This is a genomic window from Anabaena sp. 54 (assembly GCF_017355725.1).
GTDB classification, from domain to species: Bacteria; Cyanobacteriota; Cyanobacteriia; order Cyanobacteriales; family Nostocaceae; genus Dolichospermum; species Dolichospermum heterosporum.
In genome coordinates, this window is sequence record NZ_JAAVWA010000016.1 from 57,672 (window position 1) to 111,625 (window position 53,954).

Annotated in this window: 47 protein-coding genes, 1 tRNA gene and 5 pseudogenes (1 of these 53 only partly in view); 23 read left to right on the forward strand and 30 right to left on the reverse strand. The window is 39.9% G+C overall.

What is annotated here, in order from left to right:
- The 4 genes and pseudogenes from HEQ36_RS15455 to HEQ36_RS15470 all read right to left on the reverse strand — a co-directional run.
- Positions 1-1,910, reverse strand: the 5' portion of a protein-coding gene (locus HEQ36_RS15455; RefSeq protein WP_168635349.1) for a non-ribosomal peptide synthetase. Its footprint begins 3,274 nt before the window's first position; 1,910 of the gene's 5,184 nt are visible here — the first part of the coding sequence; it begins with the start codon at positions 1,908-1,910; the stop codon falls past the left edge of the window.
- The gene (locus HEQ36_RS15460; RefSeq protein ID WP_053537527.1) at positions 1,907-2,926 is read right to left on the reverse strand and encodes a transposase; all 1,020 of its coding nucleotides are present in this window, start codon (positions 2,924-2,926) and stop codon (positions 1,907-1,909) included. The genes HEQ36_RS15455 and HEQ36_RS15460 overlap by 4 nt, the downstream gene beginning before the upstream one ends.
- A gap of 88 nt (positions 2,927-3,014) precedes the next feature.
- Positions 3,015-3,260: pseudogene (locus tag HEQ36_RS15465) on the reverse strand (hypothetical protein); the annotation flags it as partial.
- A gap of 382 nt (positions 3,261-3,642) precedes the next feature.
- Entirely contained in the window at positions 3,643-4,653 is a 1,011-nt protein-coding gene (locus HEQ36_RS15470; RefSeq protein WP_205748420.1) for a KR domain-containing protein, read from the reverse strand.
- Between HEQ36_RS15470 and HEQ36_RS15475 the strand changes: the two are divergent.
- Positions 4,589-4,882, forward strand: a pseudogene (locus HEQ36_RS15475) (transposase); the annotation flags it as partial. The gene HEQ36_RS15470 and the pseudogene HEQ36_RS15475 overlap by 65 nt on opposite strands.
- A gap of 600 nt (positions 4,883-5,482) precedes the next feature.
- On the opposite strand, the gene HEQ36_RS15480 reads toward HEQ36_RS15475, so the two are convergent.
- Positions 5,483-6,736, reverse strand: coding sequence for a hypothetical protein (locus HEQ36_RS15480; RefSeq protein ID WP_053539919.1), 1,254 nt, complete (start codon positions 6,734-6,736; stop codon positions 5,483-5,485).
- Positions 6,737-6,863: 127 nt separating this feature from the next.
- On the opposite strand from HEQ36_RS15480, the gene HEQ36_RS15485 reads away from it, so the two are divergent.
- The 5 genes from HEQ36_RS15485 (at position 6,864) to HEQ36_RS15505 (ending at position 9,112) form a co-directional block, all read left to right on the forward strand.
- Positions 6,864-7,340, forward strand: a complete 477-nt coding sequence (locus HEQ36_RS15485) for a hypothetical protein (protein ID WP_053539918.1) — start codon at positions 6,864-6,866, stop codon at positions 7,338-7,340.
- A gap of 209 nt (positions 7,341-7,549) precedes the next feature.
- Entirely contained in the window at positions 7,550-7,705 is a 156-nt protein-coding gene (locus HEQ36_RS15490; protein WP_148762249.1) for a lmo0937 family membrane protein, read from the forward strand.
- Between the two features lie 89 nt (positions 7,706-7,794).
- Positions 7,795-8,205, forward strand: coding sequence for a YggT family protein (locus HEQ36_RS15495; RefSeq protein WP_053539917.1), 411 nt, complete (start codon positions 7,795-7,797; stop codon positions 8,203-8,205).
- Between the two features lie 154 nt (positions 8,206-8,359).
- Positions 8,360-8,629, forward strand: a complete 270-nt coding sequence (rpsO, locus tag HEQ36_RS15500; RefSeq protein ID WP_027404050.1) for a 30S ribosomal protein S15 — start codon at positions 8,360-8,362, stop codon at positions 8,627-8,629.
- A gap of 12 nt (positions 8,630-8,641) precedes the next feature.
- Positions 8,642-9,112 carry a PAM68 family protein gene (locus HEQ36_RS15505; protein ID WP_168635410.1) on the forward strand — a complete coding sequence of 157 codons (471 nt, stop codon included), beginning with the start codon at positions 8,642-8,644 and terminating at the stop codon, positions 9,110-9,112.
- A gap of 454 nt (positions 9,113-9,566) precedes the next feature.
- Here HEQ36_RS15505 and HEQ36_RS15510 read toward each other — a convergent pair whose 3' ends face one another.
- The 3 genes from HEQ36_RS15510 to ruvC form a co-directional block, all read right to left on the reverse strand.
- Positions 9,567-9,941: a hypothetical protein gene (locus tag HEQ36_RS15510; protein ID WP_168635411.1), complete on the reverse strand. Its 375-nt coding sequence runs from the start codon at positions 9,939-9,941 to the stop codon at positions 9,567-9,569.
- Complete coding sequence (locus HEQ36_RS15515) at positions 9,883-10,185, reverse strand: hypothetical protein (protein ID WP_233455400.1); 303 nt, start codon at positions 10,183-10,185, stop codon at positions 9,883-9,885. The genes HEQ36_RS15510 and HEQ36_RS15515 overlap by 59 nt, the downstream gene beginning before the upstream one ends.
- Positions 10,186-10,330: 145 nt before the next feature.
- Positions 10,331-10,822: a crossover junction endodeoxyribonuclease RuvC gene (gene ruvC / locus HEQ36_RS15520; protein ID WP_053539911.1), complete on the reverse strand. Its 492-nt coding sequence runs from the start codon at positions 10,820-10,822 to the stop codon at positions 10,331-10,333.
- A gap of 191 nt (positions 10,823-11,013) precedes the next feature.
- On the opposite strand from ruvC, the gene yvcK reads away from it, so the two are divergent.
- Genes yvcK through tsaE form a run of 3 tightly spaced genes read left to right on the forward strand, consistent with a single transcriptional unit; the run spans position 11,014 to position 13,706 of the window.
- The gene (gene yvcK, locus HEQ36_RS15525; protein ID WP_168635413.1) at positions 11,014-12,387 is read left to right on the forward strand and encodes a gluconeogenesis factor YvcK family protein; all 1,374 of its coding nucleotides are present in this window, start codon (positions 11,014-11,016) and stop codon (positions 12,385-12,387) included.
- A gap of 56 nt (positions 12,388-12,443) precedes the next feature.
- A complete protein-coding gene (locus tag HEQ36_RS15530) occupies positions 12,444-13,244 on the forward strand; it encodes a Uma2 family endonuclease (RefSeq protein ID WP_168635414.1) in 801 nt (266 codons plus the stop codon).
- 30 nt (positions 13,245-13,274) lie between these two features.
- Entirely contained in the window at positions 13,275-13,706 is a 432-nt protein-coding gene (gene tsaE, locus HEQ36_RS15535) for a tRNA (adenosine(37)-N6)-threonylcarbamoyltransferase complex ATPase subunit type 1 TsaE (protein WP_168635415.1), read from the forward strand.
- A 202-nt stretch (positions 13,707-13,908) separates the two neighbouring features.
- On the opposite strand, the gene HEQ36_RS15540 is transcribed toward tsaE, so the two are convergent.
- The 4 genes and pseudogenes from HEQ36_RS15540 to HEQ36_RS15550 all read right to left on the reverse strand — a co-directional run bounded on the left by HEQ36_RS15540 (position 13,909) and on the right by HEQ36_RS15550 (position 17,483).
- On the reverse strand, positions 13,909-14,187 hold the full coding sequence (locus HEQ36_RS15540) for a serine protease (RefSeq protein ID WP_233455401.1): 279 nt from the start codon (positions 14,185-14,187) through the stop codon (positions 13,909-13,911).
- A 141-nt stretch (positions 14,188-14,328) separates the two neighbouring features.
- A pseudogene (locus HEQ36_RS26030) lies at positions 14,329-14,565 on the reverse strand (tetratricopeptide repeat protein); the annotation flags it as partial.
- Positions 14,566-14,568: 3 nt separating this feature from the next.
- Complete coding sequence (locus tag HEQ36_RS15545) at positions 14,569-15,849, reverse strand: lipopolysaccharide assembly protein LapB (RefSeq protein WP_205748422.1); 1,281 nt, start codon at positions 15,847-15,849, stop codon at positions 14,569-14,571.
- Between the two features lie 311 nt (positions 15,850-16,160).
- A complete protein-coding gene (locus HEQ36_RS15550; protein ID WP_168635417.1) occupies positions 16,161-17,483 on the reverse strand; it encodes a dihydroorotase in 1,323 nt (440 codons plus the stop codon).
- A gap of 282 nt (positions 17,484-17,765) precedes the next feature.
- Between HEQ36_RS15550 and lepB the strand changes: the two genes are divergently transcribed.
- From lepB to HEQ36_RS15570, 4 genes are all read left to right on the forward strand, one after another.
- On the forward strand, positions 17,766-18,422 hold the full coding sequence (gene lepB / locus HEQ36_RS15555; protein WP_168635418.1) for a signal peptidase I: 657 nt from the start codon (positions 17,766-17,768) through the stop codon (positions 18,420-18,422).
- Positions 18,423-18,527: 105 nt separating this feature from the next.
- Positions 18,528-19,316: an MOSC N-terminal beta barrel domain-containing protein gene (locus HEQ36_RS15560; RefSeq protein ID WP_168635419.1), complete on the forward strand. Its 789-nt coding sequence runs from the start codon at positions 18,528-18,530 to the stop codon at positions 19,314-19,316.
- Between the two features lie 77 nt (positions 19,317-19,393).
- Positions 19,394-20,548, forward strand: a complete 1,155-nt coding sequence (gene ldpA / locus HEQ36_RS15565) for a circadian clock protein LdpA (protein ID WP_168635420.1) — start codon at positions 19,394-19,396, stop codon at positions 20,546-20,548.
- Positions 20,549-20,593: 45 nt separating this feature from the next.
- Positions 20,594-22,333, forward strand: a complete 1,740-nt coding sequence (locus tag HEQ36_RS15570) for a R3H domain-containing nucleic acid-binding protein (RefSeq protein ID WP_027401132.1) — start codon at positions 20,594-20,596, stop codon at positions 22,331-22,333.
- Between the two features lie 795 nt (positions 22,334-23,128).
- On the opposite strand, the gene HEQ36_RS15575 is transcribed toward HEQ36_RS15570, so the two are convergent.
- Entirely contained in the window at positions 23,129-23,587 is a 459-nt protein-coding gene (locus tag HEQ36_RS15575) for a CBS domain-containing protein (protein ID WP_290708017.1), read from the reverse strand.
- 598 nt (positions 23,588-24,185) lie between these two features.
- On the opposite strand from HEQ36_RS15575, the gene hetF reads away from it, so the two are divergent.
- Both hetF and HEQ36_RS15585 read left to right on the forward strand, forming a co-directional pair.
- Positions 24,186-26,660 (forward strand): cell division protein HetF, encoded by a 2,475-nt coding sequence (hetF, locus tag HEQ36_RS15580; RefSeq protein ID WP_168636800.1) that lies wholly within the window; start codon positions 24,186-24,188, stop codon positions 26,658-26,660.
- A 160-nt stretch (positions 26,661-26,820) separates the two neighbouring features.
- Positions 26,821-27,159, forward strand: a complete 339-nt coding sequence (locus tag HEQ36_RS15585) for a P-II family nitrogen regulator (protein ID WP_039201734.1) — start codon at positions 26,821-26,823, stop codon at positions 27,157-27,159.
- Positions 27,160-27,247: 88 nt separating this feature from the next.
- Here HEQ36_RS15585 and HEQ36_RS15590 read toward each other — a convergent pair whose 3' ends face one another.
- Positions 27,248-27,715: a hypothetical protein gene (locus tag HEQ36_RS15590; protein ID WP_168636689.1), complete on the reverse strand. Its 468-nt coding sequence runs from the start codon at positions 27,713-27,715 to the stop codon at positions 27,248-27,250.
- Positions 27,716-28,475: 760 nt separating this feature from the next.
- Between HEQ36_RS15590 and HEQ36_RS15595 the strand changes: the two are divergent.
- Both HEQ36_RS15595 and HEQ36_RS15600 read left to right on the forward strand, forming a co-directional pair.
- Positions 28,476-28,581, forward strand: a pseudogene (locus HEQ36_RS15595) (peptidoglycan DD-metalloendopeptidase family protein); the annotation flags it as partial.
- Between the two features lie 409 nt (positions 28,582-28,990).
- Positions 28,991-29,063, forward strand: a tRNA-Arg gene (locus HEQ36_RS15600).
- 378 nt (positions 29,064-29,441) lie between these two features.
- On the opposite strand, the gene HEQ36_RS15605 is transcribed toward HEQ36_RS15600, so the two are convergent.
- Positions 29,442-29,681, reverse strand: a complete 240-nt coding sequence (locus tag HEQ36_RS15605) for a hypothetical protein (protein ID WP_190384013.1) — start codon at positions 29,679-29,681, stop codon at positions 29,442-29,444.
- Positions 29,682-30,354: 673 nt separating this feature from the next.
- On the opposite strand from HEQ36_RS15605, the gene HEQ36_RS15610 reads away from it, so the two are divergent.
- On the forward strand, positions 30,355-33,456 hold the full coding sequence (locus HEQ36_RS15610) for an N-6 DNA methylase (RefSeq protein ID WP_168636690.1): 3,102 nt from the start codon (positions 30,355-30,357) through the stop codon (positions 33,454-33,456).
- 64 nt (positions 33,457-33,520) lie between these two features.
- Positions 33,521-34,219 carry a hypothetical protein gene (locus tag HEQ36_RS15615; RefSeq protein ID WP_205748590.1) on the forward strand — a complete coding sequence of 233 codons (699 nt, stop codon included), beginning with the start codon at positions 33,521-33,523 and terminating at the stop codon, positions 34,217-34,219.
- Between the two features lie 83 nt (positions 34,220-34,302).
- Here HEQ36_RS15615 and HEQ36_RS15620 read toward each other — a convergent pair whose 3' ends face one another.
- The 4 genes from HEQ36_RS15620 to HEQ36_RS15635 all read right to left on the reverse strand — a co-directional run bounded on the left by HEQ36_RS15620 (position 34,303) and on the right by HEQ36_RS15635 (position 37,294).
- A complete protein-coding gene (locus HEQ36_RS15620) occupies positions 34,303-34,476 on the reverse strand; it encodes a hypothetical protein (protein ID WP_205748591.1) in 174 nt (57 codons plus the stop codon).
- Positions 34,477-34,479: 3 nt separating this feature from the next.
- A complete protein-coding gene (locus HEQ36_RS15625; protein WP_233455549.1) occupies positions 34,480-35,028 on the reverse strand; it encodes a Mu transposase C-terminal domain-containing protein in 549 nt (182 codons plus the stop codon).
- A 435-nt stretch (positions 35,029-35,463) separates the two neighbouring features.
- Complete coding sequence (locus HEQ36_RS15630; RefSeq protein ID WP_168636692.1) at positions 35,464-36,093, reverse strand: hypothetical protein; 630 nt, start codon at positions 36,091-36,093, stop codon at positions 35,464-35,466.
- Positions 36,068-37,294, reverse strand: coding sequence for a sulfite exporter TauE/SafE family protein (locus HEQ36_RS15635; protein WP_039201738.1), 1,227 nt, complete (start codon positions 37,292-37,294; stop codon positions 36,068-36,070). Before HEQ36_RS15635 ends, HEQ36_RS15630 begins: the two co-directional genes overlap by 26 nt.
- 312 nt (positions 37,295-37,606) lie before the next feature.
- Between HEQ36_RS15635 and HEQ36_RS15640 the strand changes: the two genes are divergently transcribed.
- On the forward strand, positions 37,607-38,035 hold the full coding sequence (locus HEQ36_RS15640) for a M28 family peptidase (protein WP_168636693.1): 429 nt from the start codon (positions 37,607-37,609) through the stop codon (positions 38,033-38,035).
- Positions 38,036-38,253: 218 nt separating this feature from the next.
- Here the strand turns inward: HEQ36_RS15640 and HEQ36_RS15645 are convergent, their stop codons facing one another.
- From HEQ36_RS15645 to HEQ36_RS15695, 11 genes and pseudogenes are all read right to left on the reverse strand, one after another.
- A complete protein-coding gene (locus HEQ36_RS15645; protein ID WP_168636694.1) occupies positions 38,254-39,645 on the reverse strand; it encodes a malic enzyme-like NAD(P)-binding protein in 1,392 nt (463 codons plus the stop codon).
- Positions 39,646-40,027: 382 nt separating this feature from the next.
- Positions 40,028-42,214: an HAD-IIB family hydrolase gene (locus HEQ36_RS15650; RefSeq protein WP_168636802.1), complete on the reverse strand. Its 2,187-nt coding sequence runs from the start codon at positions 42,212-42,214 to the stop codon at positions 40,028-40,030.
- A gap of 399 nt (positions 42,215-42,613) precedes the next feature.
- Positions 42,614-43,039 (reverse strand): anti-sigma regulatory factor, encoded by a 426-nt coding sequence (locus tag HEQ36_RS15655; protein ID WP_053539128.1) that lies wholly within the window; start codon positions 43,037-43,039, stop codon positions 42,614-42,616.
- Positions 43,040-43,042: 3 nt separating this feature from the next.
- Positions 43,043-44,695: a SpoIIE family protein phosphatase gene (locus HEQ36_RS15660; protein WP_168636695.1), complete on the reverse strand. Its 1,653-nt coding sequence runs from the start codon at positions 44,693-44,695 to the stop codon at positions 43,043-43,045.
- Positions 44,696-44,842: 147 nt separating this feature from the next.
- Positions 44,843-45,252: pseudogene (locus HEQ36_RS15665) on the reverse strand (response regulator transcription factor).
- Between the two features lie 653 nt (positions 45,253-45,905).
- A complete protein-coding gene (locus tag HEQ36_RS15670) occupies positions 45,906-47,021 on the reverse strand; it encodes an LptF/LptG family permease (RefSeq protein ID WP_168636803.1) in 1,116 nt (371 codons plus the stop codon).
- 128 nt (positions 47,022-47,149) lie between these two features.
- Positions 47,150-47,878, reverse strand: a complete 729-nt coding sequence (gene lptB, locus HEQ36_RS15675; protein WP_027400685.1) for an LPS export ABC transporter ATP-binding protein — start codon at positions 47,876-47,878, stop codon at positions 47,150-47,152.
- Positions 47,879-47,904: 26 nt separating this feature from the next.
- On the reverse strand, positions 47,905-48,399 hold the full coding sequence (locus HEQ36_RS15680) for an LptA/OstA family protein (RefSeq protein WP_027400684.1): 495 nt from the start codon (positions 48,397-48,399) through the stop codon (positions 47,905-47,907).
- Between the two features lie 198 nt (positions 48,400-48,597).
- Positions 48,598-48,990, reverse strand: coding sequence for a DUF309 domain-containing protein (locus HEQ36_RS15685; protein WP_027400683.1), 393 nt, complete (start codon positions 48,988-48,990; stop codon positions 48,598-48,600).
- Positions 48,987-49,352, reverse strand: a complete 366-nt coding sequence (locus tag HEQ36_RS15690) for a ferredoxin thioredoxin reductase catalytic beta subunit (protein ID WP_027400682.1) — start codon at positions 49,350-49,352, stop codon at positions 48,987-48,989. Before HEQ36_RS15690 ends, HEQ36_RS15685 begins: the two co-directional genes overlap by 4 nt.
- 80 nt (positions 49,353-49,432) lie before the next feature.
- The gene (locus HEQ36_RS15695) at positions 49,433-50,590 is read right to left on the reverse strand and encodes a DUF58 domain-containing protein (RefSeq protein WP_168636696.1); all 1,158 of its coding nucleotides are present in this window, start codon (positions 50,588-50,590) and stop codon (positions 49,433-49,435) included.
- A gap of 245 nt (positions 50,591-50,835) precedes the next feature.
- Here HEQ36_RS15695 and mtnA point away from each other — a divergent pair, with 245 nt between their 5' ends.
- The 3 genes from mtnA to HEQ36_RS15710 all read left to right on the forward strand — a co-directional run.
- Positions 50,836-51,873, forward strand: coding sequence for an S-methyl-5-thioribose-1-phosphate isomerase (mtnA, locus tag HEQ36_RS15700; RefSeq protein WP_027400680.1), 1,038 nt, complete (start codon positions 50,836-50,838; stop codon positions 51,871-51,873).
- A 420-nt stretch (positions 51,874-52,293) separates the two neighbouring features.
- A complete protein-coding gene (locus tag HEQ36_RS15705; RefSeq protein ID WP_290708026.1) occupies positions 52,294-53,277 on the forward strand; it encodes a GTPase domain-containing protein in 984 nt (327 codons plus the stop codon).
- A gap of 349 nt (positions 53,278-53,626) precedes the next feature.
- Positions 53,627-53,954, forward strand: a 328-nt coding sequence (locus HEQ36_RS15710) for a hypothetical protein (protein WP_290708028.1), incomplete at its 3' end; no start/stop codon positions are given.

Consider the following 53,954-nt stretch of genomic DNA (forward strand, 5'->3'; position numbering starts at 1 on the left):
GATTCGCGCACATTAGAAATTATCTGCATTGCTAGCAGAGAGTGACCTCCTAAGTTAAAGAAATCATCTTGAATGCCGATGCGATTAATACCAAGTGCCTGTTGCCAAATTTCTACTAGTACTTCCTCAATTGCTGTGCGAGGAGCGACATAAGTTTCTTTGAAATCGTTACTGCTCCAATCAGGTGCAGGTAAAGCGCGACGATTTATCTTACCTGATGGTGACAGAGGCAGAGTTTCCAAAATTATGAAGGCAGCCGGAATCATATAGTCCGGTAATTTACCTTTAAGGAAGTTTCTCAAATCTAGAGCAGAAACCGTGGTGTTTGCTGTAGGAACTACGTAGGCGACTAAGCGCTTATCACCAGATAAATCTTGCCGAACAATGACCACACTCTGATGTATTCCTTCGTTTTCACACAGTACTGTTTCTATTTCACCTAATTCAATACGGAAACCACGAATTTTAACCTGGTTGTCTATGCGCCCCATCATTTCAATGTTGCCATCTGTGCGATAGCGCGCCAAATCACCAGTTCTATAGATGCATAAACTCGACTTCTGGTTGAAGAAATTAGTGATAAATCTAGCTGTTGTCAATTTTGGTTGGTTTAAGTAACCTCTGGCAATACCTGCTCCACCAATGTATATCTCCCCAGGGACACCAATTGGTACAGGCTGCTGATTCCGATCCAGTAGATAAATATTTGTGTTGGGAAATGGACGACCAATTGGAACCATTTCTTCCAGGGATAAATCATCAACAGAATCTTCAAAATAAGAACTGTCGATTGTAGTTTCAGTAAGCCCGTAGGAGTTAATCAAACGAGTTTGGGAACCGCAAAATTGCAGAAAGTGTTTGTATTCTCTGACATACCAACTGTCAGAACCAATAGCTAAAACTTTCATAAAGTCTAGCGATTGCTGAGTTTTTTCTAAGTACTTAATCAAATTCCTGAATACAGCAGGCACAAACTCAGCGCAGTCAACTTTTTCCTGAACAATCAGGTTATATAGCCCTTCAGGGTTTAATAACAGATCAGATGGACAAAGTAAGAGTTTTGCCCCAGAACATAATGCTCTAGTCCAATCTCCTGTAAATACATCAAATGAGAAGCTGGCCATCTGGAGATGGCAGGTTGTCGCAGAGCGCAGAGCATATGTTTGTTCCCAGCCTCGGTAAGCATTGACTAAACTTCCATGCTGAACCATTGTTCCTTTAGGATTGCCCGTAGAACCTGATGTATAAATGACATAAGCTAGATTCGCTGATGTCGTCCCTTCAATATGGAGATTTTCCGCGTTTTCTTGAGCGATCAATGGCCACTCTGTATCTAAATAGATAGCATTGACGTTATTGTGAGGTAGCTTATCTGACAGATACTTGTAGGTCAGCAGAACAGGAACCTGTGTATCATCTATCATATAAGCGAGCCTATCTTGGGGGTAGTTAACATCTAATGGAACATAAGCTCCACCTGCTTTGAGGACACCCAATGTTGCAACGACCAGATCGACAGATCTCTCTAAGCAAATACCTACTAGTACATCGGGGCCAATCTTTAACTTCTGTAAGTAATGGGCTAGTTGGTTTGATCTTTGATTTAACTCTTGGTAAGTTAAATATTGCTCTTGATAAGCGATCGCTTTATTATCTGGTGTTTTTTCTACCTGAGTCTCAAACAACTGATGAATACATTCTTGGGGATAGCTAATTTCTGTAAAATTCCACTTTGTAAAAATCTGTTGATATTCTGCATTGGTCAGCAGAGGCAATTCAGAAACCTTTTGTTCAGGATTGGCAACAATGCCTTCAAGAAGTTTTTGAAAGTGTCCGGCCCAGAAATGTTGAATAGCGTAATAAAACTTTACATATTGAAATAAACTTAGCCTATAAGTGCTATTTTTCATCTTATCCAAATAAGTTTTCTAAACCAATGAACATAACTTATTTCCTGACACATATAGGACTGAAGATAACGGAGCTTATCTAATAAAGTTTTGCCAAATTCTTGCGGTATTTCTATTAGTTGCAATATCAAATAAGCGATTAAACAGCACATTATCTGAATTCTAATTCCATTCTCATTCTTTGTCATAAGTCTGTCTAACTTGAGGTGCATTTTTAAGAATTTCCATAACAATTCAATTTGCCATCTTTGTATGTAAATTTCCATAATCTCTTGATTACTAACTTGCTCTTCTCCTTCATTTAATAAGTTTGTTGCTAAACGAAATTCACTCTTAGTTTCTATATCACAAAATGCTACTACTCTAATTTCCACTTCTCTTTCATCTTTGCCAACTTTACAATTACCATTTTCTAGCATTTCTAAAGTGACATTATTTTTAATTCTTAAGACAAAAGCTTTATTTTTTTGTTGTTTTAATTCAGATATTCTTTCGGAGGATGCAAATCCTCTATCCATTATCCCTACTCCTTTTGACGGAATTGCTTCTACTGTTTCTTGTCCATATTTATGGTCATGTCCTTGCCCAAAATGAATCACCATTCCACCAACTTCTGATGTCAAACTATCTAACCCACAAAATAGTTTTACTTGATGATATCCTTGACTCCATAATAATTTACTTGTTAATGTAATAATTGTTGAATCTATAGGAAATAATGCTTGGGTTTCTTCCTTTCCTTTTTTCTTTCTCAGTTGATTGTTTAATTCAGTTATTATCTCCAAAAATACTTGAGTATCTCTCTTTTTACTTGCCTTGGAAAAATTTGATATTTTTAAATCTATCCCTTGATTATTTAGTCTTTGAAATAAATCTCTCATACTCACTATACTTTTATCCATGACATACTGTAACCACACTGATACAAATGAAAATGTGTCCAGAACTGGATAATCTTTTTTGGGCAATGGTTTCAATATTGTTTTGACCACTTCTGGGAAATTCTTTAAGCGCATAATTTGATAATTCTTTATCTAGATTTTTTTAGATTGTATCAAATTATGGTACTTTTTTTTAATCTTTTCCTAACATTCAACACTTCTGATATAAACCTAACTCTTTACAGATAAAAAGGGTGGCAATTTCCACAGTTGATTCACCAATTTTGAGGTCTTTATCTGTGCGGTCTTCTGGACGAGGATCAATTAAAGCAACCCGAATATTAGGGATTTTCAACAATAAATGACGAGCTTGACAAACTCCAGCGAAACCAGCACCCATAATCACTACATCATATTCCTGTTCTTGAATGTCTGTTTTTTGATCATTTTTCTGAGAAACAGCAACCATGAATCTAGGCTCCCTTTAATTTTGTAATTGCTTTTATTTGAACAAATGGCAATAGACCTGTCCGAAAATTAAATGTGATTTGAAACCATTGTAGAGACTGCCAAATTTTAAAAATATCCCACAAGATTGGATAGCGAAGCACTGCTGCAAACAGGTCATCTTTTTTGTGGAGTTTTCTTCCCAGACAGGTCAGGGTTATTTCATTCTAGATTTAAGCAAAGAATTTAGGTATTCTCAGCCATTGTGAGATAAAATCTCTGAAGCCTAAAATAACGCATTCTTGTAAAGACATAAAATGTCAAAATTTAGAATGAAACAGCCCTGCCGGAAAGGTCTATTGGAGGAAATTACTCTAACAACAGATTTTGTATGTATTGTACCATTACTGCTGCTGAATTTCGGCAAATAATCTCTCGGCTTCTTCTGGCGATAGCTGTTCTAAATCCGATAGAAGTTTACCTATATCCTCTTGACTTGCTAGTTTTTGATATTCCTGTATTTGGGGCATAAGAATTGTGACAATCTCCCTAATATTAGAACCCTTGAGCAAATCAACTACGGCGATACTTGCTCCCACACTGATTTCAATGCGCTGCTTCAACTCAATCGCCATCATGGAATCCAATCCCAGAGCATTCAATGATTGTTCTAAGTTGAGACGAGATAAATCGATTCGCAGAACTTGAGATATTAATTCTTGGATGTGAGTTTCCAACAATGATGTTTGCTGTGATGCTTCAACCGCAAAAATTTGTTGAATAAAATGGCCTTCGCTAATGACGGTAGTATCACCTTGAGTAGTGCTTTTTTCTTGAGCTTCTGCCAATAAATCAGAAATGATTCTTACCGTTGTCCCCGTCGGGTACATATTAGCAACCAAAGCCCAGTTTGCCGGCACAACCGTAACTTGGGGTAAGTCATAATTGAGTAGCCGTGATAGGATTTCTATCCCATCCTTGGGTCTAATAATGCCAATGCCTCGTTGGGCATAGTAGTCAGTTAAATCTAGACGACTTGCCATTCCCACTTCGCCCCAAGGACCCCAATTAATACTTAGGGCTGGCAATCCTTTGCTTCTACGATAGTGGACTAGGGAATCCATGAAGGAGTTACCAGCAGCATAATTTCCTTGACCCATTGTTCCCACTACGGAAGCCACAGAAGAGAAGAGGACGAAGAAGTCTAAGGAAACATTTTCAAATAAGCGGTGTAGCACCCAAGCACCCAAAGCTTTAGGTCTAAGCACGCTATTGAAGTTCTTTAATTCCATATTCAACAAAAGTTCATCTCTGACTAGTCCTGCCGAGTGAATCACACCTCTAATGGGTCGCCAACTCTTAAAGATTGAACCTGCTCTGTGGTTGTTTGTCCAAGTTGAAGATGTTGAACCCACAAATAATGCGGCTGAACGTGCTATCCGTCCGGCGGTTATTTGGAGACGGACTAGTTTTGGTTCTCAATCCCAAGCTGGTAGTATCTTTGTGTCCAGAATGTTAACTGTTGTTACTACTCTTCGTTCTCAACATCGGAATGTTTTGGAGTTCATGACTTCAGCTATCAGTGCCAAGCGTGAGGGTCAACCTTCTCCATCTTTACTCCCACAAATTTCTGCCCCTAAATAAGTCATAAATACGACTATGTTTTGCGTAGTTATTCATTTGTACTCCAGATGGATTAACTTGTGATTTTCATAGCTGTAACTACTTCACACATTCTATTTCACGGTATTTAAGTCACCAAGTACCCCTGTGAACGCTTACACAGGGAAGATAGAGATATTTATTATACCCAACACGGCTTATACTAAACACGGTTGGGACCTGGACTTTTACGAAATTACGAAAAACCTAGATTTGTAGGGGTAAAGCAAGAGCTTCATTGGTGTCAACTTAAGCTCAAATCCCTACCACATCTCGTTCCTAGTCTCTGACTAGGAATGCAGTTGATGAGGCTCTGCCTCTAATATTATTGAAGGCAGAGCCTTCTAGAATTCATTCCCAGTCTCTGACTGGGAATGAGATGACTTGAGTTCTTTGCGGGATAGAGGTTTTACGTTAAGTTGACACCAATGAAGCTCTTGCTTTACCCCTACAAATCTAGGTTTTTCGTAATTTCGTAAAAGTCCATCTCTCAACCGTTTTGAGCATAACAACCAATGACTAATGACCAATGACTAATGACCAATGACCAATGACCAATGACTAATGACCAATGACTAATTACTAATCACCTATTTGCTTATTCTGAAATTCCTGTTCGAGTAAATCTGTATCTGTGGAATAAACAGCATCTTCCTTACCAATAACTTTTTCTGTGGCAAATTCACGAGCAAAAGCGATTTTTTTCCGTAAAGAAGCATCCGCACCCGCTAATAATCTAGCCCGTTCTTGGCGTTGAAGATTGCGAGTAGAAATCTGATCATTGCGTCGCTTAATCCAGAAATACCGAATTAAGGGAATAGCAATAAACCCTGTACCATAAGCCAATAACAATCCATAAATACCCTGCACAAAAGCCACCAATCCGCCAATTTGAGCCGCAATTGTGCCATTTCTTAATAAATTGCCCAAAATTAAAGCTCCAACAAAATTCACTCCTCCTAAACTAGCACTGAGGAGAATTTGCCCAGAACTAGCTGCACTAAACTTCCAGGAAAATTCATGGAGATATTCAGATATTGAACGCCGTTGCTTTTTACTAGCTCTTACTTGTAACTCTGGGAAATAATAGACTATTTGCCCGTCAGAACTTACCTGGGGCATTCCATTAAATCTTACCAGCACAGGCAACATATAATCCTCATATTCTTGTTGATATTTTTCGCCAACATCATCCAAATAAGGAGCAATTTGTTCTGCAACCACAGCACCTTGATTATTACTAATCACAGCCCCAATTTCTTCCCAACGGCGTTCTTCCAAACTGGCATTAGGATCACCATCACCAAACAAGAATGAAAACACAGCCTCAAAAAAATTCATTTCACTACCTTCGCCCCGTTCCCTCCGTCTTTCTTGCCGGGTATCACCATAATTTGGGCTAAAATACCAGAATAAATCCGGAAAAAAGAAGAAATTATTACTTCTAGAACTACTGCGATTATCATCATCCCGATCTGAACTAGCAGTCATAATAATGATGATAGTCACAGTAATCAGCAAGATAGAAGCAACTAAAAGGATGCCAAAGGAAATCCGAATCAGATAAAATAGCACAGACCAAACTTTTTTCCACCATTCCTGCAACCGTATTTGCAAATATTTATTGCGTAAAATATCTCGAAAATTGCGAGGAAATTGATAAACAACATCACCTGATTCTGCAACCTGTAAATGTCCCCCAGCGTCAGCAGCAAGGGCTAATAAACTTTGATTGACTTCAGCTATATTTAATCCTATCTGGGTGGCTACATCACCAACCGTGACTCGGTAGCCTAGTTGTTCCACAGAACGCATAATAGCGGGATTGGGAGTCATAAATCTTCCCTTTTGTTATATTTTGGTTTACCTTTATTCAGTATAATTGAAGCGAAATTTCTTTTCTTTGCGGTTCTTAGTTGCCATCATACTTTTCACAAATTAGATAGGATTTATATATACACCTATGGTTCAGTACAGTCTCGCTCAAAGCCCAGAACTTATCCTTACAGTTCCTGGTAAAGATTCCGCTAAAGCCCGTGATAAAGCCATGGATCAGTTAATGGAACTCATGGAGGCTGGTGAATTACCAACGGAACTAGAAGAGGGATTTGGTCCGCAACAATTAATTGAGGTGAAAGAACCAACTACAGATACTTCTAGCCGTGAAGACGAAATTACCCAAGCAGTGCAAATTCTCAGTAATTTAGCTTCCCTGAAGTTAAAAGTCCAAGAATCACGCACCGAAGCCTTAGAAATTCGTCAAGCCATTGATGTCCTGTTTTCCGATAAATCTGTCACCGAGGAAGAAATAACCCATCTTAAAGAAGGTTTTAAAGTTCTCAAAAATTTTGCTCAAGCTAATCTGCGTTACCAGGAAGCGAGGGGAAAAGCAGAACAAGCTAGACAAGTTTTAGATCAAGCTCTCAAATCACCGGAGTAATATTAGATTCGATTCAAGATTTAGCAACAGCAGCAAAAATACCGTCTCTCTCCTCAATATCTTCGCCAAAAAAAAGAGTGCTGATGATGAAATTTGTTCTCTTTCTGTTGGACTATCTCTTCTTGAGGATTGAGATTTAATCATGTTCAGATAAGATATTTGCATAACCAAAGACTTCTGTAGTAACACACTATATAATAAAGGCAAATATGATTAATCTAATTTGGACGGCTGCTGTTGTACTCTTTGTCCTCTGGCTGTTAGGATTCTCGGTTCATGTCGGAGGTAGCTTAATTCATCTGCTTTTAGTTTTAGCTCTAATTGGAATAGTTTACAATTTACTAATTGGTCGCCGCATAGTCTAATTTTTGAGGATGCAAGGCTGTATCTGAGGTATCTGAGGTTTGAATACAAGCACTGAAGTTATAGCCATATTAATAAAAATCTCAAACTTATGAATAGAAATCCTCATGAACGAAGCAATTCTGCGCGAAGGCAAGAACTTCGCAGTGAAGAAGAAACTTTCCGATTGCAACAGGAGGAGGGACGACTTGAATCTAGCAAACGCAGATCTATATTTGCCTGGATTATCAATAGCATTTACCTTCTAGTGGGAATGCTGGAAATCTTGCTGATGTTACGCTTCTTTCTACGTTTTTCCGGGGCAAATACGCAAAATACTTTTGCCCAGTTTATTTACAATCTTTCTGATCCCTTCATTGCGCCATTTTCCACCTTGTTAATTAGTCCTGTTGCTGGAGGTGGAGCGAATGTTTTTGATATCAATGTCCTAATTGCAATCATCGTGTATGCTCTATTAGGCTGGCTCGCTCTATGGCTGGTCAAATTTCTCTATGGTCGGTAGAGAAAAGTTGAAAAATGAGAGGCTTTAATTTCATTACTATTGTTAAGCCCTAAGAGTGTCAAGAGTCCTAGAGGAATTTGCCACACCAATGGATGGGTGTGATATTATAGGAAACTGCTACACAAATTTAAAAACAATCACAATTTAACCGATCATGGCTCTGACGCAACAGCGCAAACAAGAACTCATTTCTGGATATCAAGTTCATGAAACCGACACTGGTTCGGCTGATGTCCAAATTGCAATGCTAACTGACCGCATTAACCGCCTCAGTCAACATTTGCAAGCTAATAAGAAAGACCATTCCTCCCGTAGAGGACTATTGAAGATGATTGGCCAAAGAAAGCGTCTTCTAGCTTATATCCAAGCAGGTAGTCAAGAAAAATATAAAGCTTTAATTACTCGTCTTGGTATTCGCGGTTAGGAACTAATTCTTATGGCTGCTGAAGAATCGGAACGTAGTCCATTGCCTTTCGAGCCAAACAAAAAGCGTCCAAAACCCGCTAAGGCTATTAGTCAACCCGTTATCAAAACCAAAGAACCTCAAGAAAAATCGCAACAGAAACGCCGTTATTCTAAACAAGAAATGGCGATTCCTGAAGTGGTCAGTCAACGCATGATTCGCCGAGTGGCTGGGTTTTGTGGTGTCCCCACATTTTTAGGTATTACTAGTTTGGTAGTTAGCTATCTACTAGTTACCTTGGCTGATATCCAACTTCCCCCTATCGCCGTTTTATTGGTGAATATGGGATTGTTTGGTTTAGGTGTGTTGGGAATTACCTATGGTGTTCTTTCCGCTTCTTGGGATGAGGAAAGACCGGGAACTATTATGGGTTTGGATGAATTTAGCACTAACTGGGGAAGGATGACCGAAGTTTGGCGTGATACCCAGAAAAGGAACGTCTAATAAGCAGCGTCAAGGTAATAACTGTAATATGGGGTAAGTTGGAAAATGATTGTTGAGGTGGAATTTTGACCGCTTTAACTTCAAGTTTAAAAAACTGTATTTTTCTGGTTTATACCCAATATTCAGCCAAAAATACCTGGCGCTACATTTTTATTTATATATTTAACAAAAGATATTTTTGATCCGTTGAAATTGTTAAACAATCAGCAAAGTTTATTTCTTGGCCTAATAGACATCTCCAAAAAAGATGCTAGGTCGGTTGGCGTTGAAAATTGTCGTTATGGCAAGGCAAAAGGCAAGAGGCAAGAGGCAAGAGTGAAGAGGGTTTGGGCGATTTTACGTTTCTTTACACAGTTTGGTTTTATTGTGTTCACCTACTTAGTACAGGTTGGCGTAAATAACACAACCATTAAAACTTCCGAAAATTTGATTGATTACAAGGCTTGAAAATGGTTCATTCACTTACGCCGCAGTGTACTAGCCCATTCCATTTTTCGAGGATCTGGTTGTCAAAATAAGTCTTATTTTGTTGATCAGGCTGGTTTGGATCTGCTTTAACCCAAGTTTCTACGCTGAAATTATCATTAGTATTAAAGTTGATTTTGTCGGAATTAGGAATACTGCCATAATCATTAACTCCATCCAAAGTAAGTGATGATCGCGTAACTTTTGCTTCCCCAGATAATAACAAATCTAATGTACCGTTATTATCGTAATCTCCCCAAGCAGCAACCCCCTCATCGCAAGCGATGAGGGGGCTAAGATGTACCTTATATGATTGGAAATCGCTGTAATTGATCGTTATTATCACCGCCAGAAAGGATGTCATCACCTGCTCTGCCATCTAAAACATCATTACCTTCTCCACCTTTGAGGATATCACCAACAGCGCCACCAGAAATAATATCGTCTCCACTTCCGCCATCAATATCGGTGGTAATTGATAAACTATCTGATAAGTAGGTGAACACAATAAAACCAAACTGTGTAAAGAAACGTAAAATCGCCCAAACCCTCTTGCCTCTTGCCTCTTGCATGAGTGCCTTTTGCCTTGCCATAACGACAATTTTCAACGCCAACCTACTTAGTTCAATTACATCATTTCCCGGATCAGCCAGGGCTGAGATCTTGCTAACACCGCTAAATAATTGTTCCTTACCAAAGGCTTTTATTTGTACCTGTGAGGAAACTAAATTAACTATTCTATTTTTATACGAATCACAACTGAAACGAAGCCGTTAATGCTACCGCTAAAGCATCTGCCGCATCATCAGGTCGAGGAATTTCATCTAAATCCAGTTCCCGCATCACAGCCTCTTGCACTTCTGACTTATCTGCTTTACCATAATTCGTTAAAGCTTGCTTAATTTGGGGAGGTGCAAATTCCACATAAGGGAGTTTACGCTGTCCTAAAACTAACATCAGTACACCCCTAGCTTGTGCCACAACAATGGTATTTGCCATACGATAAAAGAATAATTTTTCAATGGCTACTAAATCCGGCTGTAAATCCTCCATGACGGTGTGTAAATCGTCAAATAATGTGCATAGTCGTTGACTCATTTCCATATCGGCACTGGTGCGAATTACGCCAAAATCAACCATCTGTACCGTTGTCTGTTGTTCTTTTGTTTGACTTTGCTGCCAATCAATTGCCCCAAATCCCACAGTTGCTAGTCCTGGATCTATTCCTAAAATTCGCTTTTTCATAAAATTCTTGATAACTGGGGTAATTGGTGATTGGTATTTCCTTCTTCTGACTCCTAACTGGGCGCAGGCCCTGCGCCCCTACTCGGTGATTATGAAGGATTGAATAAATGTGATGGTTTTCCCTTAGTGTGGAAACCAGGTGATGTAAATTTTTTGTTAAATATTGTTTGTAACAACTTTCCCTATTAGGTATGTTTATCGGTTTTCTGAAACAAGCCATTAATTCGCTACAGCTACAGTCACAAGGTCGCACTTCCTATCGGTTTAACCAATGGTGCAAATGGTTGTCTCCTGGATTAGCTGTGAAACGCTGGTTACTTATCAGTATTGGGGGTGTTTTCTTAGCCAGTTTGGGGTTGGCTATTTGGGTAAAATTAACCCCGATTTTTTGGATACTGGAATTGCTGAAAGGTCTTTTGGGTTTCCTGGCTGACATTTTACCCAACTATATCAGCGGTCCGGTACTCCTGGTATCTGGTGTGCTGTTGGTGCTGTGGGGACAATCTCGCACTGTTGGTTCAATTACGGAAGTTCTCAGACCTATTGGTGATGAAGAGGAGTTGATAGATGTCCTATTGGCACATCGTCGTTTATACCGGGGTCCGAAAATTGTGGTTATTGGTGGTGGGACTGGACTTTCAACTTTACTCAGAGGCTTAAAAACTTATAGTGCTAATATTACTGCTATTGTCACCGTAGCAGATGATGGCGGTTCTTCTGGGAGACTGCGCGAAGAATTTGGCGTTTTACCACCGGGTGATATCCGCAATTGTTTGGCGGCGTTAGCAGATGAAGAAAAATTACTAACGGAATTATTTCAATATCGCTTTCGGGCGGGAGATGGTTTAACAGGTCACAGTTTTGGTAATTTGTTTTTAACTGCCATGACTGATATTACTGGAGATTTAGTCCAAGCGATCGCTGCCAGTTCTAAAGTCTTGGCGGTGAGAGGACAAGTTTTACCTGCTACCCTCAGTGATGTCCGTCTCTGGGCAGAATTGGCAGATGGCCGCCGCATTGAGGGTGAGTCGAATATTCCCAAAGCTGCGGGAAAAATTGTCAAAATTGGTTGTATTCCTGAAAATCCACCGGCAGTTCCCGCGGCAATTAAAGCCATTCAAGAAGCTGATTACATTATTATTGGTCCGGGTAGTCTTTATACAAGCTTAATTCCTAATTTGTTAGTTGGAGAAATTGCCGATGCGATCGCCGCTACCAATGTACCCCGCATTTATATCTGCAATATCATGACCCAACCAGGAGAAACTGATGGATATAGCGTTGCTGAACATATTCAAGCCATAGATGACGCTTGTGGCAGTAGAAGGTTATTCGATGCCGTATTAGTTCATAAAAAAACACCCTCAGCCCAAGCACTTATCCGTTATGCCCAACAAAATGCCCATCCAGTCTTTTTAGACCGAGAATCTGTCACCCAGTTAGGACGGCGAATAGTTCCTGCTAATATTTTATTTGAAGATGAATATGGTGCTGTTCGCCATGACCCCCAAAAACTAGCCAAAGTCTTATTAAAATGGTACAGTGGAGCGCATCACGGGAAGTAAAAACTGGGGACGGGGAAATATATTTCCCCATTACCAATTACCAACCTAAAATATTTATGACTTCTTCGATCATTTCTCAAACTGAACCACCCCTTCCCCCTGGGGAAACTTTACCCACAATGTATGATTTACCTAGTGAAAACCCGGAGGAAAAAGGCTTGCCAGATGACTTTCATTTTTTACAACCTTTACTTTTATATTTAACATTTCAACCCATAAACTGGAATCCAGAACTTGTTTATAGTGCGGCTGATTTGAATCTTTATTATGATCTGCAAAATCCTTTATGGTATAAACGCCCAGATTGGTTTGGTGTTGTTGGAGTCCCAAAATTATATAATGGTCAAGATTTACGTTTAAGTTATGTCACTTGGCAAGAACCAGCAAACCCTTTTGTAGTTGTAGAATTATTATCTCCTGGTACAGAAGATGAAGATTTAGGTAATAGAAAAAGTCAAATAGGTAAACCTCCCACAAAATGGGAAGTTTATCAAAGAATTTTAAGAATTCCTTACTATATTGTTTTTAGTCGCTACACCAATGAAGTCCGCGCATTTCAGTTAGTAGGTGGTCATTATGAACCTATGAATATGATTGAAGGACGCTTACTAATGCCAGAATTAGGTTTAAGTTTAGGACTATGGCAAGGGACATTTCGAGATATTCCTAAGTTATGGTTAAGGTGGTTCACACTAACAGGAGAATTAATTCCTGAACCAACAGAAGAAGCGGCTGCGGCTAATGAAAGAGTTATTCTTGCTGAACAAGAAACAATAGAAGCAAAAAGAAAAGTTGAACAACTAGGACAACTGTTGCGTGATTTAGGCGTTAATCCCGATACACTGGATAATGCTTAGACGTTACCAATTACCAATTACCAATTACCAATGAATAAAATCTTCCTTCCTGACATAGAAGCGACACAGCAATTAGGTATTACCCTTGGTGAGACTTTAAATGCTGGTAGTGTGATTTTACTAGAAGGTGATTTAGGTGCTGGTAAAACTACCTTAGTCCAAGGGATTGGTAAAGGTTTGGGAATAATTGACTCTATTGTTAGTCCTACTTTTACTTTGATTAATGAGTACCCAGAAGGGCGCATTCCCCTTTATCACTTGGATTTATACCGTCTAGAACCTCAAGAAGTTACAGGCTTGAACCTGGAAAGTTACTGGGAAGGCATAGAAGTAACACCGGGAATTGTCGCTATTGAATGGGCTGAAAGAATGCCATATCTACCAGATAGTTATTTAAAAGTATGTTTAAAATATGGTGAAAATGGCGATCGTCAAGCCGAAATTATGGTTTGCGGGAATTAGTATTAGTGAACTACCTACACTTCCCTTGCGGGTAAGTATAGGCTTCCTACCCAGTTAACAGCTTTTTGCTCTTCGAGAACAACAAGACTGATGTTAAGGCGATAGGCTGACCCCTCGTTCCAAAGGCAAAATCAAGGTTAATCAACAAAAATGATCATGTATCTAGCTTGGTTATCGCTATTCTCTCGCCTTGCCGAGATATTCAATTCATAACGGTAACTTCTAAAATAGCTAAATCAAGTTCATCCTCTGTAGAAGTCGTTTTGAATAGTTTGGCATTTCGTCGCATTCGCACGCGGTCTGATGGTGGTGAACTGAAAAATTCCACTTGAATATTTTCACCCTGTTCATTGCCATCAAAAATCACATGACGATTAGTGAGGATTAATATCCGGTTAGCATCTCGCTGGATAACTACACCAGTACCAATCTCAATTCCCTGACGCTGCATGGTAGAAAACTTGGCAGTGATGCGTACCACAGAACGCTTAACAGATAGATTTGGGTCATTTTTGGGCAACCATTGCCTATCATCATCTACACTGGCAAGATTATTTGTTTTTTCAATCCATAAGCGACGTGCTTCTATATTGTTGTTACGGGCATATATGAAATTGGGATCAAGTTTTTCGGCTTTGTTGAAATGTTTTATAGCTTCTTTAAACTTTTCTTGCTCTTGTAATCCTAAACCTAAATTATTATTAGCTAGAGTATGAGCTGTGGAGGGAGTTGTTGAAATGTCTTCTGGTAATGATAGGGCTGATTCATAGTTAGATATCGCCTCATCTAATTTCTTCTGGTCTTTTAGGATAACGCCTAAGTTAGTATAAGCAAGACTAAATTTAGGGTTAATATGTATGGCTTATTGGTGTGCTGCTAATGCTTGATCTAATTTCTTTTGGTCTCTGAGTGTATCACCAAGATTAGTATAAGCAGCAGCAAATTCAGGGTTAATTTGTATAGCTTTTTGATAAGCAGAGATCGCCTGCTCCAATTTCTTTTGCTCTCTCAGAGCAATGCCGAGATTGTTGTAAGCAATAGCATCTTTAGTGTTAATTTCTATGGCTTTTTGAAATGCAGCGATTGCTTCATCTAATTTCTTGTTTTCATATAGAGCAATGCCGAGATTATTGTAAGTAAAAGTATTTTTAGGGTCAATTTGTATAGCTTTTTGAAATGCAGCGATTGCTTCATCTAATTTCTTATTTTCATATAGAGCAATACCGAGATTGTAGTAAGCAGCCGTATACTTAGAGTCAATTTGTATAGCTTTTTGAAATGCAGCGATTGCTTCATCTAATTTCCTTTGGTCTTTTAGGACATTGCCGAGATTGTAGTAAGCGACAGCATCTTTAGGGTCAATTTGTATAGCTTTTTGAAATGCAGCGATTGCCTCATCTAATTTATTGTTTTCATATAGAGCAATGCCAAAATTATTGTAAGTAAAAGTATTTTTAGGGTCAATTTGTATAGCTTTTTGAAATGCAGCGATTGCCTCATCTAATTTCTTCTGGCCTTTTAGGGCATTTCCAAGATTGTAGTAAGCGACAGCATCTTTAGGGTCAATTTGTATAGCTTTTTGAAATGCAGCGATTGCCTCATCTAATTTATTGTCTTCATATAGAGCAATGCCGAGATTATTATAAATAAAAGTATTTTTAGGGTCAATTTGTATAGCTTTTTGAAATGCAGCGATTGCTTCATCTAATTTCTTCTGGTCTTTTAGGGCATTGCCAAGACCATTGTAAGCGGTAGCTAAGTTGGAGTGAAGTTGTATAGCCTTCTTATAGGACGCTATTGCCTTCTCTGGTTTACCTTGGGCATTTAGCACATGACCTATACCAACATAAGCATCAGCATCATTAGGATTGATTTGTAAGGCTTTCTGATGAGCTGCTAATGACGCTTCTAATTTTCTCTGTCGTCCTAAAGCTTTACCCAAATTGTTATAAGCTTTGCCATTATTGGGTTCAACCTGTAAAACCTTACGCCAAATCGTCTCCGCTTGGGAGTTGTCACCCACAGATTCGGCTGTTTCACCTTGTTTAAATAGCTGTTGGACACTATTTTGAGCAAATACAAGCTGGGGTGTGGTAGTTAGAGATAATGTGAGCAATAAAATACTAAATATCCGATTTCGCATAATAATATTATATATTTACCAGAGTTTGATGCTTTAATCTTAATTTAAGACAGAGAATTTACGCAGCATATACGCAATATTATCATAATAACTACAATAATAGATACAGATTTAATATTAACAGACATTTATAAACCGCATCTAAACAGGCAACTATTAACCTTATCCGAATACAAAACTACAGTTATGAGGAATGGAACAGAATTAATTACACAATCAATTTTTCTGTTCCCTGTTTCCGTGAATTTAATTTTGTCCAACTCACTTATGAAAGCCAGAAACGCAATTTACAAAGATTTTTATCTACCTTGTCACCCCTTAAAAGTTAAAGCTTGTCCACGAACTTGTGTATTTAACTGACCATGATCATAAACAATTTCACCGCCGACAATTGTTGTCACAGGCCAACCTGTTAAATTCCAACCTTCAAAAGAACTCCAACCACACTTGCTGACAACTTCTTCCCGTTTAACTTCATGGTAATTTTTTAAATCTACCAACACTAAATCAGCATCATAACCGGGAGTAATTTCTCCCTTATTGGCAATACCATAAGCTACAGCGACCGCTTTAGACATCCATTGCACAACCTGGGCAACAGTACATTTTCCATCCATAGCAGCGGTTAACATTAAAGGTAAAGAAGTCTCTACACCGGGCATTCCTGAAGGGGTATTTGGGTAAGTTTGGGATTTTTCCTCCAGAGTGTGGGGGGCGTGGTCAGTGGCAATAAAGTCAATGATACCATCACGTAAAGCTTGCCAGAGAACTTCATTATCATGGGGCGATCGCAAAGGTGGATTCATTTGCGCTAAACTACCAATAGTGTTATAAGCATTAGTATTCAAAAGTAAATGTTGTGGTGTTACCTCTGCCGTCACCCAACTTGGTTTATCCTCACGCAGCAACTCCGCTTCCTCTGCGGTTGACATATGCAGAATATGTAACCGGCGTTGATATTTCTTAGAAAGTTTTAATGCCAATTGGGTAGCCAATAATGCCGCTTGATTATCTTGAATTTGGGAATGAACAGCCATATCTGTAATCCCCGCAAACTCATGTTTTCGTTGCTTAATTCTGGCTTGATCTTCCGCATGAACAGCAATTAAACGGCTTCCTTGGGCAAAAATCGCCTCTAGAGAGTCTTCCTGACTCACCAACAAATCTCCGTGCATTGACCCCATAAAAATCTTAATTCCCGGTGTTGGCTGGGCAGAAAGTAAATCTGGTAAATTATCCGCCGTAGCCCCAATAAAAAAGCCATAATTAACTAAGCACTTCTGGGCTGCCCGTTGTAACTTATCATCTAAAGCTGATTGAGTAATGGTTAAAGGTCTTGTATTCGGCATTTCTAGAAAGGAAGTAACTCCCCCCTTCGCGCAAGCACAACTGGCAGTAAATAAGTCTTCCTTATATTCTAGACCCGGTTCACGGAAATGCACCTGGGGGTCAATCACACCAGGCAACAAAGTTAATCCTTGTGCGTCAATCTCACAAGTGGGTGTGGCATTAGTAATTTCTTGTCCTACTTGGGTTACGTGCCTTCCTTCTATCAACACATCGCCAATCATTGACTCACCATTGGGTAAAATAATTTCAGCGTGGCGAATCAGTAAACTTTGTGGATTTGACATGGATTTAAGATTTTTCAGGATAAAGGAACTATTTATGGATGATAGATAACTTTTTCTTTAAGGTAAACTTAATTGGCACGAAGAATCAGCGATTTTGGTTTTGTGTTAAAAAATGTTTATAGTTAAGAAAGCTAAAAACCTGAATGTTTGTAGCTGATAAAAGAAAAACACTAGATTTTTTACTTTATTTACCTACCATCTGCTCCATCTCGTTAAGATTAATAATATCAAGTCTCTCCCTCTGAGTTCAATACTAGTCTCATAACATACTTCAACAATTTCATGCAAAATCAAGCGTCTGATAAAAACTCTAGTCAAGAACCCGATAACTCCTGGATAGTAGAGCTAGTTAAAACGATGATATTGAGTATCTTTCTGGCTCTAGGAATTCGTACCTTTGTCGCCGAAGCTCGTTGGATTCCTACTGGTTCAATGGAACCAACCCTGCATGGTGTAAAGGACCAATGGCAGGCAGACAAAATTATTGTTGATAAAGTAAAGTATAGATTTGCTGAACCGGAACGGGGAGATATAGTAGTATTTTTACCGCCCCAAGAAATACAGAATAATCCTGAACGGGAAGCATTTATTAAAAGAGTAATTGGTTTACCTGGTGAAAAAGTAGAACTGAGAGAAGGCAAAGTATATATCAACAGCAAGCCTTTACGGGAAGATGTTTATCTATCCTCTACTGCACAAACGTTCGTTGAAGCTTGTAACAGCAGTGAACCTAAGCCTCCTTTCTTGGCTCAACCAGAAATTATCCCACAAAATTACTACCTCATGCTCGGTGATAATCGTCCTAACAGTTATGATGGTCGTTGTTGGGGTGTTGTTCCCCGTAGTAATATTATTGGTCGGGCTGTAGTTCGTTTTTGGCCTCTCGATAGAATCGGTACACTTGATAAGTCTCCTGCTTATTCATCTCCACAACCATGAAGTAATGTCATATAGAAGAATTCAGAAGGTAGGGGCGCAGGGCCTGCGCCCTTTGTCAGGACTTCAGAATGAAAAAGGAAGTGTAAATTTTTTAGTATAACTCAAGTGCAAACCCCATATTTAGCAAAGATCTTGCTATATCCAATCAAGTCACTGGATGGTATAGAAGTAGAACAAGCAACTATTCTCTCCAGTGGCGCACTTCAGTATGACCGAGAGTTTGCTTTTGTTGATGGACAAAATAGGTTTGTCAATGGGAAGCGTTATCCGCAAATCCATTTGTTGCGATCGCAGTTTTCCCTAGAACAAAGGTTGTTAAAGATTAAGTTTCCTGGTGAACATTCAGAACAGGTTTTTAACTTAGATGAAGAACGTCCAGCATTAGCCGCAGTTGTTAGCGATTTTTTGGGTTTTCCTGTGCAATTACAACAAAATACTGCAATGGGGTTTCCTGATGATACAGATTCACCAGGGGCAACAGTAATTAGTACAGCTACTTTAACAGAGGTTGCATCCTGGTTTTCTGGTATTAATGTTGATGAAATGCGGCGGCGAATGCGTGCCAATATTGAAATTCATGGTGTCCCAGGATTTTGGGAAGATAGGTTATTTACTGCTAGTGGCGAAACAGTAGCTTTTCAGGTGGGAGATGTCCGCTTTTTAGGAATTAACCCTTGTCAACGTTGTGTAGTCCCCATGCGGGATTCTTATACAGGGGAAGCTTATCCAAACTTTCAAAAAATCTTTGGGCAAAAACGCCAAGCAACTATGCCTACTTGTGTAAATACAGCGCAATTTAATCATTTTTATAGATTAAGTGTAAATACCAGAGTTCCCGTTACGGAAGCAGGGAAAATGATCACTCTGGGCAGTAGTATCGAAATATGCCAATAAAAAATTAGTAACAAAAAAATCTAAATTTTCCTGATGACAGTCTGCAATTTCCAGTGAAATAAACGCATAATGGAAATGTGACTGATTTATTAGCCCCTTTACAATCCCTAAAACAAGGTAATTGGTTCAAATTAATTTGCGGAGCCAGTTATCAACATCTTCCTGCGGTCAGAAATCTCACGTTAGCCTACACTTTGGCAGGTGCTGACTGTGTAGATGTGGCTGCCGACCCGGCAGTTATTGCCGCTACCCAGGAAGCTTTACTAGTAGCCCAAAGCTTGGTAGATGATGCCCAGAAGCGAGGCTTTGCTTTTACAGGTAATTTACCTTTGTTAATGGTTAGTCTCAATGATGGTGAAGATCCCCATTTTCGGAAAGCTGAGTTTAATGATCAGGACTGTCCTAGCGATTGTTCCAGACCATGTGAAAAAATTTGTCCAGCCCAAGCAATTTTATTTAACAATACCAAAGATGATTTTTCTGGAGTAATTTCTGAAAAATGTTATGGCTGTGGCCGTTGCCTTCCTATCTGTCCTTATGGGATAATTTATACAAAATCTTATGTGTCAACGCCAGGAGCGATAGCACCATTGATTATGTCAACGGGAATAGAAGCCGTAGAAATTCATACTCAAGTGGGGCGGTTGGCAGAATTCCAACGGTTATGGGACGCAATGACACCTTGGGCAGATAAATTAAAATTGGTAGCCATCAGTTGTAACGATGGAGAAGGGTTAATTGATTACCTACAAGCTATTTACAATTTGATTGTCCCCCGTCCCCAGTTTCTGATTTGGCAGACTGATGGACGTTCTATGAGTGGTGATATTGGTGATGGTACTACCATAGCCACAATAAAATTAGGACAAAAAGTTTTGACAGCAAACCTACCGGGATATGTGCAGTTAGCAGGCGGCACTAATAGCTACACCGTTCCCAAATTGCGGGGAATGGGACTGCTTAATGATTTTAGATTGCCGATTTTAGATTTTGGATTAGAAGAACACAATCTAAAATCCAAAATCCAAAATCCAAAATCCAAAATAGCCGGGGTTGGCTATGGTAGTTACGCTCGTGTATTGCTGTCACCCATTCTTGACCAGTTGGAAAACAAGGAGGTGATTAACACTGATAGTCAAGGCAATATTCCCTTAGAAGAAGAACCGGAATTACTGTGGGAGGCTGTAAGGCTTGCCCATACTCTCGTTTCCCAGATTAAGTCTGGGCAGTAACGCTCCAACCATGTCTCTAAAAACGTCAAGTCACCAATAGAAAGCATGACGATTACAGAAGATCTCCAAAAGTTGTTAGATATTTTGCCTCAAGACCTCCAAGAAAAATTAGAGAATCATCCGAAAGGGGATATTTTAGTTGAGGTAGTCTTGGATTTAGGCCGTCGCCCTGAAGCTCGGTTTCCCCATGCAGCGGAGTATCTGAGCGAAACACCGGTCACTCAAGCACAGATAGATGATTGCATTCAACGAGTTGGAAATTTTGGGGGGGATAATCGGGCTGGAATTGAGAAAACTTTGCATCGGATCAGTGCTATCCGCAACCGTAGTGGTAAGATTATTGGCTTAACTTGTCGTGTCGGCAGGGCAGTATTCGGAACAATTGCCATGATCCGCGATTTGGTGGAAACTGGTCAATCAATTCTCATGCTGGGTCGTCCTGGTGTTGGTAAAACTACAGCTTTAAGAGAAATCGCCCGCGTGTTGGCGGATGATTTGCATAAACGAGTGGTGATTATTGACACATCTAACGAAATTGCTGGGGATGGTGATGTTGCTCACCCAGCCATTGGTCGTGCAAGACGGATGCAAGTTTCTAAGCCAGAGTTACAACATCAAGTCATGATTGAGGCTGTGGAAAACCATATGCCAGAAGTCATTGTCATTGATGAAATTGGTACAGAACTGGAAGCTTTAGCAGCCCGGACAATTGCCGAACGCGGGGTGCAATTGGTGGGAACTGCCCACGGTAATCAGATTGAAAACCTGATTAAAAATCCTACTCTGTCGGACTTGGTTGGGGGAATTCAGGCTGTGACGCTGGGAGATGATGAGGCTAGACGGCGTGGTTCGCAAAAGACGGTTTTGGAACGCAAAGCTCCGCCTACTTTTGAGATTGCTGTGGAAATGTTGGAACGGCAACGCTGGGTAGTTCATGAGTCTGTGGCTGATACGGTTGATACGTTGTTACGTGGTCGTCAACCTACTCCACAAACTAGAACTGTTGATGATCATGGCAAGGTTGGTATTGTTAGACAGTTGGCTGTAGTCAATGGTGGCAATGGTAATGGTCACGTTACTAATGTGGAAGAATCTTTCCTCTCTGCTAAACCTAATGGTTGGCGTTCTTCTGGACAAATGGTGGCTTTACCACCTTTATCTCTGGATAGAGAAAGACCAACGGGACGCAGTGAATTTGACCGGTTGTTGGATGAATCTTTCAATTACTCGGAAAGTTTTGATTTTGCCAGCCGTAAACAAGCAGGTCCTAATGGGGAAGATTTACCATTGCATATTTACCCCTATGGGGTGAGTCGTCACCAATTGGAACAGGTGATTAATGTGCTAACTTTGCCAGTGATATTGACCAAAGACTTAGATAGTGCAGATGCTATTTTGGCATTGCGATCGCACGTCAAAAATCACGCTAAGTTAAGACAAATGGCTAAGGCTCGTCATGTACCCATTCATGTGATCAAGTCCAGTACAATTCCCCAAATTACTCGCAGTCTCCGCCGCTTACTGAATATTGATGATCCGGATATTGGCGATGACCGAGAATTACAACTGTTATTACACAACGGTAGTGATGATGAAATGGACGCTTTGGAGGAAGCTAGACTTGCTGTAGAGCAAATTGTCATCCCTAAAGGTCAGCCTGTGGAGTTACTACCCCGTTCTTCCCAAGTGCGAAAAATGCAGCATGAGTTGGTAGAACATTATCGCCTCAAATCCGATAGTTTTGGTGATGAACCTAATCGGCGGTTAAGAATTTACCCGGCGTAGGTTGTTGATAATTTTCCCCTGAAAGGATTGTTTTTACATCTTTTCAGGGGATTTTTTTATTGTTTATTGTCAGAATCAGGATGTCCAGGATTTAAGGATTTACACCGATTATTTTTGATTTATTCTTCTGCTTGTTTTACAGCAAATTGTCATCAAACCCGGAACAAGAACCCCACCCCCAACCCCCTCCCCGCAAGCGATGAGGGGGCTAAGATGTACCTTATATGATTGGAAATCGCTGTAAAACTTGTTCATATAAGTAGGTGAACACAATAAAACCAAACTGTGTAAAGAAATGTAAAATCGCCCAAACCCTCTTCACTCTTGCCTCTTGCATGAGTGCCTTTTGCCTTGCCATAACGACAATTTTCAACACCAACCTACTTAGTTTCGTATTTACCCAATATTGAGCTATATATATAGCGGTATGCACTTGAGTGAGATACAGTCAGCCAATCGCAAACTCTGTAGGGGCGCAGGGTCTGCGCCCTCGATTATATTGCATCAAGCGCGATAACCGCTATAAATCATGTCATCAAGTAGGGGTTTTACTTGATCAATAAGCGTTAGCCATACTCCCGAATGGGCGCAGTCCCTGCGCCCCTACCTGCTGATAGCGCAGCGTGGCGTTAGCCATACTTCTAGTAGTTCGTCAAATTTATTTTGACGGGTAATGATCGGAAAAAACTTCTGTTCTCCCCTACCTCCCCTACCTCCCCTACCTCCCCTACCTCCCCTACCTCCCCTACCTCCCCTACCTCCCCTACCCCCCGTCATTTCCGGGTTGACAGACTACTAGTCAGCAGCCATGGTGCGAACAATATCACCACGAGTTAGAATACCAATGACCTTACCCACAGTGTCAAGGACTGGGAGACGGTGAACTTTGTGATCTTGGATTAATTTCGCCGCTTCTCTTAATGGTTTATCAGGAGAAATAGTCAGGGGATTTTTACTCATCACTTCTCCTACTGTTTGTCCTAAAGCTTTATGTAAATCTCGTTCATACGCACCAGGATTTTGTAAATAAATCACGCTATCCAAAATCATAATATATGCAGGAGGAGTCACACCTGTTTCTTGCCACATCAAGTCTGTTTCGGAGATAATTCCCACTAGTTTACCTGCGTCATCAACTACAGGTAAACCGCTAATTCGTTTTTCTGCCAAAATTTGGATAGCTTCTTTTAAGGGAGTTTGAGGATGGACGAGGATAGGATCACGACTCATTACTTCAGCAACAGTTTTAGACACTTTTTTAACTTGCACCTTTTATAAAAGTCTTTTTCACTATTGTAGAAAATTATCGGTGACAAATAAATACTGTTAATAGATTGTTACTTTTTATCTGAAAATAGATGTAGCAGGAACTTAAACCAGAAAACAGATGAGGAGGAGAAAAAGGAAATATTGACAGGGATAAATAAGAGTAGATATGTCTTGTTAAAAAAGAAGATAATTTACCTGTGAAGCAAAAAGAGAAATTGAAAATAGTTCAGAAAGTCTTTCTAGTTATAGAGAAAATACACCTACTTAACGAGGAACTTCGAGGTAGTTATTCACTCCCCCCCTCTAAAATTATCGAAACCCTTGATCTCTCCTAAATTTTTAATTCCTAAATTTGCTTTGGTATCTGGGGAATGTGGGATATGATTATAATGGATGGGGATTGAAATGTGGGTTATAACCTGCTGAATGTACGAAAGGAATTTGTACGGTTGGCTCACCCGAAAGTTACGCCCGTGGACAAGAAGTAGTATTCTACCTTGGTGGAGGCGGGAAATAAACAGCAATGTATGGCTTGCGCCACGTTGTGCTATCAGCATTGTCTAAGTTTTATGGAGCAGAAGTTGTGACCCAGGAATTTCACCTTTCCGCAACGTCGGTGGGGCAAAATGACTATCTGGTGAGGACGGAACAAGTTGCGCCTGGGGTGCCAGTGGCAGAAGAACTGGTGCATTGGCCTGTGGCTGAGTGGTTGACTGCCGCAGGGGATTTAATGGATGATCCTTTGCAGTCAGTGTTGCAGGGGAATATAGTAGCCAGAAACTCTGTTAACTTGGTAGCCTTGGGACAAGATTTGTATAATGCGTTGTTTCAAGGAACGCTGCGGGATAGTTGGATTACCGCCCAAGGTATTGCCCAAAATCACCAACAGGTGCTGCGGCTAAGATTAGGACTGAAGGATACGCGGTTGGCGCGGTTGCCGTGGGAAATTATGCACGCTGGCGATCGCCCTTTGGCTACTGGGCCTTATATTACCTTTGCCCGTTACCAAAGTGGGATTGCCCCACCATCCCGTTTACCAACTCATAATCTGCCCATGTCGCCGGAAGCACGGGGGATAAGAGTGTTAATGGTCATTTCTGCACCTACTGATTTAGTCCGGCTGGATTTACTCAAACAAGAAGCTATTAATCTGAAGGCAGAACTGCGCCGCCAAACATTAAAGGTGGCTGATGGTAATCATCATCTACCAGAAATTGAATTAACTGTTCTAGATCAACCGGGACGGGAAGAACTTACCCAAGCCCTAGAACAGGGACATTACCATATTCTCCACTATTCTGGTCACAGCAATTTGGGTGGCAATGGTGGACAAATTTATTTAGTGAGTAAAAAAACTGGTTTAACAGAAACTCTCAATGGAGATGATTTAGCTGGGCTACTGGTGAATAATAATATTCAAGTGGCAGTGTTTAACTCCTGTTTGGGGGCATATCGGGCGAGATCCGAGGTAGCGGAAGACTCAGGGGAACGGAATTTAACTGAAAGTTTGGTAAAACGAGGAATTAGAAGTATTTTGGCGATGTCAGAACGCATCCCTGACGAGGTGGCACTGACGCTGACACAGTTGTTTTACCGCAATTTGGGTCAGGGCTATGCTTTAGATTTATGTGTAAGTCGAGTCCGTCAAGGTTTAATTTCTGCCTATGGTTCTCAACAGATGTACTGGGCTTTGCCGATTTTGTATCTTCAGCGAGAATTTGATGGTTGTTTGACACCACAAGTTAATTTATCTGGCTATTCTGAGTTGCTGAACGAGTATCAGCCGACTAAGCTGACTAATAGTGATAATTATTCTGCTATAGCCAGTAATCTAGAAAGTATAATGGCTATAGATGATATTCTTAATCATAATTTTGAAGAGGAAACGACGGAGGTAGACTGGCTAGGGGAGGATACTTGGGGTGATCTTGTGGATGAGATTGAGTATGATGACCCTAGCTATAATGAGGACTCGGCAATAGTTTCTGATTTGCTTCGTCAGCTTGGCAATCCGGTGACTAAACCAGAAAAACCAAGTATGAAGGCGGAATTAATCGAGGAGAATCATCATTATCAGTCGGAAATGCAGGTTGCCCCCACGAAACAAAATTTAGATTGGGGAAATGTTCCCACTCAAATTACGCCAACTCCTTTGAATTTTGAGAAGCGTGAGGTAAATCCTCAGTTATCACCGTCACCTGTGACTCCCAAGGGTAATCGCTCTTACTGGATGAAATCACCCTTGTTGCTGTATGGTTTGGTGGGAGCAGGTGTAATTACTATGATTGTGGGGATTGGTTGGTGGTGGCATCAACGACAAGCACAGAAGTCTTCTGATGTTCCACCAATTCCCGGAGAAAATTTCACGAGTAATCAGTATCCACGCATTAATTTAGCTAATTCATCTACGGGAATTGTCACGGCTACAGCTACGGCACAGTTGAGTCAAGGTAATTTAAAGTCTGGGTTGGATGCTATTAATGAATTACTAAATCGTGGGGCTTTTACGGCTGCGGAAACAGCTTTAAATTTGATTCCTGTTCAGGATGCTGAAAATCCATCTGTGAACTTTTTCCGGGGGCGTTTAGCTTGGCAGTTAGTCCAAACGAAAAATAATAAGTACAGTATTGATGATGCCCGTCGTTATTGGGCTAGGGCTGTACAAAATCAGCCAGATTCTCTTTTATATAATAATTCTTTAGGATTTGCCTATTATGGGGAGGATAATCTCAATTATGCTAATGATGCTTGGTTTAAGTCGCTGAGTTTGGCTTTAAAACCTCAACAGAATCAAGGTTCAGGTCCAATGAAATATCCCCAAATAGCGGGAGAACCGGAGGCTTTGACGGCTTATGCTGGGTTAGCATTGGGTTTATATAAATCGGCGAAGAATCAACCTGCTGATAAACGCCAGCAATATTTACAGGAAGCGATTAAACTGCGGCAGATGGTGATTCAAAATGCACCAGCAGACTTTACTATTGAGAGGTTATCACAAAATTGGCTATGGACGGAACAGGCGATCGCTGATTGGCAGAGTCTGGGACAGGCGAAGTGATCACTTTTGCCAAAAAATAGTCCATAATGGGAAGTGTAAAAAAAGTGCGAAATCCCATACATCAGGCTGAAATTAAATAACTATGGCTGTATTCACAGCGTGAGACAATGAATCTGCTTAGATATATAAACGACGTTATTAGAAGTCAGGAATCAAAAAAATGAAAAAAGTAGAAGCCATTATTCGTCCATTTAAATTGGATGAAGTGAAAATAGCCTTAGTTAATGCGGGCATCGTCGGGATGACAGTTTCTGAAGTTCGGGGTTTCGGACGGCAAAAGGGTCAAACTGAACGCTATCGGGGTTCGGAATATACTGTGGAGTTTCTCCAAAAACTGAAAGTGGAAATTGTGGTTGAAGATGCCCAAGTTGATATGGTTGTAGATAAAATTATCGCCGCCGCCCGTACCGGTGAAATTGGTGATGGTAAAATTTTCATCTCCCCTGTTGAACAAATTGTGAGAATTAGAACAGGTGAAAAGAATACTGAAGCTGTGTAAGTAGTCAGTAGTTAATACTGTGGATTAAAAAATAGCGTTGCTGAGTCCCTGACTGTGAAAACAGAAAATCAGCAGCGTTTTTTTATCTTTATTTGACAGAGTGGGTAAGTAATTGCCAATTACTTACTTGCTTTAAGTCATTTATTTTGCCCGCAAAGATATATTGGAGTGCAGTGCGTGTTTGCAAATATCCCCTGACTAAATAATGTCCTGGTTGAAGATTAATGTCATCTATAGCTTGAGTGAATTTAACGGTAGTTCCACAAAAGGTTTTATTGACTGGTAAATTAACTTTGATAAGCCAATCATATACATAATTATTTGGCAGCATAAATACAGCATATACATGATGTTGACCCAACCAGGGACGGACTAATATTTTCTCAGGATGGATGTAAGATTGTGTAATTTGGCTAACCATAAATCCCTCTTTTTCACAGGGAAAACTTGGGGATTTATCTAAGAACTTAACAAAGCCAATTATGATCACTAAAGTCAAAGAAAATAAAAAATAAGGGAGTTGACGGTTTCGCACTGCTAGTATCAAGGTTTCCATTTTAATAGGATACCCAAAATAATAAAGTGTGTTACTAACTAGGTTAGCATTGAAAATTGTCGTTTTGGGAAGGCAAGAGGCACTCATGCAAGAGGCAAGAGTGAAGAAGCTTTGGGCGATTTTACTTTTCTTTACACACTTTGGTTTTATTGTGTTCACCTACTTACACAGCCACTATTGCGATCGCTCATACAGCGATTTCCAATCATATAAGGTACATCTTAGCCCCCTCATCGCACCCCCCTCAATCCCCCCGCAGCGGGGGGAAGAAAAGGATAAGCTTTTGATACTGGAGGGGGTTGGGGGTGGGGTTCTTGTTCCGGGTTTGATGACAATTTGCTGTAATATTCAATAAATCATCTAAACCTCCAGGAGACCCCCACCAAGTCCCTAAAACAAATACTTTGGACATAATATTTTGCTCCGAAGAGCCTCCCATTTCTGGGGTCATGTTAGCTTTGACAATGTTAGAGGTCGGTAACTATCTTAAAAGCACTGGTTTAACCCTTAAGCCTGTTTAACTTTGAAGTTCTAGAGCAGGGAACTAGCTACGCATCCCCTGGTAGGTCTTTAACTCTTCCCTCTAACGTAGTTCGGTTAAGAACTGAGTCTGGTCAACTAGGCTTTTACAAGCCCTCACTTACCCGAAGGGAAATGATGGGTGGTTGACTTTATTACCCGTAATTACTGCCATGAATAGGAATTCGGTTTGAATCGCTGTGTTAAATTTTGCCACAGGTCAGGCATAATCCTGCTTATGTTGATTATCAGCCATAGTCGGGCGATGACCACCCTCTATGGACACACTAGAATTATATGTTAGTGAAGGACAAACTGTACAGAAAGGACAAGCGATCGCTGCTGTTCTACAGGCTTAAGTAGTGAGACAGAATTAGTTACACAATGTCATTGCAAATGGAACGAAGTGAAATCAAGCAATCGCCAGGGTTGTGATTGCTTCCCTTCGCTCGCAATGACTGTAAATATTTTTGTCCAATTACTTATCCACCAGACCCCACCTCCATTTTGAAGTCCGCCGTGATGGTAAGTAGTGAGACAGAATTAATTACACAATGTCATTGCGTTAGCGCAGCGTGGCGTTAGCCATATATAACGAAGTGAAATGAAGCAATTCCAAGGGTTGTGATTGCTTCCCTTCGCTCGCAATGACTGTAAATATTTTTGTCCAATTACTTACACCCGTTGACCCAGTAAATTACTCATAATTTAATTTTATTTAAATTCAAAAAGTATGCTATGGTAATAGAGATATAAGGGCGCGTGGCTCAGTGGATAGAGCAACAGGTTCCGGTCCTGTAGATCGGGGGTTCGAATCCCTCCGCGCTCATTTGTCGTTTGCCAGATTATTTGTCCGCGTTGACAAATTGGTGTCCGCATTGCCAAATTATTGTCCCTCACGGTCAATAGTTTGTTTACTAAGTAATGGGACAGAATTAATTACACAATTGATTTTTCTGTTCCCTGTTCCCTGCGATGCACTGAGCTTGTCGAAGTGTTCCCTGTTCCCTCTCTCAACGAGTGAATTTAATTTTGTCCGACTACTTATTATAAGCTCCGTCCAAATTAAACCGACGACCTTCCGATCTTTCAACCCACCTAAATATTTTTTGTATTTTTGCACTAACGCATTTCAACTCGCCCCACTCCGGGAGGGGTGTTGAAACTATTCAGACACCAATACCACAACAACCTAAGCTATTGCCTTTCAACCCGCCCCACTCCGGGAGGGGTGTTGAAAGGTGTTGAAATCTTTATTGCTAATTTTACAGCCATTTTTGAGTAGATAACTAATGGCACAACGAGTTAAATTATCTTCTGTATTACTGTAAGTGTCGAATAAGTTTTTTGATAAATTACGTTCGCTATCTGAAGTTGGAGATTTTTTCCCTTTTTTACTTTTCGCTGGTTGAGTTTCAGCAGGATTTTGGGGAGCAAATTGAGCCAAAATTTCGGCAGATTCTGTGATTCCCGTGTGGTTAGATGTTATTTATCAGGGGTTAGCTAAAAAATTGGCTGATTAAAACTGAAGTCGCATGATTACTGTATATTGGGAGCATCGCTTGCTTTTGATGAAAGTGCGATGCCTTCGGCGAGCGGAGCGATCGCTCTAAATAAAATTTTATGAACTATATTTAAATATTATTATTGCAGCAATGGATAATACTCCTGTACTCTTGAAGAATATCAATCAATATCGTCAGTAACCCAGCCCTAAAGGGACTGGGCTTGCAAGAGTAATCAAGCAAGCCGTACTGACCAGACCACCCTAAGCTTAGTCTAAGGGTAGCCGTTATTTGAGTCACGACACCCACCGAATGCGTAGCCAGTTCCCTGCTCTGTCGCTTGTGATTAAACAGTTCTAAGGTCACTGGAACAGTGTTGCAAGCCTAACAAGCTCTCATAACAGGTCGAGGCTAACATTACCCCAGAAATGGGAGTTGGTTTCCAGATTCCAATCAAAAATCTGGTTTCAATTTTAATATCCACAGCGGTTAAAACCGCTCGTGTCGTTTCCCTCTCAGGGCTAAAGCCACTGAGTTTCCCACTTACCGGGTATTCTTATGACAATGTGATGGTTGAAATCTGAAACTATACTTTAATTCAGCGTAAAAAACGGAATGTCACAGTCTGGACTACTTGAACTAGCACATGAAAAGCTTCACTGGCCAACTCCACAAGAAATTTTGGAGCCATCTGGTGCTGGTCCAAGTGTTTATGCACGAATCGCTAGGGAAAAATTAGGTAGAACTATCAGCAAACTTTCCGATGGTCATGGTGTGCAAATAGGCGTGCTGGCTGGAAATCCTCAAGGTGACTCAACAGAAACACCCATTGCTCTGGTGTGTGACTTTCCCACAGAAATATCAGAAGAAACACTGAGAAAAACTCATCAACTTGCTTGGAGTTTTTCTCGTACACCATCACTAATTACAACAGAACCTAATCGCTTAAGAATTTGGACGTGCTACGAAAAACCTCCAAAAGAAAAAGATATTATCAATCCTGTAATTGATGTTTCTAAACGGGAAATTGAGTCATTTAATCAGGTATCTCTTTCAGGTCAAGCTGCTGAAACTTTGCGGTTACACTGGGCTGATTTAGTATCAGGTCAATTTTTTCAAGAACATAGCCAGCGATTTCAACGAAAACAAGCCGCTGACCAGATGCTCTTGAAAAATCTGAAAAGTGTTCGGAAAAGACTTCAAAAAAATAAACTTGATGATGATACAATTCATGATTTATTAGCCAGAATTATTTTCATTCAATTCCTTTTTGACCGTCAAGATTTTGAAGATAATCCTGCTTTAAATATAACTGAGAAATTATTATTATCGGCTAGATACTCTCGTTTAGCTGACATATTAAGAAATCATAGAGATACTTACCAATTTTTCCGTTGGCTCAACAGCAAGTTTAATGGTGATTTATTCCCAGGCAAAGGAGCTACTGAAGAAGAACGTGAAGCTGAATGGCAAACAGAAGAACAAAAAGTTAAAGAACTTCATCTAAATATACTTGCTGATTTTGTTAGTGGTCATGTAGACATTGAAACTGGACAATTAAGTCTATGGCCATACTACCATTTTGACGTTATACCTTTGGAGTTTATTAGCAGTATATATGAGGAGTTTGTTAGTAAAGAATCTGGCACAGGAGTTCATTACACACCAGAACATATAGTTGACTTTGTACTAGATGGTGTTTTACCTTGGGATAGTCAAGAATGGGATATCAAGATTCTTGATCCTGCTTGTGGTTCAGGAATTTTTCTTGTTAAAGCATTTCAGCGTTTAATTCATAGATGGGAACAAGCTCATCCAAAAACAATTCAGCCAAGTGATTTAAAATATTTACTAGAAAATAATTTATTTGGTATTGATGTAGATGCTCAAGCTGTGAGAGTAGCATCTTTTAGTCTTTATTTAACCATGCTTGATAAAGTTGAACCTCAATATTATTGGGAGAATGAGTTTCGCTTTCCTAGATTACGTGAACGTCAATTAATTGCTGCTGATTTTTTTCAAGAAGATAAAGAAGGTTTTCGTTCTGTTCAGGATGCTGGTAAATATGATTTAGTCGTAGGTAATGCACCCTGGGGTAAAAATACTGTCACTCCGGCAGCAAAATCTTGGGCTAGAGATGTTTGGACAATAACCTATGGTAATATTGGTCCACTTTTTCTGCCAAAAGCTGCTGCTTTAACTAAATCTGGTGGACAAATAGCAATGATGCAACCTGCACTGGCTTTGATTTTTAATCAGGTCGGCACTGCTCAAGAATTTAGATCCAGACTTTTTTCAGAGTTCAAAATTGACGAAATAGTTAATTTGTCTGCATTACGTTTTGGACTTTTCAAAGATGCTATTTCTCCAGCTTGTATCATTACAATGTCAGCAATACCTCCTGATGGTGAGCCTTTGACATACATTTGTCCCAAGCCCGTTATGACAAATGAGGATGACTATCATATAGTAATTGAGCCAGATTATATTAATACAATTTACCCACAAGAAGCGATCGCAAATCCATTAGTTTGGACAGCTTTAATGTGGGGAGGAAGACGTGATCTATCCTTGGTAAAAAGATTGAATCAAGAATCAAGTATTAAAAAACTTAAACAGCGTGGCATTGCTAAAACACGCCAAGGAGTAATAAGAAGTGATGGAAGAAAAGTAGAAAATAGTCTATTGAATAAACGAATACTGGAATCAGATGAATCACTTGATAGCAGTTTTCTCTACCTAAACGCTGAAGAACTTCCTATCAATGATGATCCATGTATTGACTCTGGTACAGGATTAAGTAGCCTATCTGCATTTCAACTGCCACAAATGATTGTAAAGCAAAGTTGGCAGAAAGAAAGCCTTAGATTTTGTTCAGTAATAGTTAATCCTGATGGTACAAATCAAGGAATTATCTGCTCTAAAAGTTATGTGAGCATACATATTCCTGACGAGAATATTTCACAATTGAATGCTGCGTGTCTATCATACAACAGTAAGTTAGCTGTCTACTATTTACTACTTACTAGCGGTCGTTTTGCTTCTTATATCCCAGAAGTTAATGTAAATGATTTACTGCGTGTGCCAATACCTAAATTATCGGTAGGAGAATTACATAATATAAAAACAATTGATGGTATAGATGAGCGCATACGACAAGCTTTTGAATTTAAAGATAGTGAATGGGTGCTAATTAATGATCTATTTAATTACACTCTGCCAGATTTTAAAGGAGATGTTGCTTCTCCAGGACGCAAAAGAACTCACCGTATAGATAATAATCAATCTCAGAATAATACTGAACCTGAACTTACGGCATATTGTGAGTATTTCTTGCGAGTTCTTAAAGCAGGATTTGGACAAGATAAACAAGTTTGCGCCACGATATTTCAGGAACAAACTAAGACTCTTCTTCCTGTCCGCTTAGTGGCTATTTATCTTAATAAGCCTGATTCTGAAGGTGTTCATATTAAAACTATTGACTCCCCTGATTTAATGGAACGATTGGAAAGCTTAAATAAGTTGTATCTGGAAAGAGGAAGTATAGAAGATGGTGGGATCTTTTATCAGCGTGTTGCCAGGATTTATGATTCAGTAGATTTGAATGGAGTAAAAATTCCTACTATTTATTTAATCAAACCTGACAAAATTCGTTATTGGACTCGCTCTATGGCTTTAAGAGATGCTGACGAAGTAGCCGCAGATATTATGACTTAGATATATATCTGAGATTAATTAACTAAATTTAAACGCAAAATATTAGTAGTACAGGAGTTAAATTTTGATTAGAAGACGGCAGACAATTTCGGAATTAAGATGGCCAGAGACAGATGAATTTATGGCGATTTCTAAGGATTGGTGTGAAACAGCATCAATCAATATACTTACTTTTGTGTGGAAAGGATATGATTTATTAGTAAACGAGGTATTCTCAGAAATTGATTGTAGTCAAGCTGAAGATGATATTGAAAGAGATATCACTCAACTGCTTGAGCCAGAAATTCGCAGCGTTATGACAGGGGATGAGCCATATTATGTTCAACATGGTTCTTATGAAAGGGAGACTCGTCAAGTTGCACCAGCACAACCAAAAGAGTATGACATTGCATTTATTCTTAGAAAGAATAGAAGGATTATATGGCCTTTAGAAGCTAAAGTTTTAAAAACAGATGGCGCAGTAGGTGAATATGTAAAAGAGATAAATGAAAATTTTATAACTTGCAAGTATGCACCCTTTTCTTATGAAGGAGGAATGCTCGGTTATCTTTTTTCTGGTGATCCTAACAAAGCTTTTACCAATATTGAGACTAAAGTACCATGCACATTAAATGATCATCCAGATTTTCCAATTCGTGATCACAAAACCTCGGATCACCAGCGACTAGTTCCTCCGGGAAAATCATATCCTGCTGAATTTCGCTGTCACCATTTACTATTAAAAATAATTGCCCCAGCCCCTACTGATACATCATCAGTATAGATACAAGACTTGCAATTAATTAGTGAGTAAATGTATTAAATTAGCTAAATTTAGTTTGCAAAATAATTACAAAAGAGGTTTATCTAAAACTGATTATAACCGACTACCGAATAGAACCAATCATGGAGCATTTTCACCTGTTCCAATTGAATAAAACTCTTCCGATTCAATCGGTGAATTTCTGCTTGTAATTTTTCATCATTGGGGAGAATATCACCTAATTCTTGAGCAACACTTTGGGCTTGTTGTGAAGTCATGATTTACCACCCGTAATCTTCGCGCATTTGTTCATAATCAAAAACCTCTGGCATATCTGGTTGTGAAGAACTTTCCACAGATGCCACTTCTATTTCTTCTGGTTCAACAATCACAGGTTTTTTAACAGTTCGACTCCCTTCGACTTCGCTCAGGGCAAGACGCTCACTGCTGGCTTTTTCAACTACAATCTGTTCTTCTTTTTGGCGTTCTTTTTTCGTTTTCTTTTGCTTAACAAAAGTTTCTCTGTCTCTTACCTCAGCCAAAATCGAACGATTACTAATTTCTTTACCTGCTTGGCGAATCCTGCGACTCATGGCTTTAGCCTCATCCAGAGACAATTCTTCAGTCTCCAAATCTTGAGCATAAGCACGAGCTAAAAATTCTTCTTGAGAACCTGTTTGACGATAAACCAAGATAGTTGTAATGTCTTTGGGGTTAAATCGCAACACCACGCTTTCCCCAGCGTAACCAGCTAGGTTTTCACCCCGATAGGTGAGATTTTCAAGTTGCAGATATCCACCCCTATAAATCGAGCGTCGAGTTTGTTTCATTAAACAAATACGCAAATCTTCTTCTGAGATTAAATCAGGTGCAACAATTAACCCAGCTTCCCATCTTTGATAACGAGTTTGATCTCCTAAACGAGCATCAATACTTTGGTTATATTTGTCTACGAGATAAGTAGGTTAGCATTGAAAATTGTCGTTATGGGAGGGCAAGAGGCAAGAGTGAAGAAGCTTTGGGCGATTTTACTTTTCTTTACACACTTTGGTTTTATTGTGTTCACCTACTTACCTTACCAATAGACGTTCTAATTCTCTTAAAGTTAAACAAGCTTCTTTCTCCTCTTCCTTGTTCCTTCGCGCTCTTTGCGTCCTTCGTGGTTCATTTCTTCTTTATCCGTCAAAATTTATTTGACAGACTGTACCGCAGGGCAGAAGTCAAAAGTCAAATGTCTGATCCCAACGACAATTTTTAACGCCAACTTACTTAATTTGTCTCAAAAAAACTACAATACTACCTGAAATTAACGAAACTCCCAACCAAATTAAAGGTTGTACTAAACCAATTTTTGTTCCTTGCTGATTCTCGTTGACATTTTGCCCCGGTTGAGAAATATCTACAGCCTTTCCTGTAGCCACAGTGACAACAAACTTTAACTCAAAAGGTTTAAAACTTCCCTTAATCACCGGTTTACCACTCAATTGCAACTGATAAGCCCCTGGTTTAGGAAAAGTTACTTCTGTTCCTGGTATGCCTTCATACCGTTCAGCCTGAATAGATTTTAATCGAGGTTCAATTAATGCTGGTTCTCCTGCTACATGAGGTTCAGCATAAATAGCCAACCGACAATTACAATCTTTTAAAGGAATTACCTTACCACCCTTTCGCGTCAGGGCAAACCAAGTTTGAGTAACTTCCCCAGCGCGGGGATTATCATTAGGTTCTAAATGGACAGTACCACCCACATCTTCGGATATTTTCACCGTGTGGGCTAAAACTTGAGTATTTGTAGTAACTATCAAACTAGATAAAATTAATAATAATAGATACCTGATTTTGCTGTTACATTGAGTAGAACGAGTCAATTTACCGCGACTTATTGGGAGGAACATAAAATTTTTCTAGATGTAAATATAACCAAAAATACCGTGAGCGCACTAATAATACACCAGAAATAATTATCCCCAGGAACACGGCTGCTAACTGGTTTTGCCAACTTAATCTGAAAGCACCCAGGTAATGAGAACCGATCATCAGCGTATGAATAGCACTCAATAACAAAGCTGGTACACTCAGGAGATGAATTTGTCGCCAACGCTTACCTAATGACTTTTGCAGAAAGTCGAAACTTGTACAAGCAGCAGGAAGCATTAATAATAATGCCATAGCTCCTGCAATCATCCCCCATTGAAATTCTAACTTTAAAAACCAAAAAGCGTTGAAATTCCACGCTAGAGAATGTTCAACATGATGAATAGTATGTACCCCAGCCAGAACAAAAGCCCCAACTCCCAAAGCTCGACGGTAACGCAGAGGTGCAGACCAAAAACTATTCACAGGACGGGCAATCAATGAGAGAATTAAACAAATTAGAGAAGCGTGTCCGCTATAGTCTGTCATGGTATCCCCCGTTCGTAAGAGGGTAATAGCCCCAATTATTAGAGTTAGCCAACCACCCAAGCGAAATAATTGACTGCGGCGATCTTTACTCATTAAAGCCGTAGAAACACCTACACCTAGCATGATGGGCAGCGTGCCAATTCCAAAAGCTAACATTGTCGCTGTTGCTTGCCACAAATTCCCTGTCGCCGCAGCCTTAATTTGAGCCGCATATAAAAAACCACAGGGCATTAATCCCCATGTCATGCCCAAAAGTGTTGGTGTCCACCATTGAGTTTGTGCAGATAACTTGAGCATAGCTGCACTGAGACGGTTGTGTAAATTCCCTTTTAAGATGGGGTGTAGTAGGGGAATATGCGGTAATAAATCTGGTTTCACCTGTCCTAAACCAAACCAAATCAGAATTATGCCTGTAATTATGGCTATCCAACGCCGCAAATCACTACCGACTCCTGCAAGTTGTCCACCTTCTACTAATACCGAACTGATTGTGCCAATACCAGCACCTACTAAAGCGTAACTCAACATTCGCCCCAAGTTGAGTAAGGTATGAAACTTTAATTGCTGTTGCCAAGTTGGATTTTCCTGCTGTTTAGAAAGAGAAAAAGCTACTGTTAAGGGTCCACACATTCCAAAGCAATGTCCAAAACTGCCCAAGAAACCTAGTAATGTGATGAGTAATAAATCTAGCATATTCATGATGGGAACTGGGAATTGGCAATTAGACATCTCCAAAAAAGATGCTAGAGACATTCTATGGAACGTCTCTACAAGGGTTTCAGGTCAAGCATCTTTAATTTCTGGAGATGTCTATTGGGAAAGTATACTTTTTACATCTCTTATCATGATGTCCATGTCAAAAGACAATCTGTCAAACTTGGTGTAGTTTTAACACAAACAGCAGAAGTCCCACATCTCACTCTTAGGAGTGTGGGATGAATGCGCGCGAGTGAGGAATTGACCAACAGGCGAAATTGAACGCAGTTCAATCAGGATCGTTGGTCAATGACGAATGAACATTTTCCGGTAATGATTGTTTTGACTATTGGCGGTTTTTTTCCGCAATCTGAGATTGTACCGATAGTTAAAAATACTCCTGTACAACAACCTCAAACCCCGGGGAAACCCCAAAATGTGAACAATACTCTATTGGTTGATAGTAATCAACTTTTCGCTCATGTTCAAAAATTGAATTTTCGGCGTTATAGCAAAATGGAGCGATCGCTTACCCGTACATATATCACAAAGGAACTGCGAAAATTTGGCTGGCAACCTCAACTAGAAAAATTTCCTCAAGGTGTAAATATTTTTACCCAACGACCAGGAACAAACAAAACCGCCGGAGCAATTCTCATTGCTGCCCATTATGACACAGTTCCTGCCTCTCCGGGTGCAGATGATAACGCCACTGGTATAATTACTGTGAAGAGCTAATTTAAAATTTGTCAGCAAAGACATTAAAAACCTACCGGGGGACTCTCGGAAAGTTACGCTTGTCAGAGATGATTCTGCCAGTAATGGCAAACAGGATCAGGGCAAGAACCGTACATCTAAGGTAATACCTGAAAAGCGGATATTATTCGAGCAGTTGTCTTGACAATTATTCGATTAAGAATCCCCGCGTCTTTAGACCGGGGAGTGTCAAAAATTAACTAACTTTGAGCAATACCTTCTTCCCGTGCGGCTTGTTGGACAGCAGCAGCCACAGCAGTAGCAACACGCCGATCAAAGACAGAAGGAATAATATGTTCCCGGTTCAAGTCCGAGGGTTTAACTAAAGATGCGATCGCATTGGCAGCTTCCAAACACATATTAGTAGTAATCGTCCTAGCCCGACAATCTAAAGCCCCACGAAACACCCCAGGAAACGCCAGTACGTTATTGATTTGGTTGGGGTAGTCACTTCGACCCGTAGCCATGATAGCGACGTTTTTAGGGGCTAATTCGGGTTGAATTTCGGGAATAGGATTAGCCATTGCAAACACAATTGCATCCTTCGTCATTCCCTGTACCATTTCTGGGGTTAAAACTCCCGGTGCGCTGACACCAATAAACACATCTGCACCTTGAACTGCACCGGCTAAAGTTCCTTGGGCTTTAACAGCAAATTCCAGTTTTTCAGCGGTTAAATCAGTGCGATTATGGGAAATAATCCCCTTAGAATCACACATCAAAATGGTTTCTGCACCAGCTTTGCGGAGTAACCGAGCGATCGCTACCCCAGCCGCTCCCGCACCATTAATCACAATGCGGATATCTGCAAGGGATTTCTGCACGAGTTTGAGAGCATTAAACAAAGCCGCTAAGGTGACAATGGCTGTACCATGTTGGTCATCATGAAAAATCGGGATATTTAATTCCGCCCGCAGTCTTTTTTCAATTTCAAAACAGCGGGGGGCAGCGATATCTTCCAAATTTACACCACCAAAAACCGGGGCGATATTTTTAACTGCTTTGACAATCTCATCTGTATCTTGAGTATCTAAACAGATGGGAAAAGCATCAAGTCCAGCAAATTCCTTAAACAGCATCGCTTTCCCTTCCATCACGGGTAAAGCCGCCGCTGGTCCCAAATTGCCTAAACCTAATACTGCACTACCATCAGTGACGATCGCCACCGTGTTCTGTTTGATAGTCAGATTATACACTTCCTCTGGATTTTCGGCGATCGCCTTACAAATGCGACCAACTCCAGGAGTATAAGCCATAGCTAAATCAGAAACACTTTTGAGCGGAATTCGACTCACAATACTGATTTTGCCACCGCGATGTAAATTAAAGGTGCGGTCATAAACATCAATTACTTGAATATCTGGTAATCCCTTCACCGCTTGCACAATAGTTTCCGCGTGTTCCGTACTCGCAGCATCAACAGTCAGATCACGGATAGATTCTTGGCGAGTTTGTTCAATTAAATCAATTTGTCCTAGATTACCACCAGTGGCAGCGATCGCTTGAGTAACAGAAGCTAACATCCCCACCCGATTGGGAATTTGTAAGCGCAATGTCACACTAAAACTAGAATTAGGAGTAAGATTTTCCATGTGTGCTAATCTCTGTTTTGAATTTTAGATTTTATAGTGAATTGCTACGGGAAATTTTATTTTCCCAAAAAACCCGTGTCATCCAAAATCAGATTTCCAGAATTATTGACCGCAGATAAACGCAGATAAACGCAGATGAATATGGATGAATTCATCTAAACCTCCAGGAGACCCCCACCAAAACTGTACTCAGTTTGGTGATGGGTGGTTGACGGATTTTCTATATTTATCTCTTTTTGAGCAATATAAGTCCCCGGACAGTTAAGTAGGTGAACACAATAAAACCAAACTGTGCAAAGAAACGTAAAATCGCCCAAACCCTCTTCACTCTTGCCTCTTGCCTTTTGCCTTGCCATAACGACAATTTTCAACGCCAACCTGCTTATGGTGTTGGAGATAAGTTGCCGAAAAAGTCATAATAATCTAAAGCTTCCAAAATCCCCCAAGCATAATTTCCTTCAGCAAAGTAAATCTGTGGTAAACCGCGCAGCTTTTCCACTTCCTGACTGTGATTTCCCACCACCACTGCCAAAGTATTACCAGCTAACATAGATTCATCATTACCCGAAGCCCCAGCCACCAAAAAGCGTTGCACAGGCAACCCCCATTTTAGAGCCACATAACGAATAGCATCCCCCTTAGAGGCTCGGATAGGCAATAAATCAAGATACATATTATGGCTATAAAATCCCTTCACATGAAGACGATGTTGGCGCAAACGACGGATAATTTCGCGGACACTAGGTGATTTTGCCTCATCCACAAAATAGCTAACCTTAAACTTACCCTGAGCATCAGCCGATTGCAATTCTACCCCAGGAATATCCTGCATCACTTTCCGAATTTCTGACCGTTGCCAATGGTAAGAAATATGTCTTTTCCAACTTGTATCTGTGACTATCTGCGGACCGTAGTAAATTTCACTTCCTGCCGATGTAATCAGCAAATCTGGCATGGGAAAACGCCATTCCTCCAACATATTTAAGGTACTTTTCAGACTGCGACCTGTAGCAATACCGACTCCAGTTGTATTCCCCTGATCACGAATCCTCTCAATTAACTTTGCTAAAGCTTCCCCATCACCTAATAGAGTATTATCAATTTCACACACCAAAAACCGATCAGCCGTTGGTAGGTGATTAGTCTCCGATATATTCCAATCGGGATGTTCATCTGCGGGGGATTTAACAAGCGGACTTAACAGAGATTGAATGCGTTTTTGGGGCAATAATCGGTGAACTTGTTCGAGATAATGCTCTACGTGACTATCCCAAGAAAAATGTTGGCAAACATTAATCATGCCATTCTTAGACCATTGTTGCCATTGTTCTGGATTGGTGAGCGATGTTCGCAAAGCAGTTTGAATATCTTGAATATTCAAAGGATCAATTAATAATCCATTCTGACAAGCCGCGAGAATATCTCTTGGACCACCATCCGCCGTAGCAATGATAGGGACACCACAGGCGCTCGCTTCAATTAATGTCAGTCCAAATGGCTCTGTTAAAGCTGGGTTGATAAACACTCCTTGGGTTTTCGCCGTTAACCGATATAAATCTGGTACATCATCTGCATGATGATGTTTAGGATAAGCAACATGACCATAAAGATCATAGCGGTCTATTAATTGCAATATCTCTAAAAATACTTGACGCGGACCCGATTCCATCGCCAAAATATCGTCTCTTTTGCCTAAAATTAGCACCAAGTTAGCTAATTGGCGCAGTTCGAGATCTTCCCCATAAGCTTTAATTAAACTACTGACATTTTTACGGATAGCTGGGCGAGAAATCGCCATAATTATAGGCTTTTGTATGTCTTTGAGAAACTTCTCTAATTCCTGTTGAATAGGCGGATTTTGCCAATTATCTGCGGCTGGATAAAAACGCTCTAAGGTGACACCTGGAGGGATGACTACCATACGTTCGGGTTGATAGTGATCGTAAACGCTATACTGCTCTTCAACTTCTTGATGAGTGCTGGCTATAACTAAAGCTGCACTTCCCAGAGTGATTTCTTCCGCCTCTATTCTTGTACTAATATGAAAATTTTCTTCAATGGTTTTCTGTTTAGTCCCATGTTCTAATAATCTTTGTTGTTTGATACGTCCCAGAGAGTGACCCGTATGGACTAAAGGTATACCTAACCAACCCGCAACCCTAGAACCTACGTATCCAGCATCAGCATAATGTGTATGAATAACATGAGGAATTTTGCCGATTTTGCGAATGTGTTTGAGTAATTCATCTGCAAATGTATCTAAGTGTGGCCAAAGAACTTCTTTGCGGAGGTAGCGTTTGGGACCACAGGCGATGCGAATAATTTGGGCTTTATCTGTGAGAATTTCGACTGGTTGAGCATAATCAGGGCTAACTTTGGGATCATTTACCAACCGGGTTACTAAATCAACCCTTGCGACTTGGGGATTTTTAGCTAATGTGCAAGCCAGTTCTACCGCGTATTTGGTTTGTCCACCAGTGTCAGCATCTTTACCTAACTCTAGATTGTTACCACGAATTAAACCATGAACGCTGACGAGCAAAATATACAACCCTGGGTCATTTATCACAGTGTTGATTCCTCCATAATTAGCCATAAATCAGACGTTTTTGCCTGATTTGTTATAGTTATAGCAGGGAATAGGGAACAGGGGGAGTTGGGGGAGTTGGGGGAGTTGGGGGAGTTGGGGGAGTTGGGGGAGTTGGGGGAGTTGGGGGGGAGTTGGGGGAGTTGGGGGGAGTTGGGGGGGAGTTGGGGAAGTTGGGGGAGTTGGGGGAGTTGGGGGAGTTGGGGGAGTTGGGGGAGTTGGGGGAGTTGGGGGAGTTGGGGAAGTTGGGGGAGTTGGGGGAGTTGGGGGAGTTGGGGGAGTTGGGGAAGTTGGGGGAGTTGGGGGGGAGAAAGAATTTTCCCAATGACAACTAACAACCAACAACTGACAACTGACAACTGACAACTGATAACTAACAACTTACAGAAATAGTTCGGGGAGAGTAGTTTCTAGTTTCAGACAATTAGCACCATTCACCTGTAATTGATACTCTACCTTATCCATCAACCGATTCATAATTAACCAACCATAACCACCTTCTTGCTTTTCTGTGGGGTTGGGAGGAAAGTAAGTAGATAAATCAAAACCTTCACCATAATCCCAAATCTCTATAGATAAATCTCGGTCTTTCAGTTCTAACCGCAGTAAAATTGTTAATCCAGACTTGTTTTTATGGGCATGACGCACAGCATTAGAATATCCTTCTGTTAAAACCAAGCGTAAGCGACCTGATTGTTTGATCCAATCAACAGATTCCCCTAATTGTAATTGTAAGCATCCGAATAACCATTGTTCTGCAATATTGATAAAATTTAGGTCACTGGGAACATGAAGTTCACTTTTCATAACCTATAAAACCTCCAGAGACAGTATAGTTTGATCATCTTCTTGAACATCGTTATTGGCTTGAATAAGAGCTAATAAATTATCAAAATTAAGGGGTTGAGATTGTTTTTTAATAAGTTGCCATAGACCTTCTTGGTTAAGCATAGAATGATGAGTTGTTCTCGAACTGTCTAAGGTTTCCCATACAGTTGCTTCCGTAATTCCATCACTAGTCAGGAGTAATGTATCTCCAGGAGCAAGAATCAAACGTCCGGACTCAGCCTGCCATTTAGGTAATATTCCCAAGGGAATACTGCGAACTTTCAGATAATGGGGAGAATCATTCACAGTGGCTTGTTCTGACCACACAAAAGGATAAATATGCCCCGAATTAGCATAGACAAGTTCTCTTGTAATTGGGTGATAACGAGCTAAAATCATTGTGATAAAATAATTACTGGTCATTAAATCATCAATCAAAGCATAATTCAGATTTTGCATGATGAGATTTGGCTCTACTGCTACTTCTTGACAGAGTTCCCGACGCAGCAAAGAAATCGTACTAGCCATAAACAAAGCCGCTGGCACACCCTTCCCAGAAACATCACCAACTGCTAACCACAAATCACCATTAGGATGAACAAACACTTCAAAAAAGTCACCTCCTACCTCTCGTGCTGGATAGCAACAAGCTTGGACTTTTACACCTGCCATTTCTGGTAAAGTTTGCCGCAATAGGTTATGTTGAATTTGGCGGGCTACTTCCAACTCTAAGTTAATTTGTTGTTGTTTTTCTTGCAAACTCTGATAGAGTTTTGCTTGGGAAAGGGCTAAGGCTGCTTGTTCTGCTACACCTGTAATCAGTTGAATATCTTCTTGATGCCAAATGTGATCACTTCCCAATTTACAAATAGCAATAATAGCTAGTAAATCCTGTTGATAAATGAGTGGAAAAATTAGATATTGACAAGGGATGTCTTCGTAGATATCGTCTTTTATTTCATAATGGTGAGTTTGGAAAACCTCGGCAATTAAATTACTAAGGTCTGGAAGTAAATCATAGATTTTAGATTGAGAATTTTGATAGCAAAATTGCCTTTCGGTTAGTGAATCATCTTCGACTGGTTTGACTAAGCAATAATGAGCCGCAAATGTTTCTCCAATTGTAGTAACGAGTTTTTGCAGCATATTGTCATAGTCTAAAGATTCTCTAATTGCTGTTGTTACAGCATTAAATAAAGATTCCCGTCGCAAGGCACGAGATAATTCTGCTAATCGTTTTTTAACTAAGCGATAGGTATCACTAGCTTGATTGACTAATGTTTGGAGTTGGGTGGGATTCCAAGGTTTTGTAATGTATTTAAATACTCGACCTGAGTTAATTGCATCTACTAAATCTTCTACATCTGTAAAACCTGTGAGCAAAATCCGAATTGTATCAGGAAACCGCTCCACTGTCAGACTTAATAGTTCGCTACCGTTCATTTCAGACATTCTTTGGTCGGAGATAATGACAGCCATTTCACCTTCTTTTTCTAAGATAGCTAAGGCTTCAGTGGCACTATTAGCCTTATAAACTTTAAAATCTTTCCAAAATGTGCGATAGAGGACATCTAAGTTATCTAGCTCGTCATCTACGACCATGAGCTTGAGCTTATCTAACTTTTTTCCAGCCATAAAGTGTCCTTAATTTTAATAACTAAGTAGGTGGACGTGAAATAACCAAAAGTGTATACCGATATGTAAATTTACCTCAATGCGTTATTGTCGTTGAGTTTTAGCCATTGCAAAAAACGAAATATATTTTGATTTTCCTCCTTCCGCCTACTTAACTAAGCCAGAACGCATAGCAATTACTGCTGCTTGGGTACGGTCATTAGCACCTAGTTTGTTCATAATATTACAAACGTGGGTTTTTACAGTTCCATTTGCAATATAAAGTCTCTTGGCGATATCGTTATTACTACAACCTTTGGTAATCAATTCTATCACTTCTAATTCTCTGTCTGAGAGAATACCGACTTTAATAAGTTGTTTATGATCATGGGATTTGAGAGAATCTTGTTTTTGCTTGGCCTTTTCTACAAGAATCCGGGCAATCACTGGATCAATCCATGACGAGCATTATTAGCTTGTCCAACTAGTTCAATTTCGTCTTTTCGTTGTAATGCTGTGCAAATACTGAGACGAGTGAGTTCATGATCTTCAATGATGACAGTGCGGATTTTACTCATTTTTCGTCACATATTTTGGTTTTTGCCGTCCACCTGACTTAAAAATAATACCCCACCCCTAGCCCTCCCCGTTCTTCGAGGGGGGAATAAGAAGTTTTTCCATATATTCTGGTATACATAGTTCATGATGGCTACTTAGATATACTAAACACGGGTGAGATTTAAACTTTTGCCAAATGACAAAGAACCCAGATGTGTAGGGGTAAAGCAAGAGCTTCATTGGTGTCAACTTAACGTAAAACATCTATCCCGCAAAGAACTCAATTCATCTCATTCCCAGTCTCTAACTGGGAATGAATCCTAGAAGGCTCTGCCCTCAATGATATTAGAGGCAGAGCCTCATCAACTGCATTCCTAGTCAGAGACTAGGAACGAGGTGTGGCATGGATTTGAGCTTAAGTTGACACCATTAAGCTTTTGCTTTACCCCTACGTTTAGAATCAAACAATCAAGCAAATTACTGAGTATATTAAATAATATAACCTTTTTTTGACTAAGTTATTCCAAAGCCAGACAGCAAAATAGTTTTACTCCTGACTCCTGACTCGGCGATCGCTAATTTTAGATTTTAGGGAACACCAAAAAATAAATTACCCAATTTTGTGGGATGGGCATCCTGCCCGTCCTTGATAATTAGCGGGATTTACTGTATATTAACGCTGGGCTACTCGCAATAACAAAAACAAACCTGTGGCTAATCCAAATAAATTAGGCAACCAAGCACCAATGAAGGGCGAAAGAATACCAGCTTGTGCTAATGCTCCAGAGACGGATAGTAGCAAATAGTAACTAAAAATTACAATCACGCTAATACCAAAACTTGTGCCACGTCCAGTGCGTTGAGGGATGCTACCCATAACTGAACCAACTAAGCCAAAAATAACGCAAATAAAGGGAAAGGCGATTTTTTGTTGGATTCGCACTTGCAGTTTGCGAATTTTTTGATTGTTCCCACCTAAACGTTCTATTTCTAATTGTTCTAAGGCTTGGGAGATATTCATTTCGCCGTAGTCTCGGCTATTTTCGGCTAAGGTTAAAGGTGTGCGAGGAAGTTGTAATTGCTGATGTTCAAATCGTAAAATATTCCGATATGAGCGATCTGTCGCTACTAAATAGATAGTCCCATTGTAAAAATCCCAAACTTGTTTTTGAGTGTTCCATTTAGCTGATTCGGAAACAACGATTTGATCAACTCCGCCTCTGGAACGATCTATAATTGTTAAACCATTCATTTGCTTACCATCAAATTGGTCAGCATAAAATAAGCGAGAAAGGATCTTTTTTCGAGTACCATCTGCTTCTTTAAATTCTCGATATTCAGGATAGTAAATATTTTGTTGTTTAAAGGAAGGTTGGTCTGATTTGAGAGCTTGTGCTAGGGTGATAGTGGCTTTGTAATTTGCGGCGGGGGCAATTTGCTCATTAAATAAATAAGTGATGATAGTGACGGCAAAACTTAACACCACAGCCGTTAAAACCATGCGATAAACACTAACACCACACCCCCGCAAAGCGATTAATTCACTTTCGCTAGAAAGGCGACTATAGGTCATTAAAGTAGCTAACAAAGTGGACATGGGGAAAGAGTACACCATGACATAAGGTAGCTTTAAGAGGAAAATCTCTAGGGCGATATTGAGAGGTAGCCCGGATTCTACAACCTTTCGCAGTAATTCAAATAAACTATCAATTGCTAAAACTACAGAAGTAAATGCACCAACACCAAATAAAAATGGTGAAATTAATTGCATCGCTAAATAGCGATCCATGATAGAAAATGAAAATATTGAAATTAAATTGGAGAAGGGTTTAATCTGTTTAGATATCATGATTATGTTTCGTGAAATCTCTCTTAGAGATCCCGCAGGGTAGATGCAAAGGAACAAAGGCGCAAAGTTTAAACTGCAAAATTATCACCTAAATAATATTGTCGCACCAAGGGGTTATTATACAGTTCTTCAGAGTTGCCAAAAGCAAGAATTTGTCCTTCACGCATAATATAACCACGATCTGTTATGGCTAGGGTTTCGCGGACATTATGATCTGTGATTAAAATTCCCATACCGCGATCGCGCAATTGACTGACAATCTCCTGAATCTCAGATACAGCAATGGGATCAACTCCCGCAAAAGGTTCATCTAAAAACAGGAATTTGGGTCCTTCTTTCCCTGCTGCTAAAGCCCTCGCTAATTCTGTGCGTCGTCGTTCACCACCAGAAAGTTGAATCCCTTTACTATTAGCTACCTTTTCTAAGTGAAATTCTTGTAATAAGGTATGTAGTCTGTGTCTCCATTCTCTCCTGGGAACTTGAGTTTGTTCAAATACTAGGAGAATATTTTCTTTCACTGACAACTGACGAAATACACTTGCTTCTTGAGCTAAATAGCCAATACCTAATCTAGCCCTTGCGTGCATGGGGAAATTAGTAATATCTAAATTGTCTAACCACACTTTGCCATGATTCGGTTTTTCTAAACCTGTGGCAATATAAAATGTTGTCGTTTTCCCCGCACCATTAGGACCAAGCAAACCGACAACTTCCCCCTGGCTAACAGAAAGGCTAACACGATTTACAATTAATCGTTTACCGTAGGATTTGTGAATATTCTCTAAAACAATTTTCACTATGGGATTTTGTCTAGGTGTAGATGCTAATTAGAACGCTTTAAGGCTGGAGTTTTTGGGGCTGGTTTCGTAGTTTGTCTACTAGGATTAGAATCTTCTATCATATATATAGATTCTACCTGACGGTTAGATTGGGGTAAGGCGATGAATCTGCCTTCGTCAATTAAATAGGTGACTTTTTCGGCACGAATGCTATTGCTACCCTGTTGTAAAATGTAAACATTACCACTGAAGTCAATCCGTTTTTCTTTACTAAAGTATTGAGCTTGAGCAGATGTGGCTTGAATTTGCCGAGCCGGGTAGACCATTTGCACATTGCCACGAGCAGTAATTACTTGAGTTTTCGCGTCATATTCTTGGGTATCAGAGCGAATAGTCAGGGGACGATTTCCCCCAGATTGGGCTGTAGCTGGTAGCAATTGGCTGGGCAATCCTGCAACACCTACAAGGGAAATTGGCAGTGCCAGGGCTAATCCTAAGCGGCGTATCCGTGATTTTAGTAATTGATAAGGAGGTATCATAGAAGCTAGGGAATAGGGAACGGGGAATAGGAAAATAAAATATCAGTCCTATAGCCAAAACGGACGGTTTTTTTTAACTTTAGTTTCGCGTTGAAAATCTTTGATCACAACTGGCAAAATTTGTTAATTGTTACCGAATCTGATACACCAACAAAAGATTCATAAAATCCATCAGAAAAATCATCAAAATCCCACAAATCATAGTTTAGACAGGGAAATAATAGGTAAAAGCCTAACTTGATTTTGAGCCAATTCTCTATTTGCCATTGGTTGTAGACTTTCTTGTTGTAGTGTTTTTAACAAATCCACACTTTCAGTTAGTAATTCTTCCACATTAATACCGCCGTAGCTAGGTAGATAACGCCGAAGACGATTACTACCTTCGCCTAAAAGAATCATTGCCCCCCGTTGGTTATGATTACCCAGATGATATAGTCCTACAGCAATTTGGAGAATACCTTGATAAAAAGTTTTATCTGGTTCGATACTATCGATCCAGAGTGCTTCAAGAATGTCATGGCAAGCGTAGAACTGTCCAGCATTGAACTGTTCTACACCTTGCCAAAACTCTTCAGGCATGATTTCGCTCATCCCATGCTATCCCGAACTTCTTTAATACAATCGAGAGAAATTTCCTGTTTGTCCCCAGAAAATTCATTTTCAGGTGTGAGGAATAGCATACAGTGACATTCTTTGCGTTCGCGCATGGGTACGCAGGGACAGTTCCAAAAAGCGGCGTTAACTTCGGCTTCTTTATCTTCGTAGTGACGACAAGGACATAAGGGCGCACCGAGTTCGTCTTTATGCTTGGCTAGTCCTTCGATGACAACTGCGGTAACGGAAGGTTCAGAACAGAAGAATGTTCCCGTCCGTTTGGCGTATTGTTCGGAAAAATGCCGCATTGCTTCTAGGCTTTTATCGCTGGATTTTGAATTCACTTCTGATGTGACCATTGGTTGTGCTGTTTATAAATTTCCATGTTTCTTTGCATTGTACATCAGGCTCAGTGTGAGAAATCGTTTCAAAATAAGTTTCAAAATAAACTGAGGGCTTTTTGTAGTTGGGGTTGTAGTTCTTGTTCGTTTTGGACGATGATGCCGGGATATTCCCGATTAATGAGGTTTGGTGTGGCTGAATCTGGATTTTGCCACAGTAGCCAACGACTACCCGAAGGTAAGGAAGATGTGGTGAAAGAGTTTTGGGTTAGCCAAATGAGGGGGCGGTGATCTGGTGGTAAGCTGTTTTTTTCGGTGGGGTTGGTGGCTGCTAAGGTTTCGAGAACGGAGATATTACCTGTAGTTAAACCAGTGGCTGATGTCCATAGTTGCACTTGCAGTTTCTGCTTTTGGGCATAAAAATACAGGGAAGCGGCGGCAATCACGGCTTGTTCAAATAATTCTTGTTGCCATATAAAGGAACTATCTATGGCAATGATAATTTCTTGTCCCCCGGTAATTACTTCTAATTCTCGGACTCGTAATTCTCCATAGCGAGCGCTCGTCCGCCAATGAATCAACCGAGTAGGATCACCAATGCGATAGGGACGTAGCGATCGCACTAATCCCGTTGTTGCCATCTGTAAAGGTTTACCACGCGGATCTCCCCTTTGGCTATCATCTTGTCCGATTTCATCAATTAAGGGGCAGGTAGTCAAGGGTAAAACGGTGGGATAAACAGTCGCCCTAGCTTCACACTGACGAGGACGACGACAGGAAAATAAACCCCAGGGCGCACCTGTGACTAATTCTACTGTGTGCCAGCGGTAAATACCACGCTGTTGGGTAGGGTGATAATAGATGCACTGATAACTCTCTTGTGGTGGAATAGCTTCAATATTTTGCTGGACTGGTTGACCAAGAATAAATGGGAGAATGTCTCTAATTTGTAATAGACTAGAAAATCGTTTTTTCTGATTTTGAATTTCTATTTCAATTTTCAGTGCATCACCGGCGGTTACTGGTGCAATAGGACGACGCTTCACAATTATACCTGTGAGCGATCGCGGTGCAACAAAAGCCGACACCCCCAAAAGCGCAAAACTAACCCCACTAATCACATACAGCCAGCCAGCCATAGTATTAATCCCTGCACCCAAATAACACACAGAGATTCCCGCCAACACCCAACCGCCATAAGCAGGTGCAGCAGCCCAGGTTTCCAACCAATTGTTGATTTTTTTAGTAATTTTCATCTTTCTTGTTTAACTTAATTTGGGGGAACAGGGAACAGGCAAGAGGGAATAGGGAATAGGCAAGAGGCAAGAGGCAAGAGGCAAGAGGGAATAGGCAAGAGGCAAGGGGCAAGAGGCAAGAGGGAATAAATTTAATAATGATTGAGAATTACATCTAAAAAGCCCCTGTCATTAATTGCCACGGACAACTGACCACTGACAACCAACAACTGACAACTGACCACTGACAACCAACAACTGACAATATGGTTTATCCCGTTATTTGGCACAATAATTCAGTCTCACTGATTGATCAAACTCGCTTACCTAATGAATATACAGTGGTGGAGATTCACCGCAGTGAAGATATGGCACAAGCCATTACAACCATGATTGTGAGGGGTGCGCCGGCGATTGGGGTGGCTGCGGCTTATGGAATGTATTTGGGGGCAAGGGAAATTGAAACCAGCCATCGCCAAGAGTTTTTAGCTAAACTGGAAACAGTAGCTAATTTGTTGCGTTCTACCCGTCCCACTGCGGTAAATTTGTTTTGGGCAATTGGCAGAATGATGCAAACGGCTTATGAAACCATGGGAACAGTCGCCGAAATTAAACAAGCCCTTTTAGAAACTGCCCAAAAGATCAATGCCGAAGATTTGCAAACCTGTCAAGCGATCGGTGATCATGGTTTGGCGGCATTACCGCAAACCCCAGAAAAACTAATTATACTCACTCACTGCAACGCTGGGGCTTTAGCTACCGCTGGTTATGGTACAGCATTAGGTGTAGTCCGTTCTGCGTGGAAAGAAGGACGTTTAGCCAGAGTATATGCAGACGAAACTCGTCCCCGGTTACAAGGTGCAAAACTCACCACTTGGGAATGTGTCCAAGAAGGGATTCCGGTGACAGTAATTACCGATAATATGGCTGCCCACTGCATGAAACAAGGTTTAATTGATGCTGTAGTTGTGGGTGCTGATAGAATAGCTGCTAATGGCGATGCTGCTAATAAAATCGGAACTTATAGTTTAGCTATTGTGGCAAAAGCTCATAATATTCCTTTCTTTGTAGCTGCACCTTTATCTACAGTAGATTTTGAGTTAATTGATGGTAGTCAAATCCCTATTGAAGAACGTCACCCAGCAGAAATTTATCAAATTGGTGAAACTATCCTTACTCCTCCAGGTGTGGAATTTTATAACCCGGCTTTTGATGTCACACCTGCGGATTTAATTACCGCCATTATTACGGAAAATGGGGCTTTTCTGCCAGGGGATTTATTAAAGGCTCAGAAGATGCTTTAATTTTAACGGTGAGAAGGGTTTCGCAATACTAAAAGGGTGTTTGAACAAGTCTCTTATGGTGTATCAAATATTTTTAGATACCCCTAAATCCCCCTTAAAAAGGGGGACTTTGACTCTAGTTCCGCCCTGACTAAGGTGGATCTGTGAGTTCCTAAAATCACAACCTAAAACTTTTCAAACAACCTCTAAACCCATATATTGGATATTTATCACAAGTGGGGGATTTAGCGATCGCTCCTCAATGTGGTGTGTTAGTGGTAATTTCTTAGGAGAGACTTACTTTGTAAAATTGAATACTTTGCAAAATCCATGTGTATTCTTTTTATTAAAAATTCTTAAAAAAAAATTAAAAACATCTAAGTTTACTAAATAACATGATAATCGTAACTCTGGTATCAAAAAATATTTTACATTTATCCCATGAAATCACTTTTGGCATTTTATATAATTATAATCGCTTCTTTTGTGGCGAAAGTAGACTCCGTAAAAGCTGAAAATATTTTTAATATTCAATCTCAATTAAATGTAAATGAAAAACCATTTTTATTATCTCAGAATGAGACAAATAATAGTAATAATACAAACAATGATAATAATAAAAATGTATTATTAACCGCGCTAATGGCTGTTATACCAGCATTATCTGGCTATTTTGTGGTTTATCTTAGAAGAGAAACAAAAAAAATAGAAGAAGATACTCTTAATAAATTAGATAAGCGTAAACCTCTTGAACCAGGTGAATTTAGAAACTCTATCCTACTTGTTGGCTTGGGTGGTTCTGGTAAAACCACACTAATAGGACATTTAGTAGATCAAGGAAACTCAGAAATGTCAACGAGGGACTATGCTAACTATAAATCTCTTAGCGAATCTATTGATAAAAATGGTAACACATATAAATTTTATATAGCAGATTATCCTGGTCAAAATATAGGTGTTCTCATCAAGGGATTAATGTCAGAACAAAAAGTACCTTATTCACCGATGACATTTAATGGAATAGACTCCATAATAATTGTAGTTGATTTAGTTTACACTCCTGAGCCTGGATCAGAAATTGACATGGATTTAGTGCGTCAAACATGGCAAAAACGTGTGCAACAACATATAAAAGAATGGAGTCCCACAGCTTTAGATTGTGTTTTTGGACTTGTTGGTAAAAATATTAAATATTTTTGTCTTTTTATAAATAAATTTGACATATTGAATGAGATGGATAAGAATATAGATAAAGAAAAGGTTCTTACAGAATATCGTGAACTTAACCAAAACATAAGTCAGAGAGCTAGAGGTTTTGTATATAAACCAATAATTGGTAGTTTTACAAGAGGTGACGGGTTAGTAGAATTAACACAAGATTTAAAAAAATATAGTGAATCGTTAAAAAATCTTGATAAATCTTAGGAAAGAAAATTATGAGTAACTGGCGAGACCAATCAGAAAGAGACCTAGAACTATCGAATTCACCTAATAAATCTGACTCTAATATTAATGAGAAAAAAATCACAAAAATAAGTCCAGTAATCTATGGTTTTATAATTTTTCTATTAAGTTTTTTTTTCTATACATATTAAATAAATATGTATTAAAAGATAAATCTACTGATTGTACTGCAATAAATCAAGAAAGCAATCATAATTTTATTGAAAAACAATTCCTTGCAACTTTAAAACTTAATCAAGTTATCAAAAGCATTACTTTTACTCCCTATTGTGAAGTAATTGCTACAGCAGATGATGGCAAAACTTTAACCTTGTTGAATTATCAAGGAAAAATTATCAATACTTTTCAAATCAATGGGTTTGTAACGAGCATACCATTTAGTCCCAATTCTCAAATAATTGCAATACCCAGCAATGACAAAGCAGTAACTTTGTTAAATTCTCAAGGAAAAATCATCAATACTTTTCCACTTAGTGGGTTAGTGACCAGTATTGCTTTTAGTCCTAATGGTAAAATAATTGCAATAGCCAGTGACGATAAAATAGTAACCTTGTTGAATCTTCAAGGAAAAATCATCAATACTTTTCCACTTAGTGGGTTAGTGACCAGTATTGCTTTTAGTCCTAATGGTAAAATAA

What these genes read in the sequence shown, in the direction of transcription:
- HEQ36_RS15655 (WP_053539128.1), bottom strand. Translation starts at nt 43,039, where the DNA reads ATGAAAAGTGAACTTCATGTTCCCAGTGACCTAAATTTTATCAATATT.
- HEQ36_RS15705 (WP_290708026.1), top strand. Translation starts at nt 52,294, where the DNA reads ATGAAATCACTTTTGGCATTTTATATAATTATAATCGCTTCTTTTGTG.
- HEQ36_RS15550 (WP_168635417.1), bottom strand. Translation starts at nt 17,483, where the DNA reads ATGTCAAATCCACAAAGTTTACTGATTCGCCACGCTGAAATTATTTTA.
- HEQ36_RS15690 (WP_027400682.1), bottom strand. Translation starts at nt 49,352, where the DNA reads ATGGTCACATCAGAAGTGAATTCAAAATCCAGCGATAAAAGCCTAGAA.
- HEQ36_RS15645 (WP_168636694.1), bottom strand. Translation starts at nt 39,645, where the DNA reads ATGGAAAATCTTACTCCTAATTCTAGTTTTAGTGTGACATTGCGCTTA.
- HEQ36_RS15610 (WP_168636690.1), top strand. Translation starts at nt 30,355, where the DNA reads ATGTCACAGTCTGGACTACTTGAACTAGCACATGAAAAGCTTCACTGG.
- mtnA (WP_027400680.1), top strand. Translation starts at nt 50,836, where the DNA reads ATGGTTTATCCCGTTATTTGGCACAATAATTCAGTCTCACTGATTGAT.
- HEQ36_RS15620 (WP_205748591.1), bottom strand. Translation starts at nt 34,476, where the DNA reads ATGACTTCACAACAAGCCCAAAGTGTTGCTCAAGAATTAGGTGATATT.
- tsaE (WP_168635415.1), top strand. Translation starts at nt 13,275, where the DNA reads ATGAATAAAATCTTCCTTCCTGACATAGAAGCGACACAGCAATTAGGT.
- HEQ36_RS15505 (WP_168635410.1), top strand. Translation starts at nt 8,642, where the DNA reads ATGGCTGCTGAAGAATCGGAACGTAGTCCATTGCCTTTCGAGCCAAAC.
- HEQ36_RS15635 (WP_039201738.1), bottom strand. Translation starts at nt 37,294, where the DNA reads ATGCTAGATTTATTACTCATCACATTACTAGGTTTCTTGGGCAGTTTT.
- HEQ36_RS15695 (WP_168636696.1), bottom strand. Translation starts at nt 50,590, where the DNA reads ATGAAAATTACTAAAAAAATCAACAATTGGTTGGAAACCTGGGCTGCT.
- HEQ36_RS15590 (WP_168636689.1), bottom strand. Translation starts at nt 27,715, where the DNA reads ATGGAAACCTTGATACTAGCAGTGCGAAACCGTCAACTCCCTTATTTT.
- HEQ36_RS15685 (WP_027400683.1), bottom strand. Translation starts at nt 48,990, where the DNA reads ATGAGCGAAATCATGCCTGAAGAGTTTTGGCAAGGTGTAGAACAGTTC.
- HEQ36_RS15460 (WP_053537527.1), bottom strand. Translation starts at nt 2,926, where the DNA reads ATGCGCTTAAAGAATTTCCCAGAAGTGGTCAAAACAATATTGAAACCA.
- lepB (WP_168635418.1), top strand. Translation starts at nt 17,766, where the DNA reads ATGCAAAATCAAGCGTCTGATAAAAACTCTAGTCAAGAACCCGATAAC.
- HEQ36_RS15670 (WP_168636803.1), bottom strand. Translation starts at nt 47,021, where the DNA reads ATGGATCGCTATTTAGCGATGCAATTAATTTCACCATTTTTATTTGGT.
- HEQ36_RS15640 (WP_168636693.1), top strand. Translation starts at nt 37,607, where the DNA reads ATGACGAATGAACATTTTCCGGTAATGATTGTTTTGACTATTGGCGGT.
- HEQ36_RS15680 (WP_027400684.1), bottom strand. Translation starts at nt 48,399, where the DNA reads ATGATACCTCCTTATCAATTACTAAAATCACGGATACGCCGCTTAGGA.
- HEQ36_RS15545 (WP_205748422.1), bottom strand. Translation starts at nt 15,849, where the DNA reads ATGCGAAATCGGATATTTAGTATTTTATTGCTCACATTATCTCTAACT.
- HEQ36_RS15510 (WP_168635411.1), bottom strand. Translation starts at nt 9,941, where the DNA reads ATGACATCCTTTCTGGCGGTGATAATAACGATCAATTACAGCGATTTC.
- rpsO (WP_027404050.1), top strand. Translation starts at nt 8,360, where the DNA reads ATGGCTCTGACGCAACAGCGCAAACAAGAACTCATTTCTGGATATCAA.
- HEQ36_RS15495 (WP_053539917.1), top strand. Translation starts at nt 7,795, where the DNA reads ATGAATAGAAATCCTCATGAACGAAGCAATTCTGCGCGAAGGCAAGAA.
- HEQ36_RS15480 (WP_053539919.1), bottom strand. Translation starts at nt 6,736, where the DNA reads ATGACTCCCAATCCCGCTATTATGCGTTCTGTGGAACAACTAGGCTAC.
- HEQ36_RS15485 (WP_053539918.1), top strand. Translation starts at nt 6,864, where the DNA reads ATGGTTCAGTACAGTCTCGCTCAAAGCCCAGAACTTATCCTTACAGTT.
- ruvC (WP_053539911.1), bottom strand. Translation starts at nt 10,822, where the DNA reads ATGAAAAAGCGAATTTTAGGAATAGATCCAGGACTAGCAACTGTGGGA.
- HEQ36_RS15630 (WP_168636692.1), bottom strand. Translation starts at nt 36,093, where the DNA reads ATGTTCCTCCCAATAAGTCGCGGTAAATTGACTCGTTCTACTCAATGT.
- HEQ36_RS15585 (WP_039201734.1), top strand. Translation starts at nt 26,821, where the DNA reads ATGAAAAAAGTAGAAGCCATTATTCGTCCATTTAAATTGGATGAAGTG.
- HEQ36_RS15625 (WP_233455549.1), bottom strand. Translation starts at nt 35,028, where the DNA reads ATGAAACAAACTCGACGCTCGATTTATAGGGGTGGATATCTGCAACTT.
- yvcK (WP_168635413.1), top strand. Translation starts at nt 11,014, where the DNA reads ATGTTTATCGGTTTTCTGAAACAAGCCATTAATTCGCTACAGCTACAG.
- HEQ36_RS15570 (WP_027401132.1), top strand. Translation starts at nt 20,594, where the DNA reads ATGACGATTACAGAAGATCTCCAAAAGTTGTTAGATATTTTGCCTCAA.
- HEQ36_RS15660 (WP_168636695.1), bottom strand. Translation starts at nt 44,695, where the DNA reads ATGGCTGGAAAAAAGTTAGATAAGCTCAAGCTCATGGTCGTAGATGAC.
- HEQ36_RS15530 (WP_168635414.1), top strand. Translation starts at nt 12,444, where the DNA reads ATGACTTCTTCGATCATTTCTCAAACTGAACCACCCCTTCCCCCTGGG.
- HEQ36_RS15490 (WP_148762249.1), top strand. Translation starts at nt 7,550, where the DNA reads ATGATTAATCTAATTTGGACGGCTGCTGTTGTACTCTTTGTCCTCTGG.